The organism is Pseudomonas sp. NPDC087358 (assembly GCF_044900785.1).
Classification (GTDB): domain Bacteria; phylum Pseudomonadota; class Gammaproteobacteria; order Pseudomonadales; family Pseudomonadaceae; genus Aquipseudomonas.
In genome coordinates this window covers 73,037-130,707 of record NZ_JBJDOA010000011.1, presented here as the reverse complement: position 1 = coordinate 130,707, position 57,671 = coordinate 73,037, and the positions used below count along the sequence as shown (strand labels likewise).

Genomic DNA, 57,671 nt, shown 5'->3' with positions numbered 1-57,671 from the left:
TCAGGAATGATTTTGAGCGTTGCAATAACCAACGCCGTGCAAATCGGCACATTGATTAGAAAGGCCCAGGTCCAGCCGAAAACGCTAGATATAACGCCCCCGATGATTGGCCCGCAAGTAATGGCAGCCCCCATACAGGCACCCCAGAAGGCGTAAGCCTTGGCGCGCTCTGCACCCTGGAACGTGTGATTTATGATGGCCATCGAGGCCGTTAACAGGAGGCTGGCACCAACACCCTGAACTGCACGAGAGATATTCAACATCAGCGGCGATACAGCAAGGGCACATGAGAGTGATGCCGCTCCAAATATGACCATGCCGATCACTGCTGAAAGGCGCCGGCCGACTTTGTCGCCGAAGGAACCAGCAGCGATAAGCAGCGCAGCAAAAGGCAGAACATAGGCCGTAATCACCCACTGTAGATCCGAAAAATCCGCTTTCAGCGAGGCGGCGATCGTAGGGAGTGCCACTGCTACTACGTTGTTGTCTAGCATCACCAGGCACGAAACCATTGCGATGACAATCAGGATCATTCTGCTATTTGGCAGGTCGGGGGCGATGCTCATCACGGTCGGTTCCTGATTCTAAAGGGTTGCGGTCAAAGCGCGCATGGTCGGCTCAAGAAGTCTCTGCGTGCCAGCGGAATGGCTACTACGCCATCTGGCAACGATATCAGTGCATATGCATTGATGCCTAGACACCAATGTCATTTATGCTCGACTTGTCCACGCCGAACGAGGGTATCGGCGCGAGCGCCCACGCTTCAAACACCTGTATAGGTGGGAAGGCTGATCTAGCTAGTGGCTCGCCAAACAGACAAGCTTGGCATTAAGGGCATTCAGCGTTTGAGGCTTTCACAAGCGTGCCTATCGCAATCACCCAGCCTTTCACCCTCAAGGCATCAGCCTGAACGACTGAACAGCGTTCCCATCACTTTCATTGATTATGCAAATGCAATTTTCGAAATTGCACTTCAAGCATGATGACCATAATGTTAACCCCAATACGGCGCCGGCTCCCGGATCGTATTTTCCGGCCTGCCGTCGCTCACGCCCTAGGTCATTTCTAAGTGCGTAGTGCCAGCTTTCCTCTAGCCAACAAAATCCGACTTCTGAAGAGACATTATGAAAACTGTTCATTACCTCAAGACCCGTACCCGACCAATTGTCGGTGCAGTGGCGATAGCAATTGCCGGCCTGGTGGCGGTAAACCTTTCTGGCTGCAACGACGCAAGTGGCAAGACACCCGAGTCAGCGGCTCCGGCCGGCGCAGTGGTGTCGGCCGCCACGGTTATTCAGAAAGGGATCATCGAAACACAAGAATTTTCGGGGCGTATGGAAGCCATAGAGCGCGTAGACATCCGTGCTCGCGTCGGTGGCTTTATCACCAGCGTCAACGTCAATCCTGGAGCCATTGTTAAAAAAGGCGATGTGCTCTTCGTGATAGATCCCCGCCCCTATCAAGCAGAAGCCAACCGCACTGAAGCGGCTGCTGGTGCAGCGCGTGCCAAGGTTGAATTGGCCAAAATCGAGTTAGCGCGTTCGTTGAAATTGATCGGCGAAAAAGCCATCGCCCAACGCGAACTAGACGAAGCAAATTCAAATTTCAAGGAGCTTGACGCCAGTGCTCGGGCCGCCGAAGCCCAGTACGAAAATGCCAAGCTGAACCTGAGCTACACTCGCGTAATCACTCCTATCGACGGCCGTGTCGGCAAGGCCGACATCACACTGGGCAATCTGGTAGATACCAGCGCAGTGCTCACCAAGGTCGTTTCCGATGACAAGATTTACGCCACATTCGACGGCGATGAAGACACCTACTTGCGCGTCGGCAAAGCTCATCACAACGGCAAGGACGTCAACGTAAAAGTCGGGCTGGCCAATGAGCAAGGTTTCCCCCACGAAGGCAAGCTTGAGTTCGTTGACAACCAGCTCGACCCGCAAACGGGTGGCGTACGCATGCGTGCAATATTCATTAACGCAGACAAGTCCCTGGCCCCGGGCCTATTCGCTCGGGTACAGCTGCAAGGCGGTACTCAAGGTGGAAATGAGAGCCCTACGCTGCTGATCAATGAACGTGCCATTAGCACCGACCAGGATCGTAAGTTCGTCTTCGTCGTCAACGGGGAAGATCAAGCCGAGTACCGTCAAGTAACGCTGGGAGCCACATACGACGGCATGCGCATCGTCCGCAGCGGGCTCAAAGCGGGTGAGAAAATCGTCGTCAACGGCCTGCCGCGCGTGATGCCTGGCGTCACGCTCGCACCTCATATGGTTTCGATGGACTTCAATCCAGACGCACCTGTCGTCGAGGCCTCTTCCGAAGCTAAACCAGACGCTAAAGCGAAAGGGTAATCGATCATGAAATTTTCCAGATTTTTTATCGACAAGCCCATATTCGCGGCAGTCCTGTCCATTATCATATTTGTCGCCGGGTTGATTGCGCTGTTTACCTTGCCGGTTGCCGAGTACCCGGATGTAGTACCTCCATCGGTACAGATTCGGGCTCAGTATCCAGGCGCTGATGCAAGAGTCATTGCCGAGACCGTAGCAACTCCGCTTGAGCAGGAAGTGAATGGCGTCGACAACATGCTGTACATGTCGTCGCAGTCCACAGCCGACGGCAACCTGCTGTTGACGGTAACTTTCAAAATCGGCACGAAGGTTTCGCAAGCCGAGACCGACGTAGAAAACCGCGTCCAGCGCGCTTTGCCACACCTTCCAGAAGAAGTCCGTCAGATTGGCGTGACGACGATCAAATCGTCGCCGAGCCTGACTATGGTGGTCCATTTAACTTCGCCAGACGGCCGCTACGACGATCAGTATCTGCGCAACTACGCCACCATCAATATCAAGGACCAACTCGATCGCCTGAATGGCATTGGCCAAGTCCAGTTGAATGGTTCTGGCGACTACGCCATGCGCATCTGGCTTGATCCGGTCAAGATCGCTGCACGCGACATGACCACCACTGATGTCACCGACGCAATCCGCGAGCAAAACGTACAGGTTGCCGGCGGCGCAATCGGTCAATCCCCATCAAAAGGCAGTGACTTCCAGCTCTCGGTAAAGACCCAGGGTCGTCTGCAAACGCCTGAAGAGTTCGGCAACATAATTGTGCGTACCGGTGCTGATGGTGCACTGACCCGCTTGCGTGACGTCGCCCGCATCGAGCTGGGTGCAAATGCCTACAACCTGCGGGCCCGCCTTGATAACAAACCAGCCGTCGCACTGGTGATTTTTGAAGCGCCTAACGCCAACGCCTTGCAGATGTCCAGCGACGTGCGGGACCGCATGGACGAGCTGAAGGCCGATTTCCCACCAGGTATGGAATACGACATCGTCTACGACACTACCCGTTTCGTGCAGCAGTCGATCACTGCCGTTATCCATACGCTGCTTGAAGCCATTGCACTGGTAGTACTGGTTGTAATCGTATTCCTGCAAACGTGGCGCGCGTCGCTGATCCCACTGCTCGCTGTTCCGGTCTCTGTTGTCGGCACATTTGCTGTGATGCTGGGCTTCGGCTTCTCTATCAACACCCTGTCGCTGTTCGGACTGGTACTTGCGATCGGGATCGTCGTCGACGACGCCATCGTGGTCGTCGAAAACGTTGAGCGTAATATCGCCGGTGGCCTGTCGCCGCGTGACGCTACTGTCCAGGCCATGAAGGAAGTAAGCGGCCCAATCATCGCGATCGCCCTCGTCCTCTGCGCCGTGTTCGTACCCATCGCTTTCGTGCCCGGTCTCTCCGGCGAGTTCTACAAACAATTCGCGCTGACCATTGCTATCTCTACAGTCATCTCGGCATTCAGTTCGCTGACTCTGGCGCCCGCGCTGTCGGCGACATTACTCCAGGCTCACGATGCGCCAAAAGATGCACTTACCCGTGTGATCGACAAACTGTTTGGTCGCTTTTTCACCGGCTTCAACCGGTTCTTCGGCCGCTCCTCGGAACGTTACGAACGCGGTGTTCAAGGCACACTGAAACGCAAGAGCAGCTCGATCGCCATCTACCTGATGCTCGCAGCTTGTGCCGGTCTGATGTTCAAACTTGTGCCCACCGGTTTTGTGCCGCTTCAGGACAAAGGCTACCTCATCGGTATCGCGCAACTGCCCAACGCTGCATCCCTTGACCGCACTGACGCGATCATCCAGCGCATGGGCAAGATCGCAATGGACACTCCTGGCGTGTTGCATGCCGTGCAATTCCCTGGCCTGTCTGTGAACGATTTCACCGCCTCGCCGAGTGCAGGCATTGCCTTCAGCGACCTAACTGACTTCGATGAACGCAAAACGAGCGATCTGAGTGCTGGTGCCATTGCGGTCGAGCTGAACAAAAAGATGGGCTCGATTGAGGACTCTTTCATTCTGGTCGTGCCACCGGCACCGGTTGATGGCCTGGGCACATTGGGCGGTTTCAAACTGATGCTTGAAGACCGCGGCAACGTCGGTTACGACGCATTGAACAAGGCCACCCAAGAGCTTCAGGCACGGGCCCGCAAAGCCCCAGAGCTGGTGGGTGTTTTCTCCGGTTATCAGATCAATGTGCCGCAAATTTTCGCTGACATTGATCGTGACAAAGCCAAACAACTGGGCGTTCCGTTACCAACTATCTACCAGACCCTGCAAGTGAACCTGGGCTCGGTGTATGTCAACGACTTCAACCGATTTGGCCGTACCTACCAGGTGCGTGTCCAAGCGGACGAACAGTACCGTTCACATGTGGAAGACATAAAAAAGCTGAAAGTACGAAGCAACAATGGCGACATGATCCCGCTGTCTTCTTTGATGCGCGTTTCGGACAGTTACGGTCCTGAGCGTGTTCAGCGTTATAACGGCTACGTGTCGGCCGATCTGAACGGTAGTCCGGCACCAGGTTATTCATCGGGCCAGGCCCAAGCCGCCATCGAACGCATTGCCAAGGATGTACTGCCCAAAGGCGTTACCTACCAGTTCACTGACCTCGCTTACCAAGACATTTTGGCCGGTAACACCATGTTCTACGTGTTCCCACTGTGTGTGCTGCTGGTGTTCTTGGTCCTCGCGGCCCAATACGAAAGCTGGACGCTGCCGCTCGCTGTGATCTTGATCGTTCCAATGTCGATTCTGTGTGCATTGCTGGGCGTGAAGCTGACCGGTGGCGACAACAATGTGTTTACCCAGATTGCACTATTCGTACTGGTGGGGTTGGCATCGAAAAATGCGATTCTGATCGTGGAGTTTGCCCGAGAACTGGAGGAGCAAGGCCGGAGCACAGTAGAAGCTGCGCTTGAATCCTGCCGGTTGCGCCTGCGGCCGATCTTGATGACCTCAATCGCTTTCATCATGGGTGTACTGCCACTGGTCTTCTCCCACGGTCCCGGCTCCGAAATGCGTCATGCCATGGGCGTGGCCGTGTTTGGCGGCATGCTGGGCGTTACCTTCTTCGGCCTGTTTTTGACCCCGGTGTTTTACGTGGTGATGCGCTCGCTGGCGAAGTTCCTGAGCCGCAACAAGGTCAACTCGACACCGGTCGCCACTCACGCTTTCGAAGAGAATCGCTGATATGAACGCCAATATTTTTGTCAAACGTACCAGTGCGGTGCTCCTGGCGTTGGCGCTGGCCGCCTGCGCAGCACCAGAGTTCAAACAACCCCAGGTAGATACCCCTGCGGCTTTCAAAGAGTCTTCCAACACCCCTGTAACTGCGCCGGATGGTACTCGCTGGCAGGTAGCAAGGGCTGCTGAAGCCCAGCCGCGTGGTGAGTGGTGGCTGGCCTTCAATGACCCAGACCTGACCGCCCTGATCACTGAAGCCGCTCGTAGCAACAACAACCTGGCACAAGCTACAGCCCGGTTGAAACAGGCAAGAGCGATCGCCGGCATTGCCGAAGCGGATCGGATTCCACAGATCGGCGTCAATGCAGGTGTAGAGCGTAACCAAGCCTCGCCACTTTCACGTGGCCTTCCCTCTGGAACTCCGGTTTCGCCGCAGACCATATACCAGGCCAATTTGACAGCCAGTTATGAGGTCGATCTGTTTGGCCGGGTTTCCTCGAATGTCAGCGCAGCGCAAGCCGACGCGGCCGCCAGTGAAGCGACCTACCGCTCGGTGCTGCTGTCGCTTCAGGCGGACGTTGCACAGACTTATTTCCGCTTGCGTGAAACGGATGCAGAGCTGGCCACCTTGAACGAAACGGTGCGCTTGCGGGGAGAGACCCTACAAGTAGTCCAAAGCCGCTTTGACCTGGGCGACATCGGTGAGTTTGATCTGTCGCGGGCTAAGACCGAGTTGTCCACAGCCAAAGCCGAAGCCATCGCCTTGCAGCAACAGCGCACGACCAATGAGCATGCACTCGCGGTCCTTTTGGGCAAACCGGCATCGAGTTTCACATCCGCCGCCAAGCCACTGAATGACATCGCCTCGGTGCCGCAAATACCGACTGGTATTCCTTCGGCCCTGTTACAACGTCGTCCAGATATCGTCATTGCCCAGCACACCATGGAAGCGTCCAATGCGCGCATTGGTGTAGCACGTGCAGCCATGTTCCCGGCGCTGAATATCAACGGCGGTATCGGCGGTGTCGGGACTTCCCTGGCCGACGTATTCAACTGGAGCAGCCGCTCGTGGGTGCTTGGCGCGTTAATGTCGATGCCTATCATCGATGGTGGTCGTAACCGCAACAACATTACGCGCAGTGAGGCCGCTTTGGAGGAGTCAGTGGCCGATTATCGCCAGCACGTGCTGGTCGCTTTTGCAGAAGTCGAAGACAACCTGGCAGGTCTTCGTATCCTTGCAGGTCAGGCCCAACAGACCGACGACGCTGTCGTGTCGGCGCAGCGTTCCGCCGACTTGGCGAAGATGCTTTATGAGTCTGGCCGCACGGGCTACCTGGACATGATCGAAGCTCAACGCAATTTGACTGCCGTGCAACGCACTGCGGTACAGGTGCGCGGCAGCCGAGCAGTCACCACGGTGGCTTTGATCAGATCCTTGGGTGGCGGTTGGGACTCCCAGCCACCAGGCGAAAAGATGCCCGTGGTGAAGAGCTGAACCACCTCCTGACTAGCAAAAACGTCAACGGCCCCTTCTCTCAAGAGCTGGGGCCGTTTTTATCTCAAACCACGAAGCTCTAATTTGCACTGCACTAGAGATCGCCATGAAGTAACCCAACACATGTCCGCCAACAACGTTCAGTTCTCAATCGCGTCACATATCCTGACTGTGCTCGCCTATCGGCCCGCCGGCCATGCCACCTCTAAAGAGTTGGCCCAAAGCATTTCCGCCAATCCCACATTCATCCGCAAGACTATTGCGCGGCTTGGAAAAGCTGGCTTGGTGGTTAGTACGCGCGGAGCCAGCGGCACATGCACTTTGGCGAGACCGGCGCAAACCATCACGCTGCTCGAAATCTACATCGCTAGCGAGGCATCACCCGTCTTCTCAGTCCACAGTTACCCGGTTAACGATGCGTGCGAGGTCGGAACCGACATTAAAAGCCGCATGAAAGACGTGCTTCAAGCGGCCCAGACGAGCTTTGAGGTAAAGCTGGCAGGCATGACGTTGCTTGATCTTATGCCGCGTAAAAAGTGTTCAGAGTTTCGCTTGAACTCAGCAACGTAAGACTGCGCAGCTTTGCCAGATCGATTTTGACGAATGAAATTGGTCACCTTCAAGCCTTGACAGAATTGCGACAGACAAAATCAAACAAGCGTTCAGATCATCAAAAAGTCCGGTAAAAATAACAATTCGTCCAGCACTTCGATGAGACCCTCAAAAGCCAGGAATTTACAGGCTTCAGCGCCATTATCCCACTCCACTTCTCTGTCCGATAAGTTACGCTCAAGCCAGCGTTCATGAGTTGAGGAATGATGGGATGCATGCATTAGTCGAACTGTATGGCAGCGAAACCGGGAACAGCTTACGAGCGGCTATCGCGTTGGCTGAAGCAGACATCGCCTTTACTCCGAAATGTATGGAGCTTCGCGCAGGAGCCCACAGAAAGCCCGAATTTCTGGTGCTGAATCCAGCCGGAAAGGTTCCGACACTGGTGGACTACAGCTATTCCCCGCCCCTTGTCATCAATCAGTCGAACGCGATCATTCAATACGCCGACGCTAAAGCCCCTGGCCGGCTGTCCCCCATCAACCTCGACGTCGAAAAATTTATGGTTTACGACCGATTTTTCTTTTTCATCACTGACGTGATTGCCAACAGTCATGCCGCATTTTTTTTGCGCCAGGTGGGGCACAGAGACGCATCTGTGCCATTGGACGAGCGAGCCCTAGAGAACCTATTAACCGCAGAAACCTTTCTGGAAGAGGGGTACATAGCGGGTGAGACGTTCTCAATGGCAGATATTTCAGCCTTCACTTTCGCGCTGTCCATCCGAGGCCAGATTCCGTGGGATAAGTTGCCACGCATGAAAGAGTGGTTCGAGCTTGTTGCAAAGCGGACCGCGGTGAAATACGGAATGCGCGCTTTCCAAGGTTGAATCCCTCAGCATTCATGCTGCTGCGCTGAACCCGGGTCGAGGATAACTGCGCAGGTCCATCAAGACCCTTTTTCGCAGCTCAGGGTTAAATTCACAGAGTTGCTAATCGCAAAGTCATGGGACAAAAGATCATGGCATATGATTTTTACTGGATAAGCGGGAGCACCAATGTCTGGAGGGCCATGTTGACCCTTGAATACAAGGGCATTGCTTACAATTCCCACAGACTCGATTCAAGCCAAAAAGACCAAAAAAAGCCCGAATTTCTGGCTATGAATCCCCGCGGACAAGTACCAGTTTTGAAATGCGGAGAAACCTTGATCCACGAGTCTGTCGCGATCATGGCATTTCTAGAGAGAGAACAACCTGAACCAGCACTGTTTGGAAGAACATCCGCCGAAACGGGCTTGGTCTGGCAACGGATTATGGAGGTTGTGAATTACACGAGGGATCCGGTCGAGCAAGGGGTCGTTTTCCCTCTTTTCAGAGGAGAAGCCGACACACATCCGGATCGTTTGAAAGCAGCCACGATTGCAGCGATCGACAGCGTTAGATGGATAGAGGAGCTTCTGGAGCGCCAGGAATATCTCGCAGGTGATCTGCCAACGGCAGCAGATATCAACGCGATGCCCATCATCCAGATGCTAGCGCGGGTTGGAAAACGCTCCGACGCAATAGGACTGGGTTTAGGACTGGATGATTTGGCCTCGTCGCATCCAGGAATAAGTGCATGGTTGCAGAGGCTTGAACAATTACCAGGTTATGAAGCTGCGTATCCGCCACATTGGCGAACCTAAAAAGACATTCGGCCGTTACGACTGAGTCGCGACGGCCGAATGCATGCCAGTTGCTCCAAATCAATGAAGCTCCGACGGGTTCAGCGTTTTTGAGGCAACTTGGTGGACATCATTGCCTGGACTTGTTGCGGGTTGGCAGTGAATTTCTCATGGATGCCGCGAGTCTGCGCACCAGCAACCACTTCATCGTTGGTGCCTGCTTCTATCGCATCCAGGGCGTCGGTTACGATTTCCAGCGGGCTCAGACGAGGCTCGGGCATTTTGGCCCCCATCTCTGTCTCTGCCTGCACGGCCAGTACGCCGACTACCTGAGTGCCCTGCCCGCCCAGTTCGGCACGGATGCTGCGAGTCAGCGACAGGCCAGCTGCCTTGGAGGCAGAGTAGGTAGCCGCCATCGGCAGGCTGATCAGCGAGAGCATCGACAACATGTTCAGAACGCCGCCACCGGTTTTCGCTAGAACGGGAGCAAACGCGCGAGTCATGGCCAATGGACCGAAGTAGTTCACTTCCATTTCCTGACGTGCATCGTCAATGCTTGGGGCGGAAATGGCGCCGTCGAATGCTGCGTAACCGGCGTTGTTGATCAACAAGGTGACGTCATTCGCCACACTGGCGGCAGCGGCCACTTGATCAGGGTCTGTGACATCGAGCGGCAGTGCCACAAGACGACGGTCGCCACCTTTGAGCAGTTCGCTCAACGATGCTGTGTCGCGGGCAGCTACGTAGATTTTCGCTGCGCCACGCTTCAACAATTCTTCAACGAAAGTGCGGCCGATACCACGGTTAGCACCGGTAACCAAAGCGATAGAGTTTTCAATTTTCATGATGGATTTCTCGATTCGTTCAAAAGGATTTTAATTAATGGTCGGCCTGTTGAATGCAAACCGACCGATCATTCTCAGTTGCCGTTGAGCTTGTCGGCGTGTTGGCGAGCGAACTCGCCGACAGTCATCGAGCGACGCCCAGTGAGTTTTTCGATGTTGTTGTCAGCGCCGGCCATGCGCCCGTTGTGGTAGTCACGCATCGCGCCGTCCAGGTGTTGAACGATGTAGGGCGGAACGCCCATTTCTGCAATCGACTCCACGTACTCTTCAACCGGCAGATCCTGGAACACGATCCTGCGACCCAGCGCCTCGGACAATTCGGCAGCCATTTGCTCATGATCCATCTCAACCGGACCCGACAGGTTGATGGTGGTACCGATGTGACCTTCCGGGTTCTTCAGCAGCGCCGCGATGGCGCGGCCTTGGTCGTCTGCGGCGATTGGCGAGTGACGGCCCTTGCCTACTGGCATGCGCAGAACACCTTGTTGCAAGAAAGGCAGCTGCCATGGATACAGCAACCATTCCAGGAAGTAGGTTGGGCGCAGATGAATGACGGGAAGACCTGACCAGTTCAGGATTTCTTCAGCGATGTAAGTATCGCGGCAGGAGTCGCTAGTTGATTCACGGTTTGCCGAACGCTGGGAAAGGTTCAGAACGGTTTTGACACCGGTCTCCCGCGCGGCCTGGGCGAAGTTGACGGTTGCGTTGAGCAGACCAGGCTGGACAGGCCATACAAAGTAAGCAGCGTCGATGCCTTGCATTGCGTCGCGGACGGTATTGATTTCGAGCAGGTCACCAACGACCACTTCAGCGCCCAATGCTGTCAGCGCATCAGACCGGGAATCCAGCTTATGCACCATGGCGCGGACATCAAGGCCCAGAGCGATGGATTCGCGGACAGCAGCACGACCCGTGTCGCCAGTTGCACCTGTAATCAGAACTTTCTTGGACATGAGATAAGATCCTATAAATTAAGGGGGTTGGCCGTATTGGCGGCACATATCAGGTCGGGGAAGTGATTGAGTGCTTCGTCTCCGATGGAGCAAATATCGTCTCTTCACGGGGCGTCCGGTAGCCGTCGATTTCGTCTAACATTTATCTCAATTCAGCATGGGTGAACCTCCATAGATTAAATGCGCCAGTGCCGCACGGGTTTCGAAGTCAGGTCGCATCAAGCGTGCTTTCGCGGCGTAGGCTGTCAGACGCGGCCACCCCGAGCCTCAAGCCATTGGGCTAGGGGTCGCTAAGTCCTCGCGTCGCGCCGCTACCCTTTTTTTAGGGTGAAACAACACTGAAGGAGCACGAAAGAAATGGCTTTAAAAGACATCGTGTCGCTGCGGATGTACACCCGGGTTGCGCGCCTTGGAAGCTTCTCAGCCGCGGCGCGGGAGAGCGGACTTGCTCAGTCCCAGGTCTCCCGAATGATCGCGGAGCTGGAGGCAAACCTGGGCGCGCGCTTGCTGTCCAGAACCACCCGGGCCGTTGTCCCTACAGAGGCCGGACTAGAGTTCCTGGCGCGCATGGAGCCGATACTTGCAGCCGTCGATGATGCGGAAAACAGCGTGCGGGAGACTGGGGAGCTACGCGGCGTGCTGCGGATCGGAATGCCCACCACCATGGGGTTGCGCATTGTCATTCCGAGGTTGTCTGCGTTCACTGAGCGACATCCTTCACTCCATCTGGACCTGCAACTGGAAGACCAGTGGCAGGACATGGTCAAGGAAGCCGTGGATGTCGGAATTCGCGTGGGAAAGCTCCCTGACTTGGCAGGAACCGCCAGGCAAATAGGATCAATGCGGCGAGTGCTGGTTGCGTCGCCCGATTACGTAGGCCGGCATGGCACGCCTGAGTGCCCTGCCGACCTTGAGAGACATCGTATCGTGGGCGGCCCGGCCGGCTCTCAGGTCACTTCGTGGCAATTTGATCGCAATGGTGAAAAGTCATCTGTCAGTCCCCTCGCGCAGATTTCGATAAACGATACCGCGGGGGCACTGGCAGCCGCTGGCGGCGGATTAGGGATCGTCTCCACCACGTCCTGGGCATGTGCAGGAGAAGTGAAGAGCGGTGCGCTTGTGCAAATCCTGCCGGAATGGAAAATGGCCGAACTGCCTGTTCATGCTTACTTCCCGCAAGGTCGAACGACCCGCATGGCCGCAAGGGTGTTTGTAGACTTTCTGGCCGAGATGCTGTCCAGCGATCCTTCGCACCTCGACATCCAGGAACCGGTACAGAAATGAGTGATTTCAGTCAGACGGCTTGTGGCCACGCTATACCGGTACTAGCCGGTGAAGCTGGTGCGCCTCCCAGACCATTCACCATGACCGCAGGCAAGTAGGACACTGTGTTTTTGACTGCATCCAGTGCCGACGTTACGGACGCCGTTCATGTGAGTAAATCGACTCCATCTTCTTGAGTCCGCCAGCGCTCTCGACCTCTTTGAACGCCTGAACTGTCTGAACGACTATGCTCTCGGGGGTTGCCAGGCTGTATGCCATGTAGATGCCAATATCCAGCTCGTTGAGCGGCATGACGGCTTCAAGCTCTGTGAAAGGAATGCCTGCCTTCGCACAGAAAGCTATTGCGTCATGCTCGGGTAGCGGAATCATCTGGACCTGCCGCAGCTGGAAAAGCTTGAAGTTCTGCTCATTGGTGGCGGAAACGACTAGCTTCGAAAAACCCTGCGCGGCCAAATAGTTGGCACGAGCATCGTCTCTTACGACACCAACGGTGTAATGCTTCGCCTCGTCGAATACAGAGGCTTGTACGTCATCGGCTGTGCGAAATTTGTAGAGATAAATTGAGACACGGGCAAGTTGCCCAACCCACCTGAAGAGAGCTTCTCGCTGGGGGGTGCGGACAATTGGATAAATCAAGACATTCGGTTGCTCTAATGCAAGGCTGTAAGCTCGGGCCCATGGAGAGAGAGCGAAATGAACGTCTGTGAATCCTGCTGCTCGCAGGGTGTCCCTGACGATTTCACTTGCTGGACCAGACACGTTTCCTCGTTCGATGAAGGTATACGAGGAGTCTTCGGTGACAGCCTCAATGGTCGTCGCCATCGTGGCCTGTGCAATACCAACACCAAACGCCAGTACGAGAAGTCGAGCCAACATTCTCAGTTACCCCTCTAAACACTAACCCGATCCCGCCCTTGGCCTTTGGCACGGTACAAAGCGTCATCGGCCTGCTTCAAAAGCTGGTCAAAGTGACCCATAGTCTGGGGGTCATACACCGCGACGCCAATACTCAGTGTGACGAACTGGGAAACGATGGAGGCCGCGTGTACGACCTCCCGAGCCGCCAGCATCGACCGCATTTTTTCTGCGGTCATCAGGGCCTCATTTAGTTCAACGCCAGGAAGCAAAACCGCGAACTCCTCACCCCCGTAACGTGCCGCCAGATCTCCCTTACGCCGAAAAATACTCTTCAGAACACCTGAAACCAACTTCAGACACTCATCGCCCTGCGCGTGCCCGTAGGAATCGTTGTAAAGCTTGAAGAAGTCGACATCGCACATCAGTACAGCTAAGGGAGTTCCATGGGCCCGAGCTAACTCAAATTCATGCATCTTCATTTCTTCGAACTGTCGTCTGTTAGCAAGCCCCGTCAGTGCATCCCGTCTAGAGAGTTCTTCCAGTTGACGATTCACCTCTTCCAACTCCGCTGTACGCTCCTGGACAAGACTGGCAAGCCTCTCACGGCTGACTTGCATTGCACGTTCGTCCGCTCGCTGTCGTGCCAAATGAGCCACCAGCTTTTCCTGAAGCCTATTCACTCCGGCCTTTAGCAACGTCAGTTCGTCTTCAAGCGTGGGAGGCCGATCAAGGATTAGCTCCTTTCCTAAAGTCTCTGCGGAGAGCTGCCCGAGATGAAGGGCGATGCGTCGGACATGCTTTGTCACGGACTGATTGAACATGGCCATAATCAGACCCGCTAGCGCCAACGATTGAACGACCTGGGTCGCTACAATACTGAGCACCTCCTTCCAAAGTCGGCGCCACAGTAGGGCTTCATTGCCTTCTATGATCAATTCACCGACGACTTCAGAAGCACCCTCATAGGGATGAACCACCAGATCGCGCTTCAGTGAAGGTACGAGGGTCGAGTCTACGAAGTCCGATTTGCGTTTCTCTAGTACCTCCACTGCTCGTCCCGGCCGAACGATCCTTAACTGAACGTGACCCAGTGGCGAGGCTAAGCCCACACTGTTGAGCTGAGAAGTAATGGCGTCACGGTCCATTTCCCAGACCGCCTTGGATAGCGTTCCTTCAAATACTTCATCAATCAGTTCAAGCTCAGCACTCATGCTGTTCAGGTTGGAACTCCATGCGAACCATGTGCGAACACCTACAGCTGCAATGGTGAAAATCGCGCAAAATATGAGGGTCGCCAGGACGAGCCTGCGGCCTAGTGACTGCTTCGTCGAAACAGAGGACATGGTTTGCCCATATGCCTTATCCGGACTAGCAAGCATATCGGGCCACCTCGCGCGTGATTTCCCGAAGTACCCTGGACAGCGGACCCGTCAATCCTGACATTATTCTTATCCCTATCGCCGCAGCTACAAAAGCAACCGGCAGATGTCGGATGCCAAATTTTCTCAGCACTGCCATCAAGCAAATGTGACGCTAGTTGTGAAGATTCGATTTACCGCTTCGTCTTGGGCACACGCATTGCCGCTATGCGTTATTGATCGGCTCCAAGACGTCCATCCGGAGGAATTCGGATGTCGAGGAGCACCTGGCAACCCGCGAGTGCATGCTCGACAGCCGATCTGATTTTCCAAAGCGGGAAAACCTTTGGAGACTCGCTACTTTCAGCAATACCGGCACCCGGCCAAAGCAGAAGTTTTATCAACTCAGCTGACTGCTCGATCATACTTTCGAACTGTCCCACTTCTGCATAGGAGTGGGTTTCGAAGGAGCATCCCTTTGCCTGCGGCAAGCCTGCCTTTATAGCCTCAACGGGGACGAGTTCAGCGGACTGAACAATCAACCGCTCAGTCCATGTGTGGCGAGTACGAGGAAGCACGACCTGCTCCCCTACTTTGACGTCCTCGACACTGGGGCCAACCGCCAAGACTGTCCCCATTCCTGCAATCCCCGCGACACTAGGGAGCAGTGGCAGTGGTCCGCCTCGTCCACTCAAGGTCTTCAAATCATCATGAGTGATGCATGAGAAATCCATGCCGACTAAGACTTGAAACCGGCCAGGCAACGGCGGTTCAGGAATTTCAACTACTGCAAAGGCCCCAGCTGGTTCGACGTAAGCGCAATTATGGACGGCGCGCATCAGAATGCCTCCCGAACCGCGGCATAGGCCATGCCATGGAGCTGAAGAGTCTGGCGATACTGTGAACAGATAAAACAGATTCTCGGGGATGAAGGACTTTCAAAAATGGAAGGTGTGGAATTTTCCACCAACTCACCGTCGTGGCGCAGGTTCCTTTGATCATGGCGCTTCCCTTATTATTATCAGTGCACCTGTCTTGCGCATCCCAAATCGATCCGTCATACACCCTGAGTTACGTAGGTGAGAGATACCCCGCATTCACCTCAGACAGTGTTGACTTCACCCAACGACCGGCATCATCAATGATTAGCTCCTCACGGCTTTCACGAAGCGCTTCAAGGGTCATCTGGACCACGACCTCAGGGCTCGTTTTGGAGGCTTGTACGCCGGCAGCCATGTCTGTGTCGATGTAACCGGGATGCACACCGATCACTAAAGTTTTTTGTGCTCGAAGCTCATTGCGAAGGCCATTTGTGAGGGACCACTGACCCGCTTTCGATGCACTGTATGGCCCAGAGTGTTCGATGTTCAGCCAGCTAAGCACTGAAAGAATATTGACGATCGCTCCTCCTCCCTGCCTGGCCAATACAGGTGCAAAAGCACTGGCCATCCGCAGCGTTCCAACCGTGTTGATCTCGAAGTGCTCACGCAAGCTTCTGATGCTGTCTTCAGCCAGCAGCGAACCGTACTTTAGAAACCCCGCGTTATTCACCAACACGTCAACATCAGGGCAAGTGGCTGCCGCATTAGCCACGCTAGCTGCATCAGTGATATCCAGTTCGATGGGCACTGCGCCTAGGATATTCAGACCTTTCAAATCCCGCGCTGCCGCGTAGACCTTCCCGGCACCTGCTTCCAACAGAGCTTTGACAAATGTACGGCCTAGGCCTCGATTGGAACCGGTGACCAGCACTGTTTTTCCCCTAATATCCATACGTTTCACTCCGTGTTATGCCAGCGCAGCAGCGTGGTCGTATTCGTCCTCGCCATTCCAAAGCCGCGCATAATCTCAACAATCACAGACATCCAGCCCAAAGTGCAGTCGCCAACCTACCTGGTATGTCATCTGAAAATGTGCCGAAAAAAATTGATAACCATTTCGCTAAAAAAGCCCAACCAAACCATGATGACGGTCATGCTTATACCTCGGCTGAGCATGATGGTCATCCTGTTATTGGTCAACTATTTTTCCCAGGATTTTCTAGAAAATGTGCGCGTCTACAGTGATGACTTTGCAGAACCGTTCTTGGCAATGAATGACGCCATCAGCCTTTGACCAAATTGCCAATCGCCAAGGTTGCTTTGCCCATTGATGTGCCCGCAATCACCGATCGAACAGAAATCACTCCCCCACTCGTGCGCCTTGATGATTGCGTAGCCATTGGCGTCATAAGGGTCGCTAGTGCTAGAAACGATTAGCGATGGAAATCGGAATGGGACAGTCGGGACTTGAACGAAAGTCGGCGTTGTTTCAGTGAATCCCGGCGTTGACGGATCAGGTACGGCTACCAGGAATGCACCCGCGATTGGGAGGGAAGACTGCCGCTGCCAGAACGCGACCAAAAGGCAGCCCAAACTGTGGGCGATGAGTACTGGCGGCTCAGTGCTCCTCCTTACGGAAGATTCCAACGCAGTGAGCCAATCGCCTAAATCAGGCAGATCCCAGCTTGTCGGCTGTATTCGTCGCGTGGATGTGAATGAAGCTTCCCATATCGACTGCCAGTGAGAGGGGCCTGACCCACCAAATCCCGGCACGAATATTAAGTCCGTCATCTGCTCGCATCGCTCCTAGGCTGAATTGAAGACTGGTCCAGTGGATGGAATTGCAACGCACATAAGAGCCAAGTCCCATCAAGGGATAGGTGTACTGAAAACTAAATCAGTTGGTCCCTATGCTGCTGGATAAATTGTGTAGGTGTTACAAGCAGTTGCCCCATGATCCCCGTTCCGGTGCTATCTAGCCCCTCCAGACGCCCCTCCTGCTTATCGATTTTCATCGCAGCGAGATGTGCGGCTAAAGCTGCATTAGGTCCGAGCCCGAGCAACCTCATAAATTGGTCAACAGATACTTGCTCGTATCGAACGGGCCTGCCTAGGGTCTGACTTAGGAGCGCAGCTAGCTCCAGGTGGCTACATTCGCTGGGCCCATGTAGCGGATAAATCTTGCCGCCGTGTCCGACAGGATTGTGAAGAACCCCGGCAACAATTCTGCCCACATCGCTGGTCGCAATTGGCGCGACTCGGCTATCAGCGTCAAAGGGTGTCACGTACCGCCCCTGACGGATCAGCGAAGCTGTGCTCAGCATCCAGTCCGCAAAAAAGGAAATCCGCAAGTGCGTAGTCGGTACACCAGCCCAGGTGAAAATTTGCTCCGAGAGCCAGTGACTCAACGTTGCATGGCTACGAGCGTCAGGCATCGCCTGCTTATGGGACAAGTTGACGATATGCCCTACCCCAAGCTCTTTTGCGGCTTGAGCAAATACAGTCGCGGCCTCAACTAAACCACCTGCCAATGGGTAGACGAAATAAGCGCTTTCCACCCCCGCCATAGCTTTCCGAATTGAGGGAAGACTGCGCATATCGCCAACCAAGACCTGCGCCCCCATCTCCGTCAACGCGCGCGAGCGGGCATCCGAAACACGAACAAGCGCCTTCACACGATGGCCCTTCGTAAGCAATGACCTCACTACATGAGTACCGGTCGCGCCGGTAGAGCCCGCCACCAAAACCGTTCTCATTGATCGCCTCCAAATCAAAATCCCAAGCGCCGCAGCCAGACATTGATCTGCCGCAGAAACCCAAACGCAAACGTCGCCTCAAACAGTATGACCATCATGCTTTCGCTTTTATAGCATGATAGCTATACTGCTTACCATTAATCAGTATTCAGCAATCTATCAAGAGGCTTTATGCGATATCCAGCAGAGGAAACCGCCGAGAAGCATCAACGAATCCTTGAGCAGGCGTCGATTCTGTTCCGGGAGCACGGCTTCTATGGGGTCAGTGTTAGCGAGGTCATGAAGGCAACCGGCCTGACCCATGGCGCCTTTTACAACCATTTTGATTCTAAAGACGATCTGATTGCCAAGACGATTGCTGCTGCTTCGTCAAAAGCACTGGCCTCAATGAAAGAAGCGGAACACACCCCGGAAGCGATGCAGGAGTATGTCCAAAACTATCTCACTGAATGGCATCGTAACGATCCTGGCACGGGATGCTTGATGACGGCGCTGGCTTCAGAAGTGGCCAGAGAGCCATCTGTTCAGCCAGCATTCACTCGACACCTGAAAGGAGTGATTGTCAGCCTTATGGCACCGTTCGCGAAGTCCAAAAAGCGCAATGTGCGCCGCGACGCGATTCACAAAATCTCCAGTATGGTCGGGGCGATTGTTTTAGCCCGAGCAGTCGACGACCCTGTCCTGTCAGAGGAAATCCTCCGGGAAGTCCGAAATTCGCTGGAATAATCACACGGGGGCTAGCCGATCGGCTCTAGCCCCAGATAGCTGTGTCAATAAGATCGTACGTATCAACATCAGGAGTACTGACAGAAAGCCTAGCGCTCGCTGCTACTCACTGCGCAATCGGGCTGATGGGACCACAGTATCTATGCGACCTGTTTTGACGTCGTAAACAAGGCCTGTCACCAAAAAGCCAGCCGGAAGATTTGGGTTGGCTTTTAACGCTTTTACGTCGATTGCGACGGACGCATAAGGATCTGTAATCGCCAGATCATCCAAATGTTGGATACCTACGCCAAAATACTTAGCCAGCAACTCAGGTGCATGCCTCAAGCATGGCTTAATTCCGCAGTCGCTATGATGCAGCACAATCAAGTTCCACCCAGTCCCAAGCACTCCGCCGCTCGCTTTGGTCACGGCTCCCAATATGGACATGATGTGCAGGGTGGCTGGCTCTACACGACCACCGACGTTGCGAATAATCACGGCCTCACCTGGCTCAAGCCCAAATATGTCAGCGGGATCAACGCGACTATCAACGCATCCAATGATCATCGTTTTCATCGTAGGTACGATGCTCAAACTCGCTGAAAACTTGGTCTGAGTGAATGCTTCGTTACGTTTCAAAAGCGTTTCGACGATGTCCATTGGAATACCTCGCTTTATGACTTTGAGCTGAGAATTGATTTGGGTGAATGATTGTGTTTTTTCTGACATCTGCAATGGCGTTTGAGAATACAGACGTAACCTGCACGGCTCTCACTTAAAGATGCCTGCAAGCCAGCCAGGCGTTCTAGCTTTTTTCAGCATCGACCCCAGGGGCTCGTCTACAGCCACCTCCCACATCTCAGCGTGGGAGATTTCCGCCACATCGTCCGCGGTATAGCGTAAGCCAGGGTCGTCGTACAATGCCTGCCTTAGAGCCTCTACTTCTGAATATGCTGCGTACACATCAGTAGGACCCACCCAAAATGCACGGAGCGTTTTTTCACCGCGAGATCGCTCACTGATGCGGCCTATCCATACGCCGATCACAAAAGCGGCTGTGGGGCATCCCAGCAAAAAAGACGTTGAAAAGCTTGGAATCATTAACATTCTCTAACAGCTGACAAATCAGACCTGCCCACTTCGCGCGCAGGCAATTACCTGATGCAAAATCGGCCGATCGTGGGCAGCAACTTTTAGTCCCTATGAACGGGGGTCCTCAGAGCCCGTCTCTGATGCAGCCATAGCGGCGCGCATTTCATCCAGAATTTCGTCAGAAAGGTCTCGATCACTGACGGCCCGCGCCAGGGTCAATGCGCCGATCATGGTCGCGAGAGTTTTAATGGATGTGCGCCTCGCATCGAGCTGTGAACACGCTGCGAACGCTCCTTCCATGCTGTACAGGACTGCTTTCACATGCGATGTGAAAGCAGCCTTTCCCGCCTGTTGACGCCCTAGTTCTGAGCCGAGTGCAGCCATTAAGCAACCTGCGGCTAGATCATCGCGATGAGCCTGACTGAGATACCGTTGCACGCATTCAAGCAATGGCTGAGCAGAGACTTCTTCGGTAGAAAATCCTTCTCTGTTCCGCGCTGAGGCATGCTCAAGACTACGGTCAATCAATTCGTCCTTGGATTTGAAATGACTATAGAACGCCCCATGTGTCAGGCCGCTAGCCTTCATAACGTCACTGACGCTCACACGGTTAAATCCATGCTGCCTGAATAAACCCGAAGCTTTATCGAGTATCTGTCTGCGCTTTTCTGCGACTTTTTCGGCTGCGTAGCGCATTGGTGTATAGGTGTCCGGTAACGTTGACATGAGTCAAACATTATACACATCATGCTTAATCTTTTGGGGAGAGCAACTGGACTATCACGGCCGCCTCCAAGAATCGAACGGCCAGTGAGTCCGAACCAATCAATCAACCGCTCATGGGCATGAGCGAAAAGGCCCACAGTTAGCGCCGTGCCACACGTTGCCAGCCTACTCTTCCCCCTCCAGCGTTGACGACGCCCAAGAGCACCAGAGATTGCTTGCCAATAGCTTACACGCCGAGAGTGACTGCCATCACCAGGCGAACCTTATTTTCACGAAGATTCCGCGCAAAATTTTCAGCCATGGTTCCGAAACGATTTCCCATGACGAGCTTCAGTGTCGGCCCTTGATCCGCGGCCTGTACGGCTGGCAACTGGAATCGGTCAAACCATTCAATCAGCTCCTGGGTCACATCTCGCCAGACTTCGACTTTGAGCCCTGCCGCTTCCAGCACCGTGCGCGTTTGCTCCTCGGTCAGCAACACGCTGTCATCGATTGTTTCAGCCCATGGCACGGGGTATGTTGGTTCGGGACTGCCATCTGTGGCAAGGACGTCAAAGAAACCAAACTTTCCACCGGGCTTGAGTACGCGCCTAATTTCTTCATAAACCCGGGCACGATTGGCGATATTCATAACGACATGCTGGGTATAAGCCACATCGAAGCACCCATCTTCCAGATCCAAAGCCAGCAGATTTCCAACCCGATAATCAAGAAGCTCGCTCATTCCCGTTCGCTCCGCCAACAGCTTCGCCACGGTGACGAACGACTCTGTCAGATCAACCCCGGTAACGTGGCAACCGTATTTTTCCGCGGTGTATCGGGATGGCCCGCCGAGACCAGATCCGGCATCAAGCACCTTCAGATCAGACGTCAGTCCGAGCAGCTCGATGAAGTCAGCGGTGGTCTTCAATCCGCCACTGTGAAACTGGTCAATGCCCGCCAGCTTATCGCCGGATATCGGTCCCTCGCCCAATTCCTCCAGCAACCGCTCAACCCGTGTTACCAGGTTTTGCTGGTCAGCATCACCTTCGTAATGCCTCCGAGCCACTTCCGACTTGTCACTCACGCTCGATACTCCCATTGGTAGATTCAGACCTTTTGCCGTCATTGCGCAGGCTTGTCTAGAAGCAGAGCAAGCGGAGAAAGCGGGCCCACAGGAATGAACTCAAAAGTCATCAGCCCCGCCTTGTCCAAAGGCATCTTTGCGAACATGTCGCGAGCATCCTTCACGTTGGTAAGGTTGAGAACGAATACCACACCGCTCTTGTCCGTACGCACGTTCCACTGTTCGATCTTGCCAGCAAGGCTGAGCTTAACGGTTTCTCGAACCTCCTCGGGCAGCACGGCGCTTACGGCTTCGGGTGTAGCAGTAGGAGTTAGGGACCCTATCGCTATGATTTTGGTCGTAGGAACCTTCGGCAGCTCTTTGGCTGCCCAAGCGGTGCCCGCAGCCCCGAGCGCGACGGCACCACCAGCCGTCAACATGAGCGTGCGGGCAATTAAGATGCCCCTGGTCAAGATAGAACCGGTCTTACTGAACATTTCTGAGATCCTGAGATTAAGCATGGAAGCCGGGCATATGTGAGGACATGGCATTCGCAGGCAGTAGCTACCGCACCCCGCGACACCTTGGCGTTCCGCCTCAGGTGCAGAGTTGAGGAGTACCAACACCTTGCCAACACTCTCGGCCAAGCCTAAGAGCACAAACCCGTGGATTAGTCCTTTGTCGACTTCGGAGACAAGGGTATTTCGCCACCGTAAACCGCGTAGGCATGAGAGCTAGGTATGCCGTTAGGCTTCCACGTCTGGGCGCAAGAGCGCAGGCGGTACGACCGTCTCAATGAGCCCTGTCGCGACGTCATAAACCAATCCAGTCACGGTGAAGCCTCCCGGTAATTGAGGATTGGCCTTCAAGGCTGCTACATCCAAAGCAACCGCCGCATAAGGATCGGCGATTGCAAGATTGTCGAGTTCTGCGGGAGTAACGCCCAGATTCTTGGCGAGCAGTTCCGGCGCGTGTTGGAGGCAAGGCGTAATGCCGCAATCGGTGTGATGGAGCACAATCAAATTCCAGCCGGGCCCCATTTCCTTACCCTGGGCTTTAGCTACAGATCGAACGATAGCCATGTTCTGAAGCGTGGCGGGGTTGATGCGTCCACCTACGTTTCGGATCACAGCCGCTTCACCGTGTTTCAGTCCTAGGACGTCTGCGGGATCTACCCGTGGGTCCACGCACCCGATCACAACTGTTTTCATGGAGGGCATGATTTTCAAGGTTGCATCGAAGTCAGTACTGGCAAAAGCAGCGTTACGTTGGACCAGATCTTCTATTACGTTCATCAGACTTCCTCCTCATCCCGCGAAACAAGTGTGGACAACTGAGTCGAAGGCGATTTGTGCCCCGTCACTTCGACATCGACATCGACATCGACAAACATTATGATCATAATTTAAAGAATTTTCTATGTTGCCAATTGACCTGGCCCCCACTCAGCCCTCCTCGGGCAAAAAACTACGTTGCATCGCCATTCGCCTCTGTTAACCACCGACGTAGGACATCTCGATACGAGGCTGATCCGTCGTCAGTACAGAGGCTCCATCACTGCCTCGCAGCTCTGAATAACGATCTTTGCGCCCATGCCATATCTGTGCGATTGCATCTGCCAGAGGGAGTTCTTGAGGGTTGATTCGGACTAATCGCCGGAGGTCGTGGCCTTGTGATCCGAAAAGGCAAAGGTAAAATTTCCCCTCTGCGGAAAGACGGGCACGGGTGCAAGTGCTACAGAAGGCTCGTGTAACACTTGATATGACGCCAAGCTCGCCTGTCCCATCTGCGTACTTCCAACGCTGGGCTGTTTCGCCTTGGGCGGTGGCATCAAGTGGGAGTAATGGAAACTCGTGATTCAGTCGTGCAATGACTTGCTCCGACGGCAAGACTTCGCTCATCTGCCATCCATTGCTAACCCCTACGTCCATGTACTCGATAAAGCGCAGAACCATCCCACTGGACTTGAAAAAGCGGGCCATCGGCAATATCTCTTGATCGTTGGTTCCAAGCTTCACAACCATATTGATCTTCACAGGCGCCAAGCCCACCGCATGGGCTTTTTCTATACCGCGCAACACGTCAGCGACTCGGTGATCGACGTCATTCATCCGCCGAAATAGGTGATCATCCAAAGCATCGAGACTCACCGTCACTCGACTCAATCCAGCATCACGTAGGGACTGTGCTTTACGAGCTAAAAGCGAGCCGTTTGTGGTAAGGGCAATGTCCAAAGCTTTGCCATCCAGAGTACGTAAGGTGGCCAACCGCTCGATCAGAAATTCGAGATTCTTGCGAAGCAAAGGCTCTCCGCCGGTAAGCCGAATTTTCTCAACCCCATGACTGACGAATACCCTTGCCAACCGCTCTATTTCTTCAAAAGAAAGCAGGGAATCGCGAGCTAAAAAGACATGATCCTTACCGAATACCTCACGAGGCATGCAGTACACACAGCGAAAGTTACATCGGTCTGTCACGGAAATGCGCAGATCCCTTAACGGGCGCCTCAAACGGTCGATAAGGGGCTTGAAGCTCCCAAATTCATTCAGGGCCGGACCAGCCAATACATCGCGCAGTGGTATGTGGTTCGAAGTGTCGAGCATTTCAGTATCCACCGTGGCTGGCCTTTGCGCCGTTATCCGGGCTCAAAGCCTCAGCCACCCTTTCTAGGACCGATGCTGACCAGTCGGGGGATGCGCTGAGAAGACGCCTGCAACGCTTCCAATACCAGCCAGGATCTCGATCACAAACCACGCTTGAACGCCAGCCGAGGTCCTGTATGAGAAGCCGCAGCATGACGCCATCAGCCCGTCCCGATATCAACGTTCGCTCACCATTTTGGGACTACGAGAATGGCCATTTTCGATAATCTCCGGTGGTGTGAACACCTTAAGAGGTGGCAGTGGACCTACGTATTTTTCGATATCAACCAGGCAACTATTTGCAGACGGACCTTGGGCTAAAGAGGACGTTCCGATGTCATTGGTTACCGCGTTCGGATTGCCGTGAATCTCCAAGCTGAGCGGATCATTAATATCCAACATGTCGTACCAGGCCCCAGTCGCGATCTGCACGACACCTTGACGCAAGTCTTCCGACAAAATTGCACCAGCAAGGAAGGAACCGCGCGTGTTGAAGACCCTGACAATGTCACCTTTTTGGATGCCCCGAACCCTTGCATCCTCAATGTTGATTCGCATGGGTTCACGGTCCTGGATCTTCGATTCCTGGCTGGTAATGCCATGATCGAATTGACTGTGTAGTCGAGTCGCTGGCTGGTTCGATAGGAGATGGAACGGGTAGGACTGGGCAAGCGGGCTACCTAGCCACTCAGTTTTGTCATACCAGGCGGGATGACCTACGCAATCTCCATAACCAAAGTCGGAAATGGTCTGGGAGAAGATCTCTATCTTTCCCGAAGGCGTAGCAAGCGGGTTGCCAACGGGATCTGCGCGAAAACGCTCCAGCACCTGCTCACTGTCAGTAAGAAGTGGCCGCAGATCCAAAGGTGGCCCGTCATTGAACTCATCGAAGCTGGGAAGCGTGACGCCAACTGCTGCCGCGTTTTTCTGGGTTACGTCATACAGATGCCTCACCCACTGACCTGCGTCCCTGCCCTCAGTAAATTGATCGAAAAATCCGAGACGTTCGGCAAGCCCCGAGAAGATCGAATAATCATCGCGAGAATCTCGGTATGTCCCAAGTGAACGACGCATGGGTGTCAGCCAGTTATCCATGCTCCCGCCGGCAAAATCTTCGCGCTCCAGAGGAGACGAGCTTGGAAAGACAATATCCGCAAAGCGAGCGGTCGTTGTCCAATTGATCTCATGGGTAATGATTGTCTTAGGATGGCTCCAGGCGCGCCTGAAGCGATTGATGTCCTGATGGTGATGAAATGGATTACCTCCTACCCAGTAGACCAAATCAATATCTGGGTAGGTCCTGTCCTCACCGTTGTAGGTGAATTTGCCGCCGGGGGATTCCAGCATGTCCGTCACGCGGGCAAGAGGGATAAAGTCGCTCACGGCATTTTTGCCCTGAGGTAGCGAGCCAACCGAAAAAGGGACCATTTTACGCTGCATGGTGCTCATCTTTCCGACGCCGGCCCCCAGGACCAAGCCGCCGCCAGGCAAACCGATGTACCCAAGAGCGGATGCCAAAGCAATGCCCGCCCAATAAGTCTGCTCGCCATGTTCGGCACGTTGCACGGAAAACGAGAGACCGATCATGCAGCGATCTGCGGCCATGAGACGAGCCAATGTAGCGATCTCGTTAGCAGGTACCTCCGATTTTCCCTCTGCCCATTTAGGATCCTTAGGAATCCCGTCACTTTTACCCATCACATAGTCGGCATAAACGTCGAACCCAACGCAGTAACGGGTCACAAAATCTTTGTCGTACAGGCCTTCGTCTATGAGCGTGTAAGTCATCGCCAGCATGATGGCCACATCGCTGTTGGGGCGGCATGAGAACCAACGTGCCCGGACCATCGAATTCACGTCGTCCCGGATTGGACTGATGTTCACGACGTCGATCCCTGCATTAGCAATCGCCCCAAAATGCTGGGATGCATCGTGAGCGCCTGTACCTCCAGGGTTCACTTGCATATTGCGGGTTGCAGCACCGCCAAAATACACAATACGCTTACAGTGCTTGACGACCTCTTCTGTCGTGGACACCTCCATCCCGGCCTGAAACGCGTTCATGCCCAGAATGTGGGGAATGAGCACCTCGGCGGCAGCGTATGAGTAAGTGTCCTTGGAGTCGGTATACCCACCGAACCCACGTAAAAATCGGTGAACCTGGCTCTGGGCGTGATGAAATCGACCGGCACTGGCCCACCCGTAGGAGCCACCGTAGATAGAGTTATTACCCTTAGCATCCTTCGCAGCGGTCAACGCTTCCGCAGCGATATCCAACGCCTCGTCCCAGCTGACAGCGATGAAGGGTTCCTTGCCACGCTGCGTGGTGTCGCTGTTGCGGCGATGCTCGTAATACCCCTGGCGAATCATGGGCTGCGAGATACGGCAACTCTCGTCCTGGGTGGACGCAAGCGACCGACCGATGGGTGATGGTTCGCTGTCTTGGGACACGGGAGAAACGGTAATGCTGCCATCGGACTCTTGGCGAGTCAGATAATTGCCCCAGTGAGTTGCGGTAAGAAACCCTTGCGTGGCGCGTGTCATCGATCGCTCCTTTCCAGCTGAAACAGCTTGAGTCGTGGCGGGAACAGCTCCTTACTCTACGCAAACGTCCGCGATCGCACGGGACAGATACGATCGGCGGTGGCTCAATCATTGAGCCTATTGAGTTTGCAGGGATGAATCGGGTGTACATGTCGCACGGCTGGCAAAACTCTTCGTCAAACCATTGCATGCGACAGCAAAGTCCTCGTGGTGACGCCTTTTACCCGTCAACAGATCGCGGCTACGCGATGAGCTTCTACGCTGGCGAAAGGGACAGGGGCACTAATCCTGCGCCTTTCAGACTCATTTACAGAACGTGACCCAAGAGCTTTAATGGTTGAAACACAGGAGTGCCATGTTCTAAACGTGTCAAATACCAGCCTCAAGATCTGAAACTGCGGTCGCTGGATGTCATTTGAGGTTAGGAGACGGGCTAAAGACCGGCAACGTCAAAAACTCCAGCGGAACTGACAAATCGTCTTTATTTTTTGGTGGTCTATGAACAGCGCTGACCATTGGCTTAAATATCTCACTGCTGAAGGCGTAGTCATTGCCCAGTCCCGGGGCAAGGGCGAATGGGGCGTGGGAATTGAAAGACGGGAAGGGACGTACTTTCATTTCCTAGCCCAAGGCACTGCTTTTTCTCCCTCGATGGGCAGACAGAAGTGCAGATGGCCCCTGGCGATGTCGTAGTTCTTCCTCAAGGTGCCCCGCACCGTCTGCGCAGTTCACCTACCAGTAAAGTGGTCTCGCTTGGTGAGTTTGTGAAGAACAGCCACACGCTTTACAGCAGGGACCCAGATGCAACCATCGTGCTGTGCGGCTCATTCGGAATTGATCGCTATATGCTCACGCCAGCAATCAGATCGCTCCCCTCTTCTCTTCACCTGCGAGCTGAGATTGGCGGTGCTACGGCCCCTGTTGCAGAGGTGCTCAAGGCATTACGCAATGAGGTCGAGAATGCAAAGATGGGCAGTAAGACGGTTGTCAGGAATTTGCTCTCTAATCTGTTCATTTTCATCTTGAGACAATGGTCTGAGTCCGAAACAGCTGAAGCTGGCTCATGGTTTTTTGCCATGCAGAATCGGCACATTGCGAAGGCGCTAGCAGGCATTCACCAAAGCCCAGAAAGCGTTTGGACGCTCGACATCTTGGCTCGCGAGGCAGGGCTCTCGCGCTCAGCTTTTGCCCAGCATTTTCGCAGTTCGGTGGGTGAAACACCTCATGCCTGCCTCACGCGGTGGCGACTGGGCATAGCGGCGCCACTTCTTGCGCAGACGAGTTTGAGTGTTTACCAAATCGCTGAAAAGGTTGGATATAGCCCCGAGTACTCTTTCAATAGGGCATTCAAGCAAGCCAGAGGCAGGACCCCTACGAAGGAACGGGAGCGTCGGCAATCATCCTACAACAGCCCTGTGTAGCGACCTGCCATGTCTCTAAGCTGCGGGTTACGAAAGGCAGGTCCTGAGCGTTTATTTCTTCGCGTATTCATCTATAAGCAATAGAACAGCGCAAAGCCTGCCTATTGACTTAGTTTTTCCAGGCATATCCATCCCTCCTTTTTTGTCAGATTCAGCAGTCGTATATCTCAGTGCTGAATGACCGCCTCTCGCCGTCTCGACGCTGCCGGAACCGGCGACGATCCTACACCTTCCCCCCACACCGACTAATGAGGCTTGTGGCCGTGGCCCGAAGTGCGAGCTTAATATCGAGTTCAGGCCGACTTCGGCTATACGCTGTAGTGATTAACTTAGCGATAGTATCGTTGTGCCATGATTGGCTGGGGCGGGGGTGCTAAGGAGCTACTATGAGCATTGAAAAAGACTTGGAGTTTGCGCGAGCCAACTGCGAACGTTTGATAGCCAGCTTCCCAGACAAGCTGGCACGGCAGGAGGCTTCGATACATGGCCGGTTGGCTGCTGCAAAGATTTCGCCGTTGAAAAAGCTAGCGGCGGTTTACGACATGCTTGACTCCATAAATGCGCACATCCATAAGGTCTCTCCATGCAGGAAGGGGTGCTCAAGCTGCTGCCATTACGCCGTATCGATCTCGGAGATTGAGATCAAGTTCATCGAAGCCCACAGCAAGCACAGGCGCAGCAAGGCTATCCTTCCCAAGCGAGATTTCCACGGCACAGCCTGCCCATTCCTGAATGATAACGAATGTAGCATTTACAGCGTACGTCCCTATCTATGCAGGCGTCATCACTCTTTAGCCCCGGATGCCCAATGGTGCATGCCCGATGTCGCTTTCGAGGGAAGCTTTGCACGTCTTGAGTCTAGCGAGCTGGAGCTTGCGGTCGATCAGCTCCGAGCCGGTAGCGTCTCATTCGACATCAGGCAGATCTTCACCTCATAAATGATCCGATTGCTGAGACAGGACATAGAGATAACTTCGCTTTCGACTCGTAGCCGTCTTTTGCAGCCAGCAGCGTTAGCATGCCAACTGCTGCTCGGCTGCGGCTATATCAAACGTCTAAGAGGTTCTCGCATGCGCAGCAGCTTCTGGTTTACGGCCATGTGCTCATCCCAGTCAAATCTAATCTGTCCCTAACTCCGCGACGACCTGGGCGGCGGATCCACGCGTCCGTTGCAGTTTCCTAGCAGTACGTTCCGCACCGTTATCTATGAGGAGGTGAAGCCGACTTTTGACGCTAACGCCTGAGTCAGCATTCGTCGTAAAGATGCGAGGAGGATCACGTGATTGCGCAGCATGACGAATTTAAAGTCAAAGTCTCTAAGGTCAATTACCTCCATTCTGCTTTCCGTTTCCACCTACCGCGTTCCCCGGGGAGGGTGCACTGCCGCCAGTTTTTGGTGTGTACTGACAGGCCGCTATTGGCATCCACCGATTGATCCACTGCCGATAGCTGACAATTGCCAAGGGATCCAAAACTAAGCCGAAGCTGCTGGTGGCGATTGGGTGAAATCCTCTACACGGCATTCTACCTGACATGTACCACCTGACTGCGAAGGGTTAGCTGCCGCTAACTATCTTACGTTTGCGAGAAGATTAGAATATGAATTTCGTAAGCCATGAGTTAGAAAATCTATGCAAGCCTGATGTTTAAAAGTTTGAGTAACTGAGGAAGGGAGTGTGCAAGTGCGTATTCATTATTGCGTCCCATCTCATCTTCGCCGGCAAAATTCAGAGCAACTGCCTTACCTGAGTCTCTACAAATCCATAGGGCGCCTGAGTCCCCCTCCATTGTCAGCTCCTCAGATCTGCTATCCGATGCAAGAACAATCTTATACGCCGTCATTCTCCGATTGGTGTCCCCAAAAGCAGAGTAGGATAGCGCGAAGTTTCCCGGCGCCACATAACTATCTACAACCCCAAAGGTTGTACCGGTTATGGCGCCTACTTTAAGTACGCGCATTCCACCTCTCGGCTCTTCGACTCCAGTGATCGCTATGTTTACGCCCCATGGGTAAGTACGGTATGATATTCCCGGATTGAGGAGTGCAAAGGCGGCATCATACCCAAGATTAAGGCTTAAGAATCTTTCCAGAGTTGCTGTGTTTCTTATCGCGTTTGTTCCTGCATGCGCTACGCCTGGTTGGATTACTGAATCCCCAGGCCTGGCTTGTACAGAGCCACATATCACATGCCAGCAACTTAATAGTCCGATTCTTCCGGTTACATTGTCGATTATGATCGGACCAATAGTACCAGTTGTACCAAAGTTTGAGCTACCCACGCTTATTCCTGGCTGCATGTCGCTACAAAAATAATCCGGAATACTTTGGATACTATAATTACCCTCCAGCACATCACATCGAATCCCATCAATTTTTCTTGGCAAAATGTAGTGGCTTTTTATTTCCGATATCGGTAGCTTCTGATTGACGTGAAATCTAATAGCAAAGGTCTTCAGCTGCTCGCCGTTTCTCGTCGCTGGGCCATAGTCGACTCCGGTAATCATTGGAAACTGGCTAGTAAGTCTAGTTGCCTTAGCTAGTGCCATACGGCGGCTGTCTTTTTTCATGTGAGCGGCCCTTGACAGAGGTCAGGAATGTACTTAGCTGTCGGAGGACTGCTAGATTTTTTGAAGTGTAGCCGAATCACCTTATCTGCAAACCCAAGGGGAAGAGATATGAAGTGCTATTCGTTATGCCTCAGCGCTATTGCCGTGTCACTTGTTATACCAAACGTCTCATCTGCATCGAGCGAAGCCGTCAGAGTCACCACTGAATGGACCTCCCGATGCAAGCATGATGAGCAGGCAGCTACAGCTCAAGCAGTAGGTGCGGTGCTCATCGCTATCATGGCTCCCCTCGCCGTCTCAGCAGCAATTGATGCGGCCGGGTCCGCTATAGAGGCCTCAGCAAAAGAGAATACTGTAACCAGAGTAGCGAAGACGTCATATTCTAATTTCTATAAGGTAACAAAAACTGCATTGACCTCACTAGACAGAAATTGTTTGGTAGTTACTAGTGCGAAATACTCTGAGGATGGCTTGAAAAACGATGGAGCACCAGAAAAAGAATATATGACAATTGAAATTTCCATACAAAAAATTAAGGGGTATCCGCTCTACAGGCTAGTGCCCGTATATTTGAATGTGGTTAGTTTCGAAGACTCAAGTTTCTGGTCGCGTGAACGAAGAATAGATTTTAATATCACCCTTAAAGGCGTCGGTGAGGGTATACCCTTTGCTTCATCGGTGATTTCATTTTTTGGTGTGCGTTCAGGGTTGAAGCTGGAAAAAAATGATGCAAGATTAGCGGGAGCTGCCGGGGATGCCTTTACGTTACCTAATCTTTCTGACGTAGACGATGTCAAGGCAAAATTTGCGCCAAATGCAAGAAAACTAGTGTTTGCAATGAAATATTTGGAAAACGGCGGAGTGTCAGATGATTACAAAGTAGAATCAGATGTTACCTCAATTTTTGCCCGTGAAAACATGCGGAAAGCTGTCTACCAATATTGTAAAGGATTAGAAGTGGGCATTAGCGATAGTATCTGCGCTAATTGGTGGCAGTTAGGAGCGGAACGTGTGGCGCTACAAAAGAAAATGTTCAACGCGGAGAGAGATCCAGCTCTAATTCAGGCTCGGAAAGACTGGGCTCATACAATATGCCCAAATTATAACACTAAGGCGGGGCTGATCAGCTGTCCTGAAGGAAGCGATCGCGCCGCCGCCGGATTTTTTTCGACCAATGTTGCTGTCGTAAGTGTTAGGGATTCTAATAAATATGGCTTAGCGTTAGCTAGCGTGCTTTCTAAATCATCGACTAAAATTGGCGAGGTCGCGGCCAGCTACTTACCTGATAATAAGCGTGCGCAGAACAATATAACTGAAGAGGCTAGTCGGGTAGCAGATCAAAAGGTATATATTTCCATTAAAGAGGAAACCTTGGCTCAAGCTTTGCTGGATGAAGTTCAAAGCTCAGGATCCGCCTCCAAAGCAGATTTACAAAAAGCAGAACTGGATTTACTCATAGCAATGACCAAAACAAATGATGCATATGTTGCAGCGGGTAGATTGCCGCCTCATACATCGCTATGAGAGTTTAAAGATGAGAATTTTCCAGAATGAAAATTATCGACTTTTAGTACAATGTGCTCGCAGCGCCGTCTGATTTTATTATCTATTTACGACTGAGTAATCTCTGGTGTGGGTACCCATTTTTTGTAATCTAGACTCGACAGTTTAGAATCTAGTACCGAAATCTACAAGGATGCTGCTTCGGCAGGTAACGCGCTTGCCGCCTCTGCAACTCCAGCCCCCTCTGGCGTAGAGCGGACTACCAGCAGTCATTGCTAGTACACTCATGCGGGTCCGAGAAAGCGAGCCTCGGGCGTAGCTAAGGCCTTAATTTCGGTTAGCGCGTGTGATTCCCGCAGCCAATCCGTCGATGACCGAACCTAGCGCGCTCATTGCAGGAGTCAAAGCCTCGGCTATCTGCAATGCTTTTTCGGTTGGCCGTATCCCTCTGCCACACCTGACGAAGAGCCTGTCGTCGAAACAATTACGCAAACGAACCAGTGATCCACTTACCGCCGGCTGGCCAACGCTCAAGTGCTCAGCGGCACGAGACACGCTTAACTCACGAAAGAGAACCATAAAAACCACCAGCAGGTTCATATCAACCTGCATCAGGTTTTTCTCGTATGTGTGCATCACTTGCTCCGCATCAGGTTCGGCATTTGCAGCTAAGGCTCCATAGAGAGTGCAGATAGGACGCAACCAGCGATTGCGTTGGACCGACTGACACCCAGCCCCGCCGCGAGTTGAGAGTGGGGCCATTTTGCAAAACGCAGTCCGCCGTTACGAATTGAACGAACTGAAAGTCGTTATCACCATCAATGATGACCATAATGCTTGATAGGAAAATTTATCTCCCGAAAATCCCAGCCCTCGATCTTCACCCAAAATCAATAATCACCGTAATCATTGGTTCGCAGTCGACCTTTCCCCAGACGTAAGATGTCCCGTCCGCTCGATTAGTGGTATATACCCATGATAACATTCCAGCCAGTTATCGCTGCCTCAGGAGCAACATTGTATGAAGATTTTGATCGTGGGAGCCGGCGCCACGGGTGGCATTCTCGGAGCACATCTGGCGAAGGCTGGCAGAGATGTCACCTTTCTGGTGCGGGAAAAGCGCGCTGCACAACTCGCACGAGATGGGCTTCATATCCTCAGCTCCAATGGCAACATTGAGCTGGCACCCAAGACTGTCACCACCGATCTAGTTCAAGGCCCGTTTGATATCGTGCTATTGGCGGTAAAGGCCTATGCGATAGGCTCTGCTCTGGAGGACATGGCAGCAGCAGTCGGACCAGACACCGTCATTCTTCCGTTGCTCAACGGTATGCGTCACATGGATCTGATTGCCGAGCGATTCGGCAAGCAGCATCTGCTCGGTTGCGTCTGCAAAGTCGCTACCAACCTGGATGAGCAAGGCAGGATTGTGCAGCAAGGGACATTCTTTGACCTTTCTTATGGCGAGCTGGATGGCAGCGACTCCACTCGACTTGGCCAAGTGCACGAGTTTTTCAGCGATGCTCAATTCAATGCCAGAACCTCACCCGTGATCTATCGAGATATGTGGGAGAAGTGGCTTCTGCTCGCATCGATGGGGAGCATCAACTGCCTGATGAGAGGCAGCATTGGTGACGTCGTCGCCGCAAAAGGTGGACTTGATTGCGCTAATGCCATTATCGATGAGGTGGCGACAATCGTGACGGCCGTGGGAATCGAGCCAAGCGAGGCATTCTTGGTTGAAGCACGCCGCCTGCTGACCCTTGAAGGATCGCAACAGACATCATCGATGTATCGAGATTTAGTCGCAGGGCGACCTATTGAAGCTAAACAGATCGTAGGGGATCTTTTGACCCGTGCGGGCAATGAAGGGGTCAATGCCCCGTTGCTGCGAATGGCTTACACCAGCTTGCAGATCTATCAGAGCACCCTGGCATAGACTCAGGGATCAAACTCTAATCAAACCCACTGCACCAAAGGACCACCACGCTGTACCGGCGCACGCCACTGCTGAGGGGGGTGCGCTACGGCCGCTCTCAGGTCAATTGACGCAGCCGAAACGAATGCCTCGCAGTGATGAGAACGTTCACAAGGAGGGAGATATCATCGTCCGTCGTTCGCCAGGAAGAGATGCTCAGTCGGAATACCGCCTTACCGTCCCAAGATGACATCCCGAACCAGACCTCTCCTGACTCGTGAGCCCACGCCTGTATCGCCCTCGTCTCTGCATCATTGTCCCCTTTGACCATCACCTGATTCAGCACCACGCTATTAACAACGTCGAACCCCTCCTTCTTGAGCCTGCTCGCCAAGTGAGTCGCCTGTGAACAATGCCGCTCGACCATCTCGGCGACACCTTGGCGGCCCAGCGATCTCAGCGCAGCCCAGACCGGGACGCCCCGGGCACGACGCGAGAACTCTAAGGTTAGATTTTTCTGTGCTGTCGCGGTTCCAGTTGCGTACACCGCATCACTGTTCATGGCGCCGGCGAGCGCCGCGGGATCCTTACAGATAGCCATAGCGCAATCATAAGGCGTGTTCAGCCACTTGTGGCCGTCGACAGTCCAGCTATCAGCATCTTCAACGCCGTTGGTGTGGTGTCGCATTTTTTCAGACGCGCGCGCCCACAATCCGAACGCCCCATCAATGTGAACCCAGGCACCAGCTGCTCGGGCCTTGGGAATGATGTCAGTGAATGGATCAAATTCACCTGTATTCACTTCTCCTGCCTGCAAACAAACGATCGTTCGATCGTCCAGGTCAGGCATGCGATTTGGATCAATCCTGCCCTCTGCATCAACCGGTGCTACCAGTAAACGCGAGCTGCCAAAACCAAGGACTCTAAGTGCTTTGAGAATAGTGATATGTGTTTTTTCAGACACCACAACACGAATCTCAGGGGCGCCGAATAGGCCGTCCTCATCGGGATTCCACCCAGCTTGCAGCAGCAATGCGCGCCGGGCGGCCGTCAGGCATGCCAGGCTGCACGCGGTCGCGGACGTCCCAAAGCCCACTGCGCTCTCACGCGGAAGGTCAAGAATGTCGAGCATCCACTTAGCCGCAACATCCTCTACGGTCGCACAGACAGGCGAGGTGACATACAGCGCCGCGCCATTATCCCAAGCCAGCATTAATCGTTCAGCCGCTGCGGCCACGGGCAACGCCGCACCCACCACAAAACCGAAATAACGTGGCCCATTGGTCGCAACAGTTGCGGGTGACCCGATCTGGTCAAGCATGGCCAGTGTCTCGGCAGAGGGATGGCCAGTTTCCGGCAAACTTTCATCGAAAGCCATTAGGGCGTCGATCGCGGCGTTGGAGGGGAATACCCGGCGGTTTTCGATGCCTGTGAGATACGTTAAGGCCCGCTCATCAGCGTCCCTTACCAAATCCGCTTCGTTGTTTTTCATGATGCGGTACCTAAGTAGAAAGCCTTCCAAGCTTTTGGAAGGTGCCAACTGTTGCAGGCAAATGCGAGAGCGGGCGATCTGCTCGATCCAGCACCATGCTGAATACATTGACCGGGACCAATTCTTGAACAATTTTGTTTGGCAAGTTCCAACGCTGGCATGCAGCAGTCCTTCGGTTATTTCTCAAATCCGGACCTAGATTCACGAAGAATCTCGTTGGAGAGTTCCGGATCGTCCACTGCTCTTGACAGGATTAGCGCTCCAACCATGCCGGACAGGGTCTGAATCGCGTCACGCCTGCTGCCTTTCGGCTCAGACGAGACACCGGGCATCATCAAGCCATTCAATACCCCTTCCACATGCTCAGTAAACACAGGTTGGACGAAAGGCTCATGAGCCGCATCCGAGCCAAGCGCAGCAATCATGCAGCCGGTACCAAGGGCATCTCTGTGCCACTCACTGATGTATTCCTGAATGTGCGCAGCCATCAACTCAGGCCTCTCGGCAAATCCCGCCATCTTTTTCAATGACTTGGCAGAAGCGTTACGTAGACATTCCTCGATCAGTGCTTCCTTCGACTCGAAGTGATGGTAGAACGCTCCTTGGGTCATTCCACTTGCCTTCATGACCTGGCCAACGCTAACGCCGTCAAATCCGCGCTCGCGAAACAAAACGGACGCCACCTCCAAAATTAGGCGGTGCCTTTCTGCGGTTTCCTCTGCTGGGTAACGCATCAAAAACTTCTCCATAAAAGGAAAAAGAAGGGTTGACATCAAACAGTATGATCATCATGCTTAGCCAATTGAAGCATGACAAGCGTACTGCTTGGTCGCATCATAACATGACGCTCATCATGCTTCATCACGATTTTGCTAACCCCTGAGAACCTTTGGTCTTAATTACCGTGGAGATGTTCATGAAAACTTATTTGGTAACTGGCGCCACTGGGGCTACCGGCGCACCTGCTGTCCAATTCCTGCTGGAGAAAGGTCACCGCGTAAACGCATTCGTGCACCGCGAAGACGAGCGCTCGCAGAAGCTGAAAGACATGGGTGCTACCATCTTCGTTGGCGATTCGCTCAAGTTGAAAGAGCTGCGTCCGGCAATGAAAGGCGTTGATGGTGCTTACTTCGTCTACCCGCTGACGAACGGCCTTGTCGAAGCAGCCGCGATCTTTGCTCAAGCGGCAAAGGAAGAAAACGTCAAGATTGTTGTGAACATGTCCCACAAGCAGTCGCGTCCTGATGCCCGTAGCCAAGCGACTCTGAACCACTGGCTCTCCGAGCAAGTATTCAATTGGTCCGGCGTGCCAACTACCCACCTGCGCGTGACTTTCTTCGCCCAGTGGATGCTGTACACCGCTGCACTGATTCGTGAAGGCCGCTACCTGACCCCGTTCGACGCAGATAGCCGCTTTGCGCCGATCGCTGCCTCTGACATTGCTAAGGTCGTCGTCGGCATTCTGATCAATCCTGAACCTCACGCCAATAAAGCCTACCCGCTGCATGGCCCAGTTGAGTACAGCCACCTGGAACTTGCAGGCGTTCTGAGCCAGACCTTGGGCAAAGAAGTACGCTTCGAGCAGGTATCACCGCAAGAGTTCGTTGAGACCCTGGGCTGGGACGGTGATCCGTCGTACGCCATACACTTCGCTGCGGTCAAGATTGACCAGCAGGAAAAGCGTTTGGAAGGCCTCGACACTACTGGTGCAGAAATCATCGGTGGCCCACTGCAAACCCCAACCGAGTTCATCGAGCAGCATCGTCATCTGCTGAGCTGATTCCCTCGCTCTGAAAGCGCGCCGGGATGGTTGAAAAATCATCTCGGCGTTTTGCGTTAGGGCGGTTCTGCATCAAAATTTCCTAACTCCCATCGTGCGGCTCTATGGTGCTCAGCGCCGTCAATGCCGCGTGGCAGATTGCTATTCTGTCAGTTACGATTAGGGTCCGAACAATGCCTGGAGGCGCACCGCAATGAGTTTTTCCCTAGCTGAAAACCCCGAGCTGGTCCTAGGTGGTGCATTGCTGCTGTGTCTGGTAGTCGTCATAAGCTTCAAATTCGTCAAAAAAAGAAATGTGAACGTCAAAGCAGATAATGGCTCGGCGGCTGTTAATGGTAAAAATAACGGCAATATCACGATAAATCATAATAAAGAGAAGTAATTGTTGAATTTCAGGGATCTCTATAAACGCTTCACAGGAAAAGTGACGGTCACGAGCGTTTTAGCGCAAAAAACGAGTGTTGCTATAAACGGCCCGAATTTCGGCACAGTGACTATTAATGACCTCGACACGATTGCTGAGGCCGTCACTAAATCAAACGCGATACAGCACGCGGCAAAAGCGCAAGGTGTCGCGGGCGATCTCCTGACCGAATTTGATCGCCAAGTAGATCACTATCGGGAACAGATGAACTCCGGGGCGATCAATTTCGCCTTGAAGTCATTTGAAAAACTGTTCGCTGACCAAAATGAAAAGCTCAGTGATCTGCTCAGGTTTCGCATTAAGGCTAACATCGCTATATGCCACTATCAGCTTGGTAACATCGCTAAAGCACCAAATCTTCTCTTAGAAGCCTGTACGTATGCCCCTGAAGACAAACGTGCAATCGCTAACAAAGCGCTTGCATACATCCTCCAGAACGATTCTGACAAAGCATTGGCATACGGAAATGAGAAAATCATAGAGTATCCCGACAACGAACTGCTCGCAGGTTTTCTGTTACAGGCCACACGTATAAAATATCAATACGAAGACTCGTTTGTCGACCCGTTTGACCAGTTCAACGAAAGGCTTCAGTTGGACCCATCCGTTCGTTTGGCGCACATTCATTTGCTTGCCTCGCGACGGGTTGAAGGATGGAGGGCGATGGCCCACAACTTCCTAAATGAATATCCCAACGATGCACAGGCCAAAAATCTCATAGCCATCGGCATTCTTCACCACTACGTAGAAAACCGTCAAAGCGCTAATGGCTTCACATTCACACATGATGAAGTTGAAGAATTAAAACTGGCCGCGCAATATATAGATCTGGAGTGGCAGGAATTCAAACCAAGCGATAGAGTTGCGCAGGCCAACGACCTTCAAAACATCCAAAACCTGTTAATACTCTACAAGCTTACAGGTGATGTAAACTCGCTAATTAGAGAATGCGCCTACGTACTTTCCGAACTAACTGACGACCAAGAAGTTATAGAAACCACTGCGCGCAGTTTAATTGATCTCAAGGAAGCAGAATTATTTGAGCAAGCCGTTCAAAAAGTCGCAGATCCATCGAATGCAAAAAAGCTGAGATTTCTAAACAAGTTAGCGAACAAAGACTGGCACGGCCTCAGCAACACTCAGGACTACAGCCTCGAAAAATTTGATGACACTTTTGCGAGTCATGCAAAAATCGTAGTGTATATCGCACGGGCATTCCTCGGCCAAGCACGGGGAAAAGAGCAGTTAGAAAATTTACTTTCACACCACGAACTAGACAGTCGCGGGCGGTTATTACTCTTCGAATTTTCAACTGCAAGCCAAATCGTATCTATCGCTAAGATGGCACATTTTTACGGGCACGGTCGAGTAAATGAAAATACCGAGTCCATTGAGTTTTTTCACTACATGAAGCTCGTACGTTTCCTGATGGCATGGCAGGAAATTGTCTTTCGCCTGGAATTCCACCCGGCCGCGAGTGAAAATTATGAGCTGAAACACATGCTCGCATTAGGTTTTCTAAACGAACATCCACTTACAGCAGAAGCTGTAGTTTTTTTTGAGAAATACATTATCCCCAATCCTGATGGCTTCGAACTGCTAGCCGGAGTCTTTTATTTCAAGAGAAATGACTTTGCTCGTTCTATCCCGTTGGTTGAAAAATATCTGAATGAGGGCGGGAAGGACCTGTTTTCTTTTATCGTGCTCTGTGACATTGCTCAACTAAGCAATAATGCCCCGGAACTGGCGAAGATCTTCAATACGTACGACCTCAGCTCAATGGAAGGCAATCCCGAGCAGCGCATACATGTGGCCAAGCTACGGGCCTCCATTGGCAACGGGGCCGACGCCCTAGCGGAAGCCTATAATATATTGCAGGAGCATCCTGATTCGGCTCCCGTAGCGTTAGGCTTCTTCAGCACCTTCCTCATGGTCGAGAAGGGTGAGATCTTGGATGCCATCAGTGTCGTCGAGAACGAATACTACTACCGACTGGTCCCCTCGGAAGGAGAACCGATTGAAAAAATCGTCGATCCCAACACTGAGAATCTATTGGGACTCTCTCCGGAAAAAGTTGATTTCTTTACTCAGCGAGTCTGGCGGCAAGGGGTCGGCTACGAGTTTACTCAGGAGAAACTTCAAGGGGATATCGTATGGAGGGTTGATGAAATAAAACATCCCTACCTTCACGCATTCCATCAGATTTGCAAAAACTATGAAACTCAGTTCCCCAGCGCAGGCGGATTGTGGGCCCTGCGGGTGGAAGACGGTAATATTGAATCACTATTGGCGCTTATGCAGCGGCAGGCCGCGCAAGACGACTCCATATTTGGTGAGATTCTTGATAAGCATATGCCTCTCGAAATTGCCTCAGGTTTAAGTAAGAAAAATATCTTCGACCTTTACGATCTGGTTCGGTCTAGAGGCGGGATGATCAACACCTGCGCAGGTACAAAAGAAGAAAGACTCAGTGCCATGCAGCTTATAGAGAGCTATCGAGGTAGGCCAGCGCTCCTAGATACCTACACGGCAAAGGTCGCGGTTGAGCTTGAGATATTGGATGCTCTGAAAGCGTTTTTTGGCAATATCCTGATCGCCCATAGCACCATACAGACATTACAAATGATGGCTGTTGACAAGGCAGATTTTCTTAACGCGGCAACTCCAGGCAATCCTCATATTTTGCACGCTATAAACAAGCTTCAGGAAACTTGCGATATCGTCGAATTCAATTTCCCTCGGTCACCCGATGAACTAACTGAAAAACTGATTGAAATTAATTCAGGTGGTATTGCTCCGTACTTCATCGCTGAAGCGCAGGAAGCGCTGTTCATATCAGAAGACTTGTATTCGAGAGAGTTCGCTGCCCACATTTACAAGGTTGCAGACAGCGCCTGGCTTCAGGTAGTGGTAAACGTGCTGATACAGCAAGGGCTGATCACAAGGGAATTCTATGCACGCACCGTCCTAGGCTTAGCGGAACGTAAGCATAGCTCTGTCTCAGTTGGATTCATGCTGCTTGAGGATATTTATCAAAATGACGCGACAGCCGACTTGGCCCACCTATCGCACCTACGCGATTTCATTGGTGGTCCCCAAGCTGAGCTTGAGAGCCACTATCAGCTGATCCTTCAGTTTATTTTGACTCGGTGGGTGATCGACTACAATCCAAACTACGATCTTGCGCTGGAGCATATGCTTCTACTAAGCCACGGGGATGCATTTCCATCTGCTAAAGCGAAGAAAGCAACCTCAATGTTGTTAGATAAGCTAATCGCAATACCTGGCGGACGGCAAAAATTGCGTGATCTCGCAGACTTTCCAGTGCTGAGATTAAAAGAGTTTATAATCGGTTGGTGGCAAGGTCATTTTTATAAGTGATGGCCTTAGCCGGGATCTGCCACCGGTGATGGGTACACGTTCTGCTCATGTTGCTGCCAGAGCTGTGAGGCATACCGCCCACTTCAAGCTGTGTGTAGACCTGCGGCTGATCGAAGGGTCGGTCCAGCTGCGACCTCGAACCGCCCCTACGTACTCATGTGGGCGATAATAGCGTCCATCAGATTTTTTACCGGCTGCACGCGAGCGGCGTGTGCTTCTTTCTCTCGGTTATGCCACCCGAGAAACACACCTTCCAGGCGGCATTTCCACCTAAAAGCCCCGTGTGATTCAATGTCAGCAAGCACTTCAAATATTGGTCCTCCGCTTGTGCCGCTGAAGCATGGGGGATTAGTGCGCTTCTTATTTGTATCAATTGCGCGCTTTTTGTCGAAGCGGAAGCCAACAGCATTAGCAATGTGTGACTTGGCAGCAGGAGTCTCAATTCGTTCGGTGAAGCTCGTTCCATGAGTAACGATTTGGGTTTGGTTAAGGCGCGGGTTCAGTCCATTTTTTGAGCCTGGATACCCCACAGCGACCCAAAGCCCAATTGGAGTGTAGTGAGGCACAAGGTCATCGAGAGGGACGAATTTCATTCGTTCAATCTTAGCCCTGATAAACCAACTCTCAGGCAGAAGTGCTACAGCGATGTCGTCCACAAGGCACCTGATGATTGGTAAGCCATTTAGCAGTGCTCCCTGGCCATTAACATTGAGGCCAAACTGTCGTTTAGGATCTAGTTCCTCGAAGACATGGGCCGCGGATACCAAAAAACAATGCCCTCTCCGGATTGCGAAAAAACTGGACCCGATAAGATCAGCAGCTCCAGTAATTTTGCCACTCTCGCTGACCTGCTGGATGAACATCGGAGCCGTACACTGACCCCACTTTCTGATCACGTTATCGACGTGTTCTAAGAAATTATCTTCTGTGAAAGGCAAATAAACCGACATGATTTTCCCTTTTATAGGCCGAATAGCTTACTGGATTGGCTATTATCGCCTTAGCGAAAAGCGAAAAGCGAAAACGGCAGACTGTATTAATATACAGTGAAGGCTGTTGGCTATTCAACGAAGGGACAGCACGTTCCAAATGCGAGCGTGGAGCACTTTAAAGCGCGCAGATCCAGAAATCTCGTGTCTTCATCATGTCGAACTCCGATCTCCCGACCAAGCATTAGCGACCGCCCCGTGGGCAGTTTCGGCGAAGCCGGTATCTTCGCCTCTTTGGAGAACGTCGGCTTCGGGCCAGGAATGTGCGATTTGATACAGATTTGCGAGCAACCCGAATCACCCTACCCGCCTGATTTTCTATTCACTCTGGGCATTTTTAGCCAACCACTATCAATGAAAAATCCTTACCAACCGCACAGTGGCAATTCCATGTTCCATGACAGTCGCGCCCAAGCGAGACTGCTCAAAAGGGGCAATCCCTTGGCGGTCTAAAGCAGATGCGTTTTATATCTGATCTAACCGGAAGGTGCACACCAGAGCCTTTTTGAGCATCGGCACAAACGTCCCGACCATCCCCTAGTGTCCTGTTGGGTAATACGTTTACTTTTTGACGAGTGCCTGAGGCTGCACGGCAAAGCGCTACGACGTGTCATAGCAGGGTTACGGCGAGGAGTAGCAACGCAGGGGGCAGCTTCAGGTGCCGTCAAAATGAAACAGCTTATTACCCAAACAGGACACTGGCTGCGGATTCCATGACCATCCGGATACTGATTCCACGCTGAGACGGCTCAGCCCACCCTTCTATCACTAAGGCCGGGATCCTAGGACTTCCCATGCCTCGGAAGGTATGGATAATCCCTTGCTGCCACTAGTCACAACTCCAGAGAACAATGGGCACACTGAATATGTGACCGAGCAGCTATCTGTCTAGCGGATAGATCTTGTTGTATCTTTCGAACCAGAAAAAAATGTGCGCCTACTTGGATGCCTAAAGCCCGCTTTGCGCCACCTAACCTAAAACGATAAGCAGTTTCGTATTGATCAAGCTTCAATACCAGCCAACGTTGTTGAGCTTCTGGAGCGCGTGTAGAAATTTCTTGAGAGTGATGTCGCGGGCGTCGTTTGCCCTTCCCGCCTTTTCCACCAGTCCCCGTGGACATCTTAGTTAAGTCAGCCCAGGTTTCCTTGGCGTACCCACCTGGCCTCTTCTGCGAAGCAGTACCGGCAGCGCAAGCGCTCAAGGCTCCATGGTGAATTTAATTTATGGAGTTCCGTACGAGTAAAAGTACCCTATCCTCGCTGCCGCAATAACAGGTTATGCGGTATCATTGGATTGATATTTTCGATCTTCAAAAATACATGAGTAACGACTATGGCAGATCTTGGTTTTTTATTTAGCGTTGCGCTTTTTGAACTAACCTCATCTATTTCGACTATGAAAATGCTTGCCCAGCAGGCAGAAAATAATGTGCAGTTTGCAATGAAAGCAGCGAACGAACCTGGTGCGATTCTGACAGGGGAATTTGAAGAGGAGGTGCAGGACGAGAGTGGAGTGACTTATCTACGCACTCGAACATACTACTCATGCGGGTCGTGTGTCGGATACGACGAAGAGGTCAGAGAAGAATACAAAATGCTGATAGCTGCACTGACACGCCGATCAGCTTTCCTTACAATGTTCGGCCTGTTTGAGCATCGCATAAGTGGCTGCCTGGACTTGATGATAAGCCTCACCAACTTTGGTGGAGACTTGGAGTACAAAGGGCCGATTGAAAAAACCGACACCATACTAAAGAAAGGATTTAATGCAAGAGATATAGATGACGTTGATCACTTGACGATAATCAGAAACATTATGGCCCACAATGATGGGATGGCCACTAAATATCACGAAATCCGCTGTAAAGAAGGAAAGAAAACTACGTTTGAAAAGAGGTTAATCAAAGCAATTGAAAGGACTCAGGGGATAGAAGTAAATATTTTCAACGGTATCATCGTCGATGAGCAATTCCTTACATACGTGGTAAGTGAATTTAGTCGCTACGCTAATGCACTGGAGCACACAATCCAGAAGCACAACCGTCCACCGCCTCTCCATCAGCGTTCGGCAATGGAATAGTACGGCAAAGGTGAACATGAGTGGTCGCGAATAGCTTAGTGAGACTGCAATGGCTTGTGGCGTCAAAGCACGGTGACTGAAGACTGGAGCAGACATTGCCCTAACTAACTCGCGCCTGCTATTGGTCGTTTGCAGTCCGGTATAGCTTTCAGCTACGGGTCAACATAGACGCTGACTTACCTGCGGCTTACGACCAAAACGGGCCAATGCTTAAATGTGCCTTGTTCAATCCCGCTCCCATCGCGGAACTACTGCCATATCATAGCAAATGCGCTGAAGGATCTCGTTGCTCTCTTCCCACGCGTCACAAAGACCGTTGTGCTTATATTTAGCCAGGAAGTAGACAAAAGGGATGACCTCCAGCCCAAAAATGGGGTTTATCATCCTATTATCGGCAATAAATTTTTTGAGACTCGGCGCATATTTTCGACCGAATCTTTCATAGTCCTCTACAAAGTGATCATCTCGCAGATGCATAAAACGGTCGATGATATAATCGTTAGATCGCGTATCTTCAGAAAAAACACTGTCTGAGAGATAATTTCGATTGGCTTCTTTGATCGTGGATTTTATTGCATCAAGTTTGCTCTGCGATACTACCGAGGTCTTTCGAGCACGAAGCATCATATCATCCGTGGTCTCCATCAATGCCATGCTTTTAGCAAAGAGACGATGGACCTCCGGATCATTCGTTATGTTGGATTTGTAAAGCGTGTCATGACTCAACTCTGCGTAAGCGTGTTGGAGAAGGGTGCGAATTTGTATTTCGCATTTAGTATGGGGTGGAATATCAACGCCACCGAAGCTTATGGCTTCCATGCTCTCGATTACAAAATGCGCTGATTGATAATCAAAAATTCGCGGATCACTGATTTTCCATTGATCAAATTCCCTGCTCATTTGTGCATGCCATGCTGGCGTGTCGCTTATTATTTCCGACAAACGCTGAATTTGGTCGGTCAGACCCATCACGAATCTAACGCCAACCTTATCTACGATATCATTGTAGATATCTGGAAACCAACCCTCATTCAAGACAAATGCTTTTGCGATCAGCGAGGTTTCGCTTTTCATGCGCAACGTCGGGGGGATCTTCACCCAATCCTTATATTTATCCTCGCCAAGCTCACCTACAAGCGCACTATTCAGGGTAGAGATGACGAACTCACCCCACGCCTCCAAACGTGGGGACTCTTCTCTAAATTTTCGTAGGTACTCTTCTTCGTTCATCTATCCTGACTCTCTAGTAGCCCTCCGATGGTAATGTAAGTCTCATCAGTAGAGCAGCCTGTTATCACAACTTTATCAGACTTTTCAGAAGGCGCAATTATTTTAATGCCCCCTGTAAAATTATATTTTCTAAAGCGAAGCTTATTGGAGAGCAGTTTTGTATCTTTGACTACCGCAGACTCCGGAAACTCTTTCCGCGCCATGTAGTTGGAGAAATCATCTATTTCGGTCCCGGCCAAGAACCTTTGCCCAAACTCGAATGTTTCGATTGTTGGTGATTTGTCCAGCTTCAGGTAGGAATACAGTGCATTTTGCAGGTCCACTTTGCGCACTGGATCCTTCACAGTATTCTCAATGAATTCGCTTGTGAAGGTGTAAAACTCACGCGTACGCTGCACTGCGTTGTCAGGAATCATGAGCCCCAGGAAGTCATCGTAGAAATATTTAGCCGCTTGTCTATCATCACTGGATTTTATATTACTGTCAAAAACGTGCGCCTCTAACACAGAGCCAGAATCGTCTATAGTAGCAGTCTGATAGAACACTCCTATCTTATAGAGCTTTGTTTGAGGCGTGAGTATCAAACTACTCAGGAAATCCAAAGTGATCTTCCCTTCGTCAACCCTTTCCATGAAGCCAGCTTGCTGTTCTGCCTTAATTATTACGATACACGGTATTGAGTCGGTGCCCAGCGTTCCAGAGATGATAACAAGAGTCCCTCCAGGCCAACGCTGGCTTTTGTGAATAGCGGTGTGGTGCAGAGCAATGGCTGTCGACAAGGTGACAAATTCCGCATCATTTGCAGCTAGGAGTTTTTTTGCATACTCGTAGCAACTTGATGGGGCTTTATCTTTCACGGCCATCGCCAATGACCCTGCACCTACCGCTAGAGCCCGTGAAACCCTATCCTGAAGAAGTTTTTTCCCTGATTCATCTAACGCTGCTAAAACTGAACTCAGCGTCGGCGGGGTCGGCTGGTTCTTTTGGGATGGCTTATGTACGTTGTGCAAAACAATTCGTGAAAATTCCAACGTATTAAATATTTCCGACATTTTCAGCTCATCCTTTTCAAAGCTTTGTCGTAGACGCTTTTAGCCACGCTTGGGCTCTCTTTAGCTAAGTTGCCAATCGCGATCTCAACCCGCTTCAAACTAAGATCAGCTGCCTCATCACCTGAAACGCCCGCTAATTCGAGCGTCCTCCTGACATCGCCAAATCCGGCAGCGGCCACACGATGACGGTTAGCCTTTTCCTCCAATTTTAGAAAAGTTTGGAGTGCAGTAAAAACTGTCACGGAAAGAGTCACGAGCCCTAAAATCAGTTTATCGTTATCTTTTAACTCCGCAAGAATCGACGTTGCACCGGAAATAGAAGTGATTACGATCACTAGTATTCCCAGCCATTTGTGCTGACTGTCTAGTTTCTCAGCCATCAGGTGATGTGACAGCTGTGACTCTCGGACGCGTTTCAGCCAGCGATCAAGCAGTTCCTTTTTAGACGTAGGATTCGTGTGGGTGGTCATGCGTAAAATCTCTGAACTTCGTAGGCTGATGTAATGGGCACATGACCAGGAGTCTTGGCTCAACAAGCTTGCTTTCAGGAAATTTGGACGCAGGTGTTGCCCGAGCGTCCATGCTGCCTAGGCCAGTAAAGCTAGCAGAGTAGATGGCTATCGGCCATAAAAATGGATACCTGCAAGCTCGCATCTATTAACATTCACTAACGCCTTGGGGTACTCAGTGCTTGGGCGGTGCTCGCTTGATTGACGCCTGCACCCTATCTGATGGTGGCGCTTAGCTATGTGCAAAGGCGTCGGTCGGGAAAGGCAACGACCCTTCATGAGCGCTGGAAGACGCTGTAGGAGACGTATGAGGCCGCCAAAGTGCTTAGTTGCGAAGGGACCACCTCCGCCCCTAAGGCTCAACCTGAGCGATGCCGATGCCGATGCCGCTGCCTAGAAAACAGGCTCTGAATGAGCCGGACACCCGAAAGTCTCCCCAGCTTCATTCACCCGGTCCGCGTTGAACCGAGCGTTTGGAGTACATATGTTCTCTTCCAGCCCCACCCTCCCGCTCAGCTGAAACACAGGCAGGCAAACACGCGTCATATGACGTAGCTGGCAATTGCTTGGGCTGATAGTGCTGGTTGGATGGTCCAACAGATGGGTTACCATCGAGCTGATGCGCTCGACGCCACTTGTACCGTTCCATCAGGAACCGGCCAATATCCTTTTACGCTAGAGCAGCGCTCATATAGCCACCGTCACTATCCATGCGGTTTTCAGGCTGCGAAATATCCACTCCATCGGGGCATTATCATGGCAGTTGCTGCGCCGACTCATGCTCTACGTGGAGCGGTATTCGTCTGTTGGGTTTGCGTAGCCTGGATCAGCGTTTCGCAGTCATCGCATGTGTAAAGCGATCAATCCCCCCTTGGGCCGGTTCATGCCATGAGCCCCTGCGAACTCTGATCACCAGCAGACAGCCCACAACCCCCCCAGTGGCTGACTGCACGCCAAAAGGCGTGCCTCGCTACTGGCGGCTGCATAAAACCTGGCAGAGGCTCATTTACGGCCCGAGACGAGCCTCAGCTCAGGCGGGCGTCCACCTCCGCCAAGTACAGGGCCTAAATCTGACCTCGACACCATGACCGGAGCCAAACCGAAGAGGTTTGCAGCCAGATCACCTGGGTCAACATTTAGCTCCGTCGCTATGCTCTGAAGTGATACGCCCTTCTCCCGAGACTGGTTCAGAACTTTTTGAAGCACCTGAGACGTTTCCCGTGGTGACGGATCAATCTCTTTGGTCCGAGCCCCCAGGTTCGAGAACGCAATGCACAGGTCTCGATACACCCACTCAGTCAATATGCCGACTTTGTGAAGCCGGTAAGTCAACGCCATCGCAGAGACATTCCAATACTTCTTGGCTTTCAGTATGCCAGCAGTCGATCTGCAACCACTTGCGTACGCCAGAATGCTGTCGTGTGGCATGAGCAGAGCCGACGCAAACGCGTTGGCCTCAGCCTCAACCTCCTTGCCCTTGTTCTCACCGTGCCTGTGCAGGACTAGGTGACCCAGCTCGTGAGCGGCATCGAAACGGCTCGCTTCACTCGATTTTTGAGTGTTCAGAAAAACGAATGGCGTCGTCCCGCGCCTCCAGCACGAGAACGCATTGACCTGCTTGGTCTCCTCGGCCAATGAAAAGACACGTATGCCCTTGGACTCAAGCAGGTGAACCAGATTTTTTATCGGCCTGTCGCCTAGCATCCATTCTGCACGCACAACCATCGCGGCAGCCTCAGGATCCATACCAGAGCAATCAGGCACTTCCGCTTTGGGAATGTTGAATCGGACATCAATCCAGTCAGCAAGGAGATACGCGATCCCCCCAGCAGCCAGCGCGCCGTCACGCTGACCTGATGTCATGCGCGAAAACGAGCGAAAGCTAGCGTTCGTATCCGTGGGTGCCTCAATATCATGGCCGGTGAAAAAGCCGACAGGGAACTGCAAGGCCGTCGAAAGCCGCCCAAGACTCTCAGACGTAGGCTCCTGCGTGCCAGTTTCATAAAGGGTCACGAGCTTACTACTGAGCCCAGAGAGGTCGGCGAGCAATTTCTTGGTCAGGCCCCGGCGCTGTCTTGCAAGGATTAGCCGGGATGGGTTGAAATCGCTCAATTCGGTCATGTCTTCGGGGTCACGGGGATTTCTATGTCTGGGCTCGAATCGGGGCTAGGAAAATCGTTAGATTCATCCACTTCCAGCGGCGGCATGATAAAGCGCGGCTCCCATCCGTCAACTCTTTCATTTTCGCCCATGTTAACTGGCCGGGAAAGCTCGTAGTGAACGACTCGGTTCGGTACATCCACGTGGAACAGCAAAATCCAAAGAGTCTGCTGAGGATCGCTGCCTGGGGTAAACCGCTGTAATTCTTCAAGAGCTACGGGGAACAGGTCCTCTTGCTTAGCGTTGTACGCGACACTCTTAGTCGTCTGCCGACCGCGTTTGTTCCTCGTCTGGGGGGTTCTATTTGGGTTGCCAGTGTTCTCGTCACCACACATCAGCGTGATTGCATGCTTCCCATCCGGGGAAACGATGCGCGGTTGGTTATTTGGGTCGTGCAACGTCCAGCCCTTGGGCAACGCGACAGACCGTAATGCCCGGATACCTTGAATCCAGGCCATGGTCCCACCAGATCCCTTCGGATGAAGAGGGCCCGCGCTAATAAACGCGCGGAAGCACTCCAAGATTGTCGTCCTAAGATCCTGCTCCGTAACGCCGAGCAGTCCCTCAATCGCCTTGTGGGGCGGCATGGCTTGAAACGCAAAATCATTGCTGAGCATTGGAGGACGACCTCGGGACATTTCTGGTTATTCTACATCAAACGATGTCGAAAAAAAGGAAATGATGATGGTTAGCGCTATCTGCCGATTACCGTTAGACGTAGGTGGTGCTTTTGGGGGCATTCACGCAGCGGACACGGATTGGGGACCGACCCAAGCGGGACTTCGACAGTTGGCTGGCTCGAAGGAAGGGCTAATTCGTGAAACCGAAAATCTGGAAGCCAGCCATGGCCCCTCAGTGGGGGTGCTAGGACTAGGAGGCTGTGGTCACGCTGGAGGTTCAACCCACAGTCATATGCCATGAAAGCCAGGATGTTTACATCCTGGAGGTAAAACCGGGTGGGAAATGACTGGAATGGATGCCGAATAGGTTTACATCGTGGCTGCGGCCTCGTAGTGAAACCGGCTTGTTTACGTGACAGCGCAGAGTCTGGCTTTTTGTGTAACAAAAACCGCTGGCGCAGCCCCTGATAGTGCTTATTTTAAGGGGTGATCATGCATGCAGAGCTATTTGGGGAGTTTTCACTCGATGTTTACGTTTGGGGCAAAAGGATTCTAGCGCATCGGTGAAGCGGTCGCACAAGACCACAGCGCCGCGAGCCAGCGCCGGGCGAATCACGCCGGCCAGATGCTGCGCGCGGGCGGCGAATACCAGCAACAGCTCGGTATCGGCGTCCATGGTCTCATCGCTGGGTGCCAGCAGCAGTTCGCGAATACGCTCGGCCAGCGGTGTGCCGCCGGGCTCGCGAGTCAGTACCACGTCGATGCCATGGCCGCGTAAACGCTCGGCAAGGTACTCGCGGTTGGTGCTCTTGCCCGCGCCCTCGGGACCTTCCAGGGTAATAAACAAACCAGTCACAGGCAGTCCTTAATCAGATTCATTGCGGGCTCGGTTCGCCCTTTTTCTCGGCCTTGTCAGTGGCCTCGGCCGGCACTGCCTGCGGCTCGACGGCTGGCTGCTCAGGCGCTTTTCGTTGCGGCACAGCCTGCTCGCTGGAAGACGGCGCAGAGGTTGAAGGCTGCGCGGCCGACCCGGTTTCCACCGCCGGCTTTTCGGCAGCCGGCAGTGGATCGACACCCGGGGTGGGCACAATCACAGGCGCCGGACTGGAACGGTAATCGGCACGGCGCTTGAGCTGGAATTCCTTGACCGCCGCGTTGTGCGCGTCCAGATCGGCAGAAAAAACATGACTGCCATCGCCACGCGCCACGAAATACAGGCTGTTACCCGAAACCGGGTTCATCGCTGCATGGATCGCCTCGCGACCGACCATCGCAATCGGCGTAGGCGGCAGACCGGAGATCACGTAAGTGTTGTAAGGCGTGGCCTCTTTGAGGAACGCTCGGGTAATCTTGCCGTTGTAGCGCTCGCCCAGACCGTAGATGACGGTGGGGTCAGTCTGCAGCAACATACCCTGCTGCAGACGCCGGACGAAGACGCCGGCGATTTGCCCTCGCTCCTGCGGCACGCCGGTTTCCTTTTCCACCAGCGACGCCATGATCAACGCCTGATAGGCATCGACATAGGGCACATCGGCGGCGCGCTTGTCCCATTCCTCTTCCAGCACTTCATCAAGGCGGTTGTAAGCCTGCTTGAGCAGCTCGGCGTCGGTCATCCCGCGCACGTAGCGATAGGTGTCGGGGAAAAAGCGCCCTTCGGGGAACACGTTCGGATGCCCCAGTTTTGCCATCACCTCGCTGTCGCTCAAATTGCCCAGGGTTTGCTCCAGCTTGGCCTGCTTGCCCAGCGCTGCGCGCACCTGTCGGAAATTCCAGCCTTCGACCAGCGTCAAGCTGTACTGCACGACCTCACCCTTTTGCCACATCGTCAGCAAGGATCTTGCATCCATGCCAGGCGTCAGGCGGTATTCACCGCTATGCAGGGACTGCCCGGCAAGATTGAAGCGCCAGTAGAGGCGCAACCAGAGCGCGTCCTTGATCACGCCTTCGGTTTCCAGGCGATTGAGCACACCGGTGGGCGACGAGCCGGAGGGGACGTCGAGCAGCTGCTCCTGAGTGAGTTTCAGGGGTTGTTGCAGCGCGTTGTTCTGCTGCCAGAAAGCCAGACCCAGTAACAGCCCCGCCAGAACCACACCTGTTTCCAGCAAGACAAAAAATTTTCGGATCACGAATCAGATATCCAGAAGCCCGCGAACAAGGTTTTGCAGTTTACGGGTGACAGGCCCTACCGGCCAGTTCAGTCGTTCGACGCCGAGCACCGGCCAGATGCCATAGACGCTGTTGCAGACGAATACTTCATCGGCTTTTTGCAGGTCGGACATCTGCAAATCCAGCGCCCGTGCCGGCATGTTGCCCTGCTCGGCCATGGCCAGCAACTCGGCGCGCATGACACCGGCCACGCCACAGCGGCTGAGGTCCGGGGTCAGCAGCACCCCGGCCTTGACCAGGAACAGGTTGCTGGAGACCGCCTCTACCAACCGGCCGCTGGTATCGCGCATCAAACCTTCGGCGTGTTCGGTATCGTGCCACTCACTGCGGGCAATGACCTGTTCCAGGCGATTGAGGTGCTTGAGCCCGGCCAACAGCGGCTGTTCGGCCAAGCGCGTGCGACAGGCAAAAAGACGAATGCCATGTTCGGCATTCGTCTTCGGGTAAAGCGGCAGTGGACTGCCCTGCAGGATGCGCCTGGACTGCGCGTCGGCAGCGGGCGCATAACCGCGCTGACCATCGCCGCGGGTGACGATCAGCTTCATCACGCCTTCGCCCATTTGCGCGGCAAACGCCCTGCACTCGCTTTCGATCTGCGCCAGATCAAGTGGCAATGCCAGACGTCGAGCGCCCAGTGCGAGGCGCTGCAGATGGCGCTCGAACAGCAATGGCGTAGCGGCCTTGACCCGTATGGTTTCGAAAAAACCATCCCCATAAGCCAGGCCCCGATCCTTCACGGACAGGGCCTCAGCCGGCACACCATCGATCCAGCACACTGTCATTCGGCGTACCGGCGAAACACCAGCGAGCCATTGGTGCCACCAAAACCAAACGAATTGGAAACGACGACGTCGATCGGCATCATGCGCTTCTCGTGGGGCACGAAATCCAGGTCGCAGCCTTCGCCCGGCTCGTCGAGGTTGATGGTCGGCGGTGCCACCTGATCCTTGAGCGCCAGCACGCTGAAAATCGCTTCGATGGCGCCGGCGGCGCCCAGCAAGTGGCCTGTCATCGACTTGGTCGAGCTGACCGCAAGCTTGTACGCGTGATCGCCGAATACCGACTTGATCGCGTTGACTTCCGCCAGGTCGCCCGCAGGAGTCGATGTTCCGTGGGCATTGATGTACTGCACCTGATCCGGACTGATCTTCGCGTCGCGCAAGGCATTGGTGATACAGCGCGCAGCGCCTGCGCCATCTTCCGGTGGCGAGGTCATGTGGTAGGCGTCGCCGCTCATCCCGAAGCCGATCAACTCGGCGTAGATGGTCGCACCACGGGCCCTGGCGTGTTCCAGCTCCTCGAGGACCAGCGCACCCGCGCCATCGGACAATACAAAGCCGTCACGGCCCTTGTCCCAGGGACGGCTGGCACGGGCCGGCTCGTCATTGCGGGTCGACAGCGCGCGGGAAGCGCCGAAGCCGCCCATGCCAAGACCACAGGCGGCCATTTCGGCGCCACCGGCAATCATCACGTCAGCCTCGTCATAGGCGATGTTGCGTGCGGCCATGCCGATGCAGTGGGTGCTGGTGGTGCATGCCGTCGCGATGGCGTAATTGGGTCCCTGAGCGCCCAGGTGGATCGACAGGAAACCGGAAATCATGTTGATGATCGAACCCGGCACAAAAAACGGGGAGATCTTGCCAGGCCCCTGCTCATGCAGCAGACGACTGGTGTTTTCGATGTTGGTCAGCCCGCCGATGCCCGAGCCCATCGCAACGCCGACGCGCTCACGATTGGCGTCAGTGATTTCGATACCGGCATTGCGCGCAGCCTGAAAGCTTGCCGCCAGACCGTACTGGATGAAGAGATCAAGACGGCGCGCCTCTTTGGGCGACAGATACTCTTCGACCTTGAAATCCCTGACCGAGCCGCCGAAGCGAGTCGTGTAAGCCGAAAGGTCCGTGTGTTCGATAAGGCCAATGCCACTTTTGCCAGCCAGAATGCCTTTCCAGGTACTGGACACATCGTTGCCCAATGGCGTCAGCATACCCATACCGGTGACCACGACGCGTCTACGCGACACAGGACTCTCCTTTTTTCTATTGACGAAACGCTGCCCTGCTTAAAGAAAAAACCGCACGCCTGAGGCAGTGCGGTTTTTCCATGACAGCGAGCTACGATTACAAAAGCTTACGCCTGGTGGGCAGTAACGTAATCGATAGCAGCTTGAACAGTGGTGATTTTCTCAGCTTCTTCGTCAGGGATTTCGGTCTCGAATTCCTCTTCCAGAGCCATCACCAGCTCAACGGTGTCAAGGGAGTCGGCACCCAGGTCTTCAACGAAAGAAGCAGTGTTGGTCACTTCCTCTGCCTTGACGCCAAGTTGTTCAGCAACGATTTTCTTGACGCGCTCTTCGATGGTGCTCATACCGTGTTTTAACTCCTAGTGGACAAATTCGGGCCGCTGGCCGATGGGTAAGTGTATAGAAGAGGTTTTGCGTATTTCAAGCTAAACGCAAATCCCGCTACGCCCATCGACCCTCGACCCATTAATAGATTTCAGCTTTATAACGGATTTCAGACGACCCGTAATGACATTTTTTCGCTACGGGAAGTCACATGTACATGCCGCCGTTCACGGGAATTGTAGCCCCGGTAACGTAGCCTGCACCTTCAGAGGCAAGAAAAGCGACCACATGCGCGATCTCTTCGGCCTGACCCAGACGACCCAGTGGAATCTGGGTCGTGAGGGATTCACGTTGCGCTTGCGGCAGCTCACGGGTCATGTCGGTATCGATGAACCCAGGCGTCACCGAATTCACGGTCACTGCCCGCGAACCAACTTCACGCGCCAGTGCGCGACTGAAACCTTCCAGGCCCGCTTTCGCGGCGGCATAGTTTACTTGACCGGCGTTGCCCATGGCACCCACCACCGAACCAATGCTGATGATACGGCCCCAACGCGCCTTGGTCATGCCCCGCAGAACGCCCTTGGTCAGGCGATACAGACTGTTGAGGTTGGTGTTGATGACGTCATTCCACTCGTCGTCTTTCATGCGCATCATCAGGTTGTCACGGGTGATACCGGCGTTATTGACCAGGATCAACGGTGCGCCTGCACGCTCCTGAATCTGTGCCAGCACCGCGCTGACCGATTCATCGCTGCAGACATCCAGTGCCAGGCCGAAGCCTTCAATGCCGCTTTCCTTGAGATAGGCGGTGATTTTCTCAGCGCCGGCCTCGGTCGTTGCGGTCCCCACGACGATCGCGCCGTGACGCCCCAATTCCAGCGCGATGGCCTTGCCGATGCCACGGCTCGCGCCGGTGACCAGTGCAACTTTACCCTGACTCATGCAGGTTCTCCTTATCAGGCCAGCGCCGCACGAGTGGCGGCGAAGGCATCCGGGGTATTAAGGTTGTAGGTGGTCACGCCGTCGGCGCAACGCTTGTTCAGGCCTGCCAGCACTTTGCCTGGGCCGCACTCGACCAGTTGCAGCGCGCCATTGGCCGCCAGCGCCTGGATCGATTCGACCCAGCGAACCGGCTTGTACAACTGCTGCAGCAGATCGGTCTTGAGCGTTTCCAGATCCGGAACCACACTGGCGCTGACGTTCTGTACCAGCGCAATCTCCGGCGCCTGCCACTCGATGGCGGCGATGGAGTCGGCGAAACGTTCGGCGGCCGGACGCATCAGCTCGCAGTGCGATGGCACACTCACGGGCAACGGCAATGCGCGCTTGGCACCCTTGGCCTTGCAAATTTCAATGGCGCGCTCGACTGCGGCCTTACCGCCAGCGATCACGACCTGGCCCGGCGAATTGAAATTCACTGCGCTGACGACTTCGCCCTGTGCGGCTTCGGCACAGGCTTTGATGACGTCGGCATCTTCCAGACCGAGGATAGCCGCCATGCCGCCCTGCCCCGCAGGAACGGCTTCCTGCATCAGCTGACCACGACGCTCGACCAGCTTGACCGCATCGCCCAGCGACAGGCTGCCAGCAGCGACGAGCGCGCTGTACTCACCCAGGCTGTGGCCGGCGACGAACGCCGGGCGCACGCCACCTTCTGCCAGCCATAGACGCCACAGGGCGATCGAGGCGGTCAGAATGGCCGGCTGGGTTTTGTCGGTCTGGTTGAGGGTTTCTTCCGGGCCCTGCTGGACCAAAGCCCAGAGGTCATAGCCCAACGCGTCGGAGGCTTCTTTGAACGTGTCCAGGATCAAGGGAAACTGCGCGCCCAGCTCGGCAAGCATGCCGAGGGACTGCGAGCCCTGACCAGGAAAGACGAATGCGACGGAAGCAGACATTAACGAGCCCCTGATTATTGTCGTCGAAAAGAACGTCCGGCCAGGCCGAACGCGAGGTAATTCAAAGTGTTGCGACTGGACAGTTGGATGACTGTGCGGTCATACGGGTCACATTCTAGCTCAAGACGCCCTATAGCAACTGCTCCAGACGCCCCCGAAGACGCTCCGGGAGATTCTCCTGTATCTCGATCAGGGCGCGCTGAATCGCGCTCTGAAAGCCCTGCGCGCCTGCCGACCCGTGACTCTTGACCACGATGCCCTGCAGGCCTAGGAAGCTCGCCCCGTTGTGCCGCGCCGGCGCCAGGTCGGCCTTGAGCTGCTTGAGCAACGGCATTGCCAGTGCGCCCACGGCTCGGGACAAGATATTCTGGCGAAACAATGTTTCGATTCGCTCGCCGATCATGGTCGCCAGGCCTTCGCTGGACTTGAGCAGTATGTTGCCGACAAAACCATCGCAGACCACCACGTCGGCCTCGCCACGATAGAGCCCGTCACCTTCGATGAAACCGGTGTAATTGAGCCCGGGTGCCGCTTGCAACAGGCTGGACGCCAGCTTGACCTGCTGATTGCCCTTGATGTCTTCGGTACCGACGTTGAGCAGTGCGACCCTGGGCCATACCACGCCAAGCGCTTCGGCCGCCACGCAACCCATGACCGCGAACTGATAGAGATTCTGCGCAGAGCAATCGACGTTGGCACCCAGATCCAGCAGCTGGCTGTAGCCTCGCTGGGTGGGGATGGCCGCTACCATTGCCGGACGATCAATACCCGGTAGCGTCCTGAGCACCAATCGCGACAGCGCCATCAGCGCCCCGGTGTTGCCTGCACTCACGCACGCCTGAGCCTTGCCGTCTGCCACCAGGCGCAATGCCACGCGCATTGATGAGTCCGGTTTGCCGCGCAGGGCAAGAGAGGGACGATCATCCATGGTGATGACTTCACTGGCATCGACGATCAGCAGGCGTGAGTGATCGACACCGGAATGGCGTGCGATAAGTTCTTCAAGAAGGGAGGCTTGACCGACGAGGGTCAGATGAAGCGAGGGTGTAGCGAGCAGGCAGGCAATACTGGCCTGAACAATGCTGCGGGGACCGAAGTCCCCGCCCATTGCGTCGATCGCGATGACCGGAGCGGACAAGAAATTACTCGTCAGCGCCCTTGTCGATCACTTTACGGCCACGGTATACGCCTTCTGGCGATACGTGGTGACGCAGGTGAACTTCACCGGTGGTTTTTTCTACAGACAGAG

Annotated in this window: 51 protein-coding genes and 2 pseudogenes (1 of these 53 cut by a window edge); 18 read left to right on the top strand and 35 right to left on the bottom strand. The window is 53.4% G+C overall.

Annotated features, from left to right (window positions below):
- Positions 1–566, bottom strand: the start of a protein-coding gene (locus ACI2KS_RS22925) for an MFS transporter (RefSeq protein ID WP_404623291.1). 982 nt of this gene lie to the left of the window's left edge; 566 of the gene's 1,548 nt are visible here — the first part of the coding sequence; its start codon is at positions 564–566; its stop codon lies off the left edge, out of view.
- 558 nt (positions 567–1,124) lie between these two features.
- Here ACI2KS_RS22925 and ACI2KS_RS22920 point away from each other — a divergent pair.
- The 6 genes from ACI2KS_RS22920 to ACI2KS_RS22895 all read left to right on the top strand — a co-directional run bounded on the left by ACI2KS_RS22920 (position 1,125) and on the right by ACI2KS_RS22895 (position 9,273).
- Positions 1,125–2,354, top strand: coding sequence for an efflux RND transporter periplasmic adaptor subunit (locus tag ACI2KS_RS22920; RefSeq protein WP_404623290.1), 1,230 nt, complete (start codon positions 1,125–1,127; stop codon positions 2,352–2,354).
- A 6-nt stretch (positions 2,355–2,360) separates the two neighbouring features.
- Positions 2,361–5,546 (top strand): efflux RND transporter permease subunit, encoded by a 3,186-nt coding sequence (locus tag ACI2KS_RS22915; protein ID WP_404623289.1) that lies wholly within the window; start codon positions 2,361–2,363, stop codon positions 5,544–5,546.
- Position 5,547: 1 nt separating this feature from the next.
- Positions 5,548–7,035 carry an efflux transporter outer membrane subunit gene (locus tag ACI2KS_RS22910; protein WP_404623288.1) on the top strand — a complete coding sequence of 496 codons (1,488 nt, stop codon included), beginning with the start codon at positions 5,548–5,550 and terminating at the stop codon, positions 7,033–7,035.
- A 123-nt stretch (positions 7,036–7,158) separates the two neighbouring features.
- The gene (locus ACI2KS_RS22905) at positions 7,159–7,605 is read left to right on the top strand and encodes an Rrf2 family transcriptional regulator (protein ID WP_404623287.1); all 447 of its coding nucleotides are present in this window, start codon (positions 7,159–7,161) and stop codon (positions 7,603–7,605) included.
- A gap of 253 nt (positions 7,606–7,858) precedes the next feature.
- The gene (locus ACI2KS_RS22900; protein WP_404623286.1) at positions 7,859–8,476 is read left to right on the top strand and encodes a glutathione S-transferase family protein; all 618 of its coding nucleotides are present in this window, start codon (positions 7,859–7,861) and stop codon (positions 8,474–8,476) included.
- Positions 8,477–8,592: 116 nt separating this feature from the next.
- A complete protein-coding gene (locus tag ACI2KS_RS22895; RefSeq protein WP_404623285.1) occupies positions 8,593–9,273 on the top strand; it encodes a glutathione S-transferase family protein in 681 nt (226 codons plus the stop codon).
- 80 nt (positions 9,274–9,353) lie between these two features.
- Here the strand turns inward: ACI2KS_RS22895 and ACI2KS_RS22890 are convergent, their stop codons facing one another.
- Together ACI2KS_RS22890 and ACI2KS_RS22885 are read right to left on the bottom strand one after the other, a co-directional pair.
- Positions 9,354–10,097, bottom strand: coding sequence for an SDR family NAD(P)-dependent oxidoreductase (locus tag ACI2KS_RS22890; protein WP_404623284.1), 744 nt, complete (start codon positions 10,095–10,097; stop codon positions 9,354–9,356).
- Between the two features lie 74 nt (positions 10,098–10,171).
- On the bottom strand, positions 10,172–11,050 hold the full coding sequence (locus tag ACI2KS_RS22885) for an NAD(P)H-binding protein (protein ID WP_404623283.1): 879 nt from the start codon (positions 11,048–11,050) through the stop codon (positions 10,172–10,174).
- Between the two features lie 357 nt (positions 11,051–11,407).
- On the opposite strand from ACI2KS_RS22885, the gene ACI2KS_RS22880 reads away from it, so the two are divergent.
- The gene (locus ACI2KS_RS22880) at positions 11,408–12,334 is read left to right on the top strand and encodes a LysR family transcriptional regulator (RefSeq protein ID WP_404623282.1); all 927 of its coding nucleotides are present in this window, start codon (positions 11,408–11,410) and stop codon (positions 12,332–12,334) included.
- A gap of 132 nt (positions 12,335–12,466) precedes the next feature.
- On the opposite strand, the gene ACI2KS_RS22875 is transcribed toward ACI2KS_RS22880, so the two are convergent.
- The 4 genes from ACI2KS_RS22875 to ACI2KS_RS22860 all read right to left on the bottom strand — a co-directional run bounded on the left by ACI2KS_RS22875 (position 12,467) and on the right by ACI2KS_RS22860 (position 16,323).
- Positions 12,467–13,210: an ABC transporter substrate-binding protein gene (locus tag ACI2KS_RS22875; protein ID WP_404623281.1), complete on the bottom strand. Its 744-nt coding sequence runs from the start codon at positions 13,208–13,210 to the stop codon at positions 12,467–12,469.
- Positions 13,211–13,224: 14 nt separating this feature from the next.
- Positions 13,225–14,571: a GGDEF domain-containing protein gene (locus tag ACI2KS_RS22870; protein ID WP_404623280.1), complete on the bottom strand. Its 1,347-nt coding sequence runs from the start codon at positions 14,569–14,571 to the stop codon at positions 13,225–13,227.
- Between the two features lie 212 nt (positions 14,572–14,783).
- Complete coding sequence (locus ACI2KS_RS22865; RefSeq protein ID WP_404623279.1) at positions 14,784–15,389, bottom strand: alcohol dehydrogenase catalytic domain-containing protein; 606 nt, start codon at positions 15,387–15,389, stop codon at positions 14,784–14,786.
- 232 nt (positions 15,390–15,621) lie between these two features.
- Positions 15,622–16,323 carry an SDR family oxidoreductase gene (locus tag ACI2KS_RS22860; protein ID WP_404623278.1) on the bottom strand — a complete coding sequence of 234 codons (702 nt, stop codon included), beginning with the start codon at positions 16,321–16,323 and terminating at the stop codon, positions 15,622–15,624.
- Between the two features lie 17 nt (positions 16,324–16,340).
- Between ACI2KS_RS22860 and ACI2KS_RS22855 the strand changes: the two genes are divergently transcribed.
- The gene (locus ACI2KS_RS22855) at positions 16,341–16,616 is read left to right on the top strand and encodes a hypothetical protein (protein WP_404623277.1); all 276 of its coding nucleotides are present in this window, start codon (positions 16,341–16,343) and stop codon (positions 16,614–16,616) included.
- Here the strand turns inward: ACI2KS_RS22855 and ACI2KS_RS22850 are convergent.
- Positions 16,608–17,162 (bottom strand): RBBP9/YdeN family alpha/beta hydrolase, encoded by a 555-nt coding sequence (locus tag ACI2KS_RS22850; protein ID WP_404623276.1) that lies wholly within the window; start codon positions 17,160–17,162, stop codon positions 16,608–16,610. The genes ACI2KS_RS22855 and ACI2KS_RS22850 overlap by 9 nt on opposite strands.
- A gap of 101 nt (positions 17,163–17,263) precedes the next feature.
- A complete protein-coding gene (locus ACI2KS_RS22845) occupies positions 17,264–18,127 on the bottom strand; it encodes an NmrA family NAD(P)-binding protein (RefSeq protein ID WP_404623275.1) in 864 nt (287 codons plus the stop codon).
- A gap of 171 nt (positions 18,128–18,298) precedes the next feature.
- Between ACI2KS_RS22845 and ACI2KS_RS22840 the strand changes: the two genes are divergently transcribed.
- The gene (locus tag ACI2KS_RS22840) at positions 18,299–18,853 is read left to right on the top strand and encodes a TetR/AcrR family transcriptional regulator (RefSeq protein WP_404623274.1); all 555 of its coding nucleotides are present in this window, start codon (positions 18,299–18,301) and stop codon (positions 18,851–18,853) included.
- 102 nt (positions 18,854–18,955) lie between these two features.
- Here ACI2KS_RS22840 and ACI2KS_RS22835 read toward each other — a convergent pair whose 3' ends face one another.
- The 7 genes from ACI2KS_RS22835 to ACI2KS_RS22805 all read right to left on the bottom strand — a co-directional run bounded on the left by ACI2KS_RS22835 (position 18,956) and on the right by ACI2KS_RS22805 (position 26,884).
- Positions 18,956–19,495, bottom strand: a complete 540-nt coding sequence (locus ACI2KS_RS22835; protein ID WP_404623273.1) for a carbonic anhydrase — start codon at positions 19,493–19,495, stop codon at positions 18,956–18,958.
- Between the two features lie 540 nt (positions 19,496–20,035).
- The gene (locus tag ACI2KS_RS22830; protein WP_404623272.1) at positions 20,036–20,653 is read right to left on the bottom strand and encodes a TetR/AcrR family transcriptional regulator; all 618 of its coding nucleotides are present in this window, start codon (positions 20,651–20,653) and stop codon (positions 20,036–20,038) included.
- Between the two features lie 226 nt (positions 20,654–20,879).
- Positions 20,880–21,719: a class I SAM-dependent methyltransferase gene (locus ACI2KS_RS22825; protein WP_404623271.1), complete on the bottom strand. Its 840-nt coding sequence runs from the start codon at positions 21,717–21,719 to the stop codon at positions 20,880–20,882.
- Between the two features lie 38 nt (positions 21,720–21,757).
- The gene (locus ACI2KS_RS22820; RefSeq protein ID WP_404623270.1) at positions 21,758–22,195 is read right to left on the bottom strand and encodes a hypothetical protein; all 438 of its coding nucleotides are present in this window, start codon (positions 22,193–22,195) and stop codon (positions 21,758–21,760) included.
- Positions 22,196–22,444: 249 nt separating this feature from the next.
- Positions 22,445–22,993, bottom strand: a complete 549-nt coding sequence (locus ACI2KS_RS22815) for a carbonic anhydrase (protein ID WP_404623269.1) — start codon at positions 22,991–22,993, stop codon at positions 22,445–22,447.
- Positions 22,994–23,191: 198 nt separating this feature from the next.
- On the bottom strand, positions 23,192–24,301 hold the full coding sequence (gene moaA / locus ACI2KS_RS22810; protein WP_404623268.1) for a GTP 3',8-cyclase MoaA: 1,110 nt from the start codon (positions 24,299–24,301) through the stop codon (positions 23,192–23,194).
- A 216-nt stretch (positions 24,302–24,517) separates the two neighbouring features.
- Positions 24,518–26,884 carry a molybdopterin-dependent oxidoreductase gene (locus ACI2KS_RS22805; protein WP_404623267.1) on the bottom strand — a complete coding sequence of 789 codons (2,367 nt, stop codon included), beginning with the start codon at positions 26,882–26,884 and terminating at the stop codon, positions 24,518–24,520.
- Between the two features lie 647 nt (positions 26,885–27,531).
- Here ACI2KS_RS22805 and ACI2KS_RS22800 point away from each other — a divergent pair.
- The 3 genes and pseudogenes from ACI2KS_RS22800 to ACI2KS_RS22790 all read left to right on the top strand — a co-directional run.
- A pseudogene (locus tag ACI2KS_RS22800) lies at positions 27,532–27,909 on the top strand (cupin domain-containing protein); the annotation flags it as partial.
- A gap of 51 nt (positions 27,910–27,960) precedes the next feature.
- Positions 27,961–28,305, top strand: a complete 345-nt coding sequence (locus ACI2KS_RS22795) for a helix-turn-helix domain-containing protein (protein WP_404623353.1) — start codon at positions 27,961–27,963, stop codon at positions 28,303–28,305.
- A gap of 386 nt (positions 28,306–28,691) precedes the next feature.
- The gene (locus ACI2KS_RS22790) at positions 28,692–29,243 is read left to right on the top strand and encodes a YkgJ family cysteine cluster protein (RefSeq protein ID WP_404623266.1); all 552 of its coding nucleotides are present in this window, start codon (positions 28,692–28,694) and stop codon (positions 29,241–29,243) included.
- Positions 29,244–29,934: 691 nt separating this feature from the next.
- Here the strand turns inward: ACI2KS_RS22790 and ACI2KS_RS22785 are convergent.
- Positions 29,935–30,873, bottom strand: coding sequence for a hypothetical protein (locus ACI2KS_RS22785; protein WP_404623265.1), 939 nt, complete (start codon positions 30,871–30,873; stop codon positions 29,935–29,937).
- A 108-nt stretch (positions 30,874–30,981) separates the two neighbouring features.
- Here ACI2KS_RS22785 and ACI2KS_RS22780 point away from each other — a divergent pair, with 108 nt between their 5' ends.
- A complete protein-coding gene (locus ACI2KS_RS22780) occupies positions 30,982–32,397 on the top strand; it encodes a hypothetical protein (RefSeq protein ID WP_404623264.1) in 1,416 nt (471 codons plus the stop codon).
- A 306-nt stretch (positions 32,398–32,703) separates the two neighbouring features.
- Here the strand turns inward: ACI2KS_RS22780 and ACI2KS_RS22775 are convergent, their stop codons facing one another.
- Complete coding sequence (locus tag ACI2KS_RS22775) at positions 32,704–33,012, bottom strand: LysR family transcriptional regulator (RefSeq protein ID WP_404623263.1); 309 nt, start codon at positions 33,010–33,012, stop codon at positions 32,704–32,706.
- A 385-nt stretch (positions 33,013–33,397) separates the two neighbouring features.
- Between ACI2KS_RS22775 and ACI2KS_RS22770 the strand changes: the two genes are divergently transcribed.
- Positions 33,398–34,315, top strand: a complete 918-nt coding sequence (locus ACI2KS_RS22770) for a ketopantoate reductase family protein (RefSeq protein ID WP_404623262.1) — start codon at positions 33,398–33,400, stop codon at positions 34,313–34,315.
- Positions 34,316–34,412: 97 nt separating this feature from the next.
- On the opposite strand, the gene ACI2KS_RS22765 is transcribed toward ACI2KS_RS22770, so the two are convergent.
- Positions 34,413–35,786, bottom strand: coding sequence for a pyridoxal phosphate-dependent decarboxylase family protein (locus ACI2KS_RS22765; RefSeq protein WP_404623261.1), 1,374 nt, complete (start codon positions 35,784–35,786; stop codon positions 34,413–34,415).
- A 176-nt stretch (positions 35,787–35,962) separates the two neighbouring features.
- Positions 35,963–36,559, bottom strand: a complete 597-nt coding sequence (locus ACI2KS_RS22760; protein ID WP_404623260.1) for a TetR/AcrR family transcriptional regulator — start codon at positions 36,557–36,559, stop codon at positions 35,963–35,965.
- Positions 36,560–36,702: 143 nt separating this feature from the next.
- Here ACI2KS_RS22760 and ACI2KS_RS22755 point away from each other — a divergent pair, with 143 nt between their 5' ends.
- The 3 genes from ACI2KS_RS22755 to ACI2KS_RS22745 all read left to right on the top strand — a co-directional run bounded on the left by ACI2KS_RS22755 (position 36,703) and on the right by ACI2KS_RS22745 (position 41,371).
- Positions 36,703–37,566, top strand: a complete 864-nt coding sequence (locus ACI2KS_RS22755; RefSeq protein WP_404623259.1) for an NmrA family NAD(P)-binding protein — start codon at positions 36,703–36,705, stop codon at positions 37,564–37,566.
- A gap of 193 nt (positions 37,567–37,759) precedes the next feature.
- A complete protein-coding gene (locus tag ACI2KS_RS22750) occupies positions 37,760–37,948 on the top strand; it encodes a hypothetical protein (protein ID WP_404623258.1) in 189 nt (62 codons plus the stop codon).
- Positions 37,949–41,371: a hypothetical protein gene (locus ACI2KS_RS22745; RefSeq protein ID WP_404623257.1), complete on the top strand. Its 3,423-nt coding sequence runs from the start codon at positions 37,949–37,951 to the stop codon at positions 41,369–41,371.
- Between the two features lie 146 nt (positions 41,372–41,517).
- On the opposite strand, the gene ACI2KS_RS22740 is transcribed toward ACI2KS_RS22745, so the two are convergent.
- The gene (locus ACI2KS_RS22740) at positions 41,518–42,321 is read right to left on the bottom strand and encodes a hypothetical protein (RefSeq protein WP_404623256.1); all 804 of its coding nucleotides are present in this window, start codon (positions 42,319–42,321) and stop codon (positions 41,518–41,520) included.
- 1,372 nt (positions 42,322–43,693) lie between these two features.
- On the opposite strand from ACI2KS_RS22740, the gene ACI2KS_RS22735 reads away from it, so the two are divergent.
- On the top strand, positions 43,694–44,440 hold the full coding sequence (locus tag ACI2KS_RS22735) for a hypothetical protein (protein ID WP_404623255.1): 747 nt from the start codon (positions 43,694–43,696) through the stop codon (positions 44,438–44,440).
- Positions 44,441–44,665: 225 nt separating this feature from the next.
- Here ACI2KS_RS22735 and ACI2KS_RS22730 read toward each other — a convergent pair whose 3' ends face one another.
- From ACI2KS_RS22730 to rpmF, 14 genes and pseudogenes are all read right to left on the bottom strand, one after another.
- Complete coding sequence (locus ACI2KS_RS22730) at positions 44,666–45,670, bottom strand: GTP pyrophosphokinase family protein (protein ID WP_404623254.1); 1,005 nt, start codon at positions 45,668–45,670, stop codon at positions 44,666–44,668.
- Positions 45,667–46,722 (bottom strand): nucleoid-associated protein, encoded by a 1,056-nt coding sequence (locus tag ACI2KS_RS22725; protein ID WP_404623253.1) that lies wholly within the window; start codon positions 46,720–46,722, stop codon positions 45,667–45,669. The genes ACI2KS_RS22730 and ACI2KS_RS22725 overlap by 4 nt, the downstream gene beginning before the upstream one ends.
- Positions 46,723–46,724: 2 nt before the next feature.
- Positions 46,725–47,192: an SLATT domain-containing protein gene (locus tag ACI2KS_RS22720; RefSeq protein WP_404623252.1), complete on the bottom strand. Its 468-nt coding sequence runs from the start codon at positions 47,190–47,192 to the stop codon at positions 46,725–46,727.
- Between the two features lie 1,041 nt (positions 47,193–48,233).
- The gene (locus ACI2KS_RS22715; RefSeq protein WP_404623251.1) at positions 48,234–49,352 is read right to left on the bottom strand and encodes a helix-turn-helix domain-containing protein; all 1,119 of its coding nucleotides are present in this window, start codon (positions 49,350–49,352) and stop codon (positions 48,234–48,236) included.
- The gene (locus tag ACI2KS_RS22710) at positions 49,349–49,849 is read right to left on the bottom strand and encodes a hypothetical protein (protein ID WP_404623250.1); all 501 of its coding nucleotides are present in this window, start codon (positions 49,847–49,849) and stop codon (positions 49,349–49,351) included. The genes ACI2KS_RS22715 and ACI2KS_RS22710 overlap by 4 nt, the downstream gene beginning before the upstream one ends.
- 706 nt (positions 49,850–50,555) lie before the next feature.
- Positions 50,556–50,867 (bottom strand): annotated as a pseudogene (gene tmk / locus ACI2KS_RS22705) (dTMP kinase); the annotation flags it as partial.
- 19 nt (positions 50,868–50,886) lie between these two features.
- The gene (gene mltG / locus ACI2KS_RS22700; RefSeq protein WP_404623249.1) at positions 50,887–52,137 is read right to left on the bottom strand and encodes an endolytic transglycosylase MltG; all 1,251 of its coding nucleotides are present in this window, start codon (positions 52,135–52,137) and stop codon (positions 50,887–50,889) included.
- 3 nt (positions 52,138–52,140) lie between these two features.
- Positions 52,141–52,959, bottom strand: a complete 819-nt coding sequence (pabC, locus tag ACI2KS_RS22695) for an aminodeoxychorismate lyase (RefSeq protein ID WP_404623248.1) — start codon at positions 52,957–52,959, stop codon at positions 52,141–52,143.
- Positions 52,956–54,200: a beta-ketoacyl-ACP synthase II gene (fabF, locus tag ACI2KS_RS22690; protein WP_404623247.1), complete on the bottom strand. Its 1,245-nt coding sequence runs from the start codon at positions 54,198–54,200 to the stop codon at positions 52,956–52,958. Before fabF ends, pabC begins: the two co-directional genes overlap by 4 nt.
- A gap of 107 nt (positions 54,201–54,307) precedes the next feature.
- Positions 54,308–54,544 (bottom strand): acyl carrier protein, encoded by a 237-nt coding sequence (gene acpP / locus ACI2KS_RS22685; RefSeq protein WP_081567453.1) that lies wholly within the window; start codon positions 54,542–54,544, stop codon positions 54,308–54,310.
- A 187-nt stretch (positions 54,545–54,731) separates the two neighbouring features.
- The gene (fabG, locus tag ACI2KS_RS22680) at positions 54,732–55,469 is read right to left on the bottom strand and encodes a 3-oxoacyl-ACP reductase FabG (RefSeq protein ID WP_404623246.1); all 738 of its coding nucleotides are present in this window, start codon (positions 55,467–55,469) and stop codon (positions 54,732–54,734) included.
- Positions 55,470–55,483: 14 nt separating this feature from the next.
- On the bottom strand, positions 55,484–56,422 hold the full coding sequence (fabD, locus tag ACI2KS_RS22675; protein ID WP_404623245.1) for an ACP S-malonyltransferase: 939 nt from the start codon (positions 56,420–56,422) through the stop codon (positions 55,484–55,486).
- 130 nt (positions 56,423–56,552) lie between these two features.
- Positions 56,553–57,560, bottom strand: a complete 1,008-nt coding sequence (gene plsX, locus ACI2KS_RS22670) for a phosphate acyltransferase PlsX (RefSeq protein ID WP_404623244.1) — start codon at positions 57,558–57,560, stop codon at positions 56,553–56,555.
- A 4-nt stretch (positions 57,561–57,564) separates the two neighbouring features.
- Positions 57,565–57,669, bottom strand: coding sequence for a 50S ribosomal protein L32 (gene rpmF, locus ACI2KS_RS22665; RefSeq protein ID WP_404623352.1), 105 nt, complete (start codon positions 57,667–57,669; stop codon positions 57,565–57,567).
- Positions 57,670–57,671 lie beyond the last annotated feature (2 nt).

Coding starts and splice junctions, on each gene's coding strand:
- ACI2KS_RS22920 (WP_404623290.1), top strand. CDS start 1,125: ATGAAAACTGTTCATTACCTCAAGACCCGTACCCGACCAATTGTCGGT.
- ACI2KS_RS22915 (WP_404623289.1), top strand. CDS start 2,361: ATGAAATTTTCCAGATTTTTTATCGACAAGCCCATATTCGCGGCAGTC.
- ACI2KS_RS22910 (WP_404623288.1), top strand. CDS start 5,548: ATGAACGCCAATATTTTTGTCAAACGTACCAGTGCGGTGCTCCTGGCG.
- ACI2KS_RS22905 (WP_404623287.1), top strand. CDS start 7,159: ATGTCCGCCAACAACGTTCAGTTCTCAATCGCGTCACATATCCTGACT.
- ACI2KS_RS22900 (WP_404623286.1), top strand. CDS start 7,859: ATGCATGCATTAGTCGAACTGTATGGCAGCGAAACCGGGAACAGCTTA.
- ACI2KS_RS22895 (WP_404623285.1), top strand. CDS start 8,593: ATGGGACAAAAGATCATGGCATATGATTTTTACTGGATAAGCGGGAGC.
- ACI2KS_RS22890 (WP_404623284.1), bottom strand. CDS start 10,097: ATGAAAATTGAAAACTCTATCGCTTTGGTTACCGGTGCTAACCGTGGT.
- ACI2KS_RS22885 (WP_404623283.1), bottom strand. CDS start 11,050: ATGTCCAAGAAAGTTCTGATTACAGGTGCAACTGGCGACACGGGTCGT.
- ACI2KS_RS22880 (WP_404623282.1), top strand. CDS start 11,408: ATGGCTTTAAAAGACATCGTGTCGCTGCGGATGTACACCCGGGTTGCG.
- ACI2KS_RS22875 (WP_404623281.1), bottom strand. CDS start 13,210: ATGTTGGCTCGACTTCTCGTACTGGCGTTTGGTGTTGGTATTGCACAG.
- ACI2KS_RS22870 (WP_404623280.1), bottom strand. CDS start 14,571: ATGCTTGCTAGTCCGGATAAGGCATATGGGCAAACCATGTCCTCTGTT.
- ACI2KS_RS22865 (WP_404623279.1), bottom strand. CDS start 15,389: ATGCGCGCCGTCCATAATTGCGCTTACGTCGAACCAGCTGGGGCCTTT.
- ACI2KS_RS22860 (WP_404623278.1), bottom strand. CDS start 16,323: ATGGATATTAGGGGAAAAACAGTGCTGGTCACCGGTTCCAATCGAGGC.
- ACI2KS_RS22855 (WP_404623277.1), top strand. CDS start 16,341: ATGCCAGCGCAGCAGCGTGGTCGTATTCGTCCTCGCCATTCCAAAGCC.
- ACI2KS_RS22850 (WP_404623276.1), bottom strand. CDS start 17,162: ATGACGGACTTAATATTCGTGCCGGGATTTGGTGGGTCAGGCCCCTCT.
- ACI2KS_RS22845 (WP_404623275.1), bottom strand. CDS start 18,127: ATGAGAACGGTTTTGGTGGCGGGCTCTACCGGCGCGACCGGTACTCAT.
- ACI2KS_RS22840 (WP_404623274.1), top strand. CDS start 18,299: ATGCGATATCCAGCAGAGGAAACCGCCGAGAAGCATCAACGAATCCTT.
- ACI2KS_RS22835 (WP_404623273.1), bottom strand. CDS start 19,495: ATGGACATCGTCGAAACGCTTTTGAAACGTAACGAAGCATTCACTCAG.
- ACI2KS_RS22830 (WP_404623272.1), bottom strand. CDS start 20,653: ATGTCAACGTTACCGGACACCTATACACCAATGCGCTACGCAGCCGAA.
- ACI2KS_RS22820 (WP_404623270.1), bottom strand. CDS start 22,195: ATGTTCAGTAAGACCGGTTCTATCTTGACCAGGGGCATCTTAATTGCC.
- ACI2KS_RS22815 (WP_404623269.1), bottom strand. CDS start 22,993: ATGAACGTAATAGAAGATCTGGTCCAACGTAACGCTGCTTTTGCCAGT.
- moaA (WP_404623268.1), bottom strand. CDS start 24,301: ATGCTCGACACTTCGAACCACATACCACTGCGCGATGTATTGGCTGGT.
- ACI2KS_RS22805 (WP_404623267.1), bottom strand. CDS start 26,884: ATGACACGCGCCACGCAAGGGTTTCTTACCGCAACTCACTGGGGCAAT.
- ACI2KS_RS22795 (WP_404623353.1), top strand. CDS start 27,961: ATGCAGAATCGGCACATTGCGAAGGCGCTAGCAGGCATTCACCAAAGC.
- ACI2KS_RS22790 (WP_404623266.1), top strand. CDS start 28,692: ATGAGCATTGAAAAAGACTTGGAGTTTGCGCGAGCCAACTGCGAACGT.
- ACI2KS_RS22785 (WP_404623265.1), bottom strand. CDS start 30,873: ATGAAAAAAGACAGCCGCCGTATGGCACTAGCTAAGGCAACTAGACTT.
- ACI2KS_RS22780 (WP_404623264.1), top strand. CDS start 30,982: ATGAAGTGCTATTCGTTATGCCTCAGCGCTATTGCCGTGTCACTTGTT.
- ACI2KS_RS22775 (WP_404623263.1), bottom strand. CDS start 33,012: ATGCACACATACGAGAAAAACCTGATGCAGGTTGATATGAACCTGCTG.
- ACI2KS_RS22770 (WP_404623262.1), top strand. CDS start 33,398: ATGAAGATTTTGATCGTGGGAGCCGGCGCCACGGGTGGCATTCTCGGA.
- ACI2KS_RS22765 (WP_404623261.1), bottom strand. CDS start 35,786: ATGAAAAACAACGAAGCGGATTTGGTAAGGGACGCTGATGAGCGGGCC.
- ACI2KS_RS22760 (WP_404623260.1), bottom strand. CDS start 36,559: ATGTCAACCCTTCTTTTTCCTTTTATGGAGAAGTTTTTGATGCGTTAC.
- ACI2KS_RS22755 (WP_404623259.1), top strand. CDS start 36,703: ATGAAAACTTATTTGGTAACTGGCGCCACTGGGGCTACCGGCGCACCT.
- ACI2KS_RS22750 (WP_404623258.1), top strand. CDS start 37,760: ATGAGTTTTTCCCTAGCTGAAAACCCCGAGCTGGTCCTAGGTGGTGCA.
- ACI2KS_RS22740 (WP_404623256.1), bottom strand. CDS start 42,321: ATGTCGGTTTATTTGCCTTTCACAGAAGATAATTTCTTAGAACACGTC.
- ACI2KS_RS22735 (WP_404623255.1), top strand. CDS start 43,694: ATGGCAGATCTTGGTTTTTTATTTAGCGTTGCGCTTTTTGAACTAACC.
- ACI2KS_RS22730 (WP_404623254.1), bottom strand. CDS start 45,670: ATGAACGAAGAAGAGTACCTACGAAAATTTAGAGAAGAGTCCCCACGT.
- ACI2KS_RS22725 (WP_404623253.1), bottom strand. CDS start 46,722: ATGTCGGAAATATTTAATACGTTGGAATTTTCACGAATTGTTTTGCAC.
- ACI2KS_RS22720 (WP_404623252.1), bottom strand. CDS start 47,192: ATGACCACCCACACGAATCCTACGTCTAAAAAGGAACTGCTTGATCGC.
- ACI2KS_RS22715 (WP_404623251.1), bottom strand. CDS start 49,352: ATGACCGAATTGAGCGATTTCAACCCATCCCGGCTAATCCTTGCAAGA.
- ACI2KS_RS22710 (WP_404623250.1), bottom strand. CDS start 49,849: ATGGCCTGGATTCAAGGTATCCGGGCATTACGGTCTGTCGCGTTGCCC.
- pabC (WP_404623248.1), bottom strand. CDS start 52,959: ATGACAGTGTGCTGGATCGATGGTGTGCCGGCTGAGGCCCTGTCCGTG.
- acpP (WP_081567453.1), bottom strand. CDS start 54,544: ATGAGCACCATCGAAGAGCGCGTCAAGAAAATCGTTGCTGAACAACTT.
- fabG (WP_404623246.1), bottom strand. CDS start 55,469: ATGAGTCAGGGTAAAGTTGCACTGGTCACCGGCGCGAGCCGTGGCATC.
- fabD (WP_404623245.1), bottom strand. CDS start 56,422: ATGTCTGCTTCCGTCGCATTCGTCTTTCCTGGTCAGGGCTCGCAGTCC.